The 47,417-nt window shown below is 37.1% G+C and carries 39 protein-coding genes and 1 other RNA gene (1 of these 40 cut by a window edge); 21 read left to right on the top strand and 19 right to left on the bottom strand.

The window, feature by feature from the left end; genetic code table 11:
• The 4 genes from ABD682_RS11835 to ABD682_RS11820 form a co-directional block, all read left to right on the top strand.
• Positions 1–2,908, top strand: a 2,908-nt coding sequence (locus ABD682_RS11835) for a T9SS type B sorting domain-containing protein (protein WP_344741614.1), incomplete at its 5' end; no start/stop codon positions are given.
• An 8-nt stretch (positions 2,909–2,916) separates the two neighbouring features.
• Complete coding sequence (locus tag ABD682_RS11830; RefSeq protein WP_344741613.1) at positions 2,917–3,837, top strand: PorP/SprF family type IX secretion system membrane protein; 921 nt, start codon at positions 2,917–2,919, stop codon at positions 3,835–3,837.
• 12 nt (positions 3,838–3,849) lie between these two features.
• Positions 3,850–5,772, top strand: coding sequence for an OmpA family protein (locus ABD682_RS11825; protein WP_344741612.1), 1,923 nt, complete (start codon positions 3,850–3,852; stop codon positions 5,770–5,772).
• Positions 5,773–5,794: 22 nt separating this feature from the next.
• Positions 5,795–7,744, top strand: a complete 1,950-nt coding sequence (locus ABD682_RS11820) for an OmpA family protein (RefSeq protein WP_344741611.1) — start codon at positions 5,795–5,797, stop codon at positions 7,742–7,744.
• A gap of 122 nt (positions 7,745–7,866) precedes the next feature.
• Here ABD682_RS11820 and ABD682_RS11815 read toward each other — a convergent pair whose 3' ends face one another.
• From ABD682_RS11815 to pdxH, 3 genes are all read right to left on the bottom strand, one after another.
• Positions 7,867–8,010: a DUF5679 domain-containing protein gene (locus ABD682_RS11815; protein WP_344741610.1), complete on the bottom strand. Its 144-nt coding sequence runs from the start codon at positions 8,008–8,010 to the stop codon at positions 7,867–7,869.
• A 326-nt stretch (positions 8,011–8,336) separates the two neighbouring features.
• Complete coding sequence (locus tag ABD682_RS11810; RefSeq protein WP_344741608.1) at positions 8,337–8,828, bottom strand: CAP domain-containing protein; 492 nt, start codon at positions 8,826–8,828, stop codon at positions 8,337–8,339.
• Between the two features lie 154 nt (positions 8,829–8,982).
• Positions 8,983–9,630: a pyridoxamine 5'-phosphate oxidase gene (pdxH, locus tag ABD682_RS11805; RefSeq protein WP_344741606.1), complete on the bottom strand. Its 648-nt coding sequence runs from the start codon at positions 9,628–9,630 to the stop codon at positions 8,983–8,985.
• Positions 9,631–9,723: 93 nt separating this feature from the next.
• On the opposite strand from pdxH, the gene ABD682_RS11800 reads away from it, so the two are divergent.
• Entirely contained in the window at positions 9,724–10,143 is a 420-nt protein-coding gene (locus ABD682_RS11800; protein WP_344741605.1) for a hypothetical protein, read from the top strand.
• On the opposite strand, the gene ABD682_RS11795 is transcribed toward ABD682_RS11800, so the two are convergent.
• From ABD682_RS11795 to ABD682_RS11755, 9 genes are all read right to left on the bottom strand, one after another.
• The gene (locus ABD682_RS11795) at positions 10,130–11,038 is read right to left on the bottom strand and encodes a ribonuclease Z (protein ID WP_344741603.1); all 909 of its coding nucleotides are present in this window, start codon (positions 11,036–11,038) and stop codon (positions 10,130–10,132) included. The genes ABD682_RS11800 and ABD682_RS11795 overlap by 14 nt on opposite strands.
• Before the next feature lie 48 nt (positions 11,039–11,086).
• The gene (locus tag ABD682_RS11790) at positions 11,087–11,419 is read right to left on the bottom strand and encodes a ribonuclease Z (RefSeq protein WP_344741602.1); all 333 of its coding nucleotides are present in this window, start codon (positions 11,417–11,419) and stop codon (positions 11,087–11,089) included.
• 6 nt (positions 11,420–11,425) lie between these two features.
• Positions 11,426–12,352 carry an aspartate carbamoyltransferase catalytic subunit gene (locus ABD682_RS11785; RefSeq protein ID WP_344741601.1) on the bottom strand — a complete coding sequence of 309 codons (927 nt, stop codon included), beginning with the start codon at positions 12,350–12,352 and terminating at the stop codon, positions 11,426–11,428.
• 10 nt (positions 12,353–12,362) lie between these two features.
• Positions 12,363–12,902 carry a bifunctional pyr operon transcriptional regulator/uracil phosphoribosyltransferase PyrR gene (pyrR, locus tag ABD682_RS11780; RefSeq protein ID WP_344741600.1) on the bottom strand — a complete coding sequence of 180 codons (540 nt, stop codon included), beginning with the start codon at positions 12,900–12,902 and terminating at the stop codon, positions 12,363–12,365.
• A 344-nt stretch (positions 12,903–13,246) separates the two neighbouring features.
• Positions 13,247–15,124 carry a 30S ribosomal protein S1 gene (rpsA, locus tag ABD682_RS11775; RefSeq protein ID WP_344741599.1) on the bottom strand — a complete coding sequence of 626 codons (1,878 nt, stop codon included), beginning with the start codon at positions 15,122–15,124 and terminating at the stop codon, positions 13,247–13,249.
• A gap of 214 nt (positions 15,125–15,338) precedes the next feature.
• Positions 15,339–16,049, bottom strand: a complete 711-nt coding sequence (gene cmk, locus ABD682_RS11770; RefSeq protein WP_344741598.1) for a (d)CMP kinase — start codon at positions 16,047–16,049, stop codon at positions 15,339–15,341.
• A 21-nt stretch (positions 16,050–16,070) separates the two neighbouring features.
• Entirely contained in the window at positions 16,071–17,090 is a 1,020-nt protein-coding gene (porQ, locus tag ABD682_RS11765) for a type IX secretion system protein PorQ (protein ID WP_344741596.1), read from the bottom strand.
• Positions 17,091–17,195: 105 nt separating this feature from the next.
• Positions 17,196–19,646 (bottom strand): endopeptidase La, encoded by a 2,451-nt coding sequence (gene lon, locus ABD682_RS11760; RefSeq protein ID WP_344741595.1) that lies wholly within the window; start codon positions 19,644–19,646, stop codon positions 17,196–17,198.
• Between the two features lie 169 nt (positions 19,647–19,815).
• Positions 19,816–20,466 carry a rhomboid family intramembrane serine protease gene (locus ABD682_RS11755; protein ID WP_344741594.1) on the bottom strand — a complete coding sequence of 217 codons (651 nt, stop codon included), beginning with the start codon at positions 20,464–20,466 and terminating at the stop codon, positions 19,816–19,818.
• A gap of 62 nt (positions 20,467–20,528) precedes the next feature.
• Here ABD682_RS11755 and ABD682_RS11750 point away from each other — a divergent pair, with 62 nt between their 5' ends.
• On the top strand, positions 20,529–21,416 hold the full coding sequence (locus ABD682_RS11750) for a lysophospholipid acyltransferase family protein (RefSeq protein WP_344741593.1): 888 nt from the start codon (positions 20,529–20,531) through the stop codon (positions 21,414–21,416).
• A 502-nt stretch (positions 21,417–21,918) separates the two neighbouring features.
• Here ABD682_RS11750 and glmM read toward each other — a convergent pair.
• On the bottom strand, positions 21,919–23,307 hold the full coding sequence (glmM, locus tag ABD682_RS11745; RefSeq protein ID WP_344741591.1) for a phosphoglucosamine mutase: 1,389 nt from the start codon (positions 23,305–23,307) through the stop codon (positions 21,919–21,921).
• 74 nt (positions 23,308–23,381) lie between these two features.
• Between glmM and ABD682_RS11740 the strand changes: the two genes are divergently transcribed.
• The 8 genes from ABD682_RS11740 (at position 23,382) to ABD682_RS11705 (ending at position 36,188) form a co-directional block, all read left to right on the top strand.
• On the top strand, positions 23,382–23,981 hold the full coding sequence (locus ABD682_RS11740; protein ID WP_344741589.1) for an acyl carrier protein phosphodiesterase: 600 nt from the start codon (positions 23,382–23,384) through the stop codon (positions 23,979–23,981).
• Positions 23,978–25,669 (top strand): gamma-glutamyltransferase, encoded by a 1,692-nt coding sequence (ggt, locus tag ABD682_RS11735; RefSeq protein ID WP_344741587.1) that lies wholly within the window; start codon positions 23,978–23,980, stop codon positions 25,667–25,669. Before ABD682_RS11740 ends, ggt begins: the two co-directional genes overlap by 4 nt.
• A 75-nt stretch (positions 25,670–25,744) precedes the next feature.
• Positions 25,745–26,461 carry a hypothetical protein gene (locus ABD682_RS11730; RefSeq protein WP_344741585.1) on the top strand — a complete coding sequence of 239 codons (717 nt, stop codon included), beginning with the start codon at positions 25,745–25,747 and terminating at the stop codon, positions 26,459–26,461.
• A gap of 106 nt (positions 26,462–26,567) precedes the next feature.
• On the top strand, positions 26,568–29,399 hold the full coding sequence (uvrA, locus tag ABD682_RS11725) for an excinuclease ABC subunit UvrA (protein WP_344741584.1): 2,832 nt from the start codon (positions 26,568–26,570) through the stop codon (positions 29,397–29,399).
• Positions 29,400–29,418: 19 nt separating this feature from the next.
• Positions 29,419–30,108: an LOG family protein gene (locus ABD682_RS11720; protein WP_344741583.1), complete on the top strand. Its 690-nt coding sequence runs from the start codon at positions 29,419–29,421 to the stop codon at positions 30,106–30,108.
• A 117-nt stretch (positions 30,109–30,225) separates the two neighbouring features.
• Positions 30,226–33,057 (top strand): gluzincin family metallopeptidase, encoded by a 2,832-nt coding sequence (locus ABD682_RS11715; RefSeq protein WP_344741582.1) that lies wholly within the window; start codon positions 30,226–30,228, stop codon positions 33,055–33,057.
• 161 nt (positions 33,058–33,218) lie between these two features.
• The gene (locus tag ABD682_RS11710; RefSeq protein WP_344741581.1) at positions 33,219–35,630 is read left to right on the top strand and encodes an alpha-ketoacid dehydrogenase subunit alpha/beta; all 2,412 of its coding nucleotides are present in this window, start codon (positions 33,219–33,221) and stop codon (positions 35,628–35,630) included.
• A 78-nt stretch (positions 35,631–35,708) separates the two neighbouring features.
• A complete protein-coding gene (locus ABD682_RS11705; protein WP_344741580.1) occupies positions 35,709–36,188 on the top strand; it encodes a hypothetical protein in 480 nt (159 codons plus the stop codon).
• Here the strand turns inward: ABD682_RS11705 and ABD682_RS11700 are convergent, their stop codons facing one another.
• Entirely contained in the window at positions 36,189–36,476 is a 288-nt protein-coding gene (locus ABD682_RS11700) for a hypothetical protein (protein ID WP_344741579.1), read from the bottom strand. It abuts the gene before it with no gap.
• A complete protein-coding gene (locus ABD682_RS11695; protein ID WP_344741578.1) occupies positions 36,448–37,398 on the bottom strand; it encodes a peroxiredoxin family protein in 951 nt (316 codons plus the stop codon). The genes ABD682_RS11700 and ABD682_RS11695 overlap by 29 nt, the downstream gene beginning before the upstream one ends.
• Positions 37,399–37,541: 143 nt before the next feature.
• Between ABD682_RS11695 and pheT the strand changes: the two genes are divergently transcribed.
• Complete coding sequence (pheT, locus tag ABD682_RS11690; RefSeq protein ID WP_344741577.1) at positions 37,542–39,968, top strand: phenylalanine--tRNA ligase subunit beta; 2,427 nt, start codon at positions 37,542–37,544, stop codon at positions 39,966–39,968.
• A 91-nt stretch (positions 39,969–40,059) separates the two neighbouring features.
• Positions 40,060–40,299, top strand: a complete 240-nt coding sequence (locus ABD682_RS11685) for a putative signal transducing protein (protein WP_344741575.1) — start codon at positions 40,060–40,062, stop codon at positions 40,297–40,299.
• On the opposite strand, the gene ABD682_RS11680 is transcribed toward ABD682_RS11685, so the two are convergent.
• The gene (locus tag ABD682_RS11680) at positions 40,296–41,921 is read right to left on the bottom strand and encodes an ABC-F family ATP-binding cassette domain-containing protein (RefSeq protein WP_344741574.1); all 1,626 of its coding nucleotides are present in this window, start codon (positions 41,919–41,921) and stop codon (positions 40,296–40,298) included. The genes ABD682_RS11685 and ABD682_RS11680 overlap by 4 nt on opposite strands.
• A 217-nt stretch (positions 41,922–42,138) precedes the next feature.
• On the opposite strand from ABD682_RS11680, the gene ABD682_RS11675 reads away from it, so the two are divergent.
• Complete coding sequence (locus ABD682_RS11675) at positions 42,139–43,536, top strand: TlpA family protein disulfide reductase (protein WP_344741572.1); 1,398 nt, start codon at positions 42,139–42,141, stop codon at positions 43,534–43,536.
• Between the two features lie 2 nt (positions 43,537–43,538).
• On the opposite strand, the gene ABD682_RS11670 is transcribed toward ABD682_RS11675, so the two are convergent.
• Positions 43,539–44,342: an SDR family oxidoreductase gene (locus ABD682_RS11670; protein WP_344741570.1), complete on the bottom strand. Its 804-nt coding sequence runs from the start codon at positions 44,340–44,342 to the stop codon at positions 43,539–43,541.
• Between the two features lie 56 nt (positions 44,343–44,398).
• Positions 44,399–44,497, bottom strand: an RNA gene (gene ffs, locus ABD682_RS11665) — signal recognition particle sRNA small type.
• Between the two features lie 86 nt (positions 44,498–44,583).
• Between ffs and ABD682_RS11660 the strand changes: the two genes are divergently transcribed.
• The 4 genes from ABD682_RS11660 (at position 44,584) to ABD682_RS11645 (ending at position 47,383) form a co-directional block, all read left to right on the top strand.
• Positions 44,584–45,618 carry a glutaminyl-peptide cyclotransferase gene (locus tag ABD682_RS11660; RefSeq protein ID WP_344741569.1) on the top strand — a complete coding sequence of 345 codons (1,035 nt, stop codon included), beginning with the start codon at positions 44,584–44,586 and terminating at the stop codon, positions 45,616–45,618.
• 165 nt (positions 45,619–45,783) lie between these two features.
• The gene (locus ABD682_RS11655) at positions 45,784–46,383 is read left to right on the top strand and encodes a hypothetical protein (RefSeq protein ID WP_344741568.1); all 600 of its coding nucleotides are present in this window, start codon (positions 45,784–45,786) and stop codon (positions 46,381–46,383) included.
• 187 nt (positions 46,384–46,570) lie between these two features.
• Positions 46,571–47,077, top strand: coding sequence for a YybH family protein (locus ABD682_RS11650; protein ID WP_344741567.1), 507 nt, complete (start codon positions 46,571–46,573; stop codon positions 47,075–47,077).
• A gap of 99 nt (positions 47,078–47,176) precedes the next feature.
• Positions 47,177–47,383 (top strand): hypothetical protein, encoded by a 207-nt coding sequence (locus ABD682_RS11645; RefSeq protein ID WP_344741566.1) that lies wholly within the window; start codon positions 47,177–47,179, stop codon positions 47,381–47,383.
• Between the two features lies 1 nt (position 47,384).
• Here ABD682_RS11645 and ABD682_RS11640 read toward each other — a convergent pair whose 3' ends face one another.
• Positions 47,385–47,417 carry the 3' portion of a hypothetical protein gene (locus tag ABD682_RS11640; protein ID WP_344741564.1) on the bottom strand. Its footprint extends 1,146 nt past the window's final position, so only the last 33 of its 1,179 coding nucleotides appear in the window; the start codon falls outside the window, past its right edge; the stop codon is at positions 47,385–47,387.

Here is a 47,417-nt window from a genome sequence, read left to right as displayed (position 1 = left end):
CACACTCGCTGATGAGACCATTACCTACTCCGGTTCTGATCAAACGGCACCTACAGGTACTGCTCCTGTTGGAGATACCAATGTCGATGTATGTTCGGCTGATGCACAAACCGTGTATCCGTTCGATCCTGTAACTGTAGCTGCAAACTATAGTGATAACTGTAATAACGTTACAGTAAATCTTACTGATACAACACAAACCGGTGATGATTGTAGCTGGACCTTAGTCTATACCTACAACGTGGTTGATGATTGTGGTAATACACTCGCTGATGAGACCATTACCTACTCCGGTTCTGATCAAACAGCACCTGTGATCGATAATACTAACACAAGTAATATTGAAATTGAATGTGGTGTTGGTGATACACAAACTGAATTAGAAGCCTGGTTGAATTCCAATGCTGGAGCAACGGCTACTGATACTTGTAGCAACGTAACCTGGACGAATGATTATGGTTCAGATACTTCTGTACAATGTGATAATGGCCCGATAACAGTTACATTTACTGCTACTGATGGCTGTGGAAATTCATCTACAACTACGGCTACATATCTTATTAAAGATACAACTGCACCAATTGTGGATAATGCTTCGGGTGATTTAGATGCTACTCTAGAATGTAGTGATGCCGATGGAATTGCTGCCGCTCTGGCCCAAGCACCAACCGCAACTGACGATTGTTCAACAGTTACTATTAACCTTGTTAGCGATAATACAACTACGGATCCGAATTGTCCTAATGCATATATTCAAGTTCGAATTTGGAACTTTACCGATGCTTGTGGTAATGTTTCTGCTGACTTTACGCAAACCATCACAGTTCAGGATACAACACCTCCTGCTTTTGCAGAGGCCTTACCTGCTGACACAACGGTTGAATGTGATGCTGTGCCTACAGCCCCAACACTTACAGCTACTGATAATTGTGGTGCTGCTGTAGTAACATACAATGAAGTTAGAACTGATGGTGAATGTCCTTCTAGCTATACCTTAGCAAGAACATGGACTGCAACTGATGCATGTGGATTAACTACTACGCATACGCAAAACATCACAGTTCAGGATACAACACCTCCTGCTTTTGTTGAAGCCTTACCTGCTGATACAACAGTAGAATGTGATGCTGTACATTCAGCCCCAACACTTACAGCTACTGATAATTGTGGTGCTGCTGTAGTAACATACAATGAAGTTAGAACTGATGGTGAATGTCCTTCTAGCTATACCTTAGCAAGAACATGGACTGCAACTGATGAATGTGGATTAACTACTGTTCATACACAAACAATTACGGTTCAGGATACAACACCTCCTGCTTTTGTTGAAGCCTTACCTGCTGATACAACGGTTGAATGTGATGCTGTGCCTACAGCCCCAACACTTACAGCTACTGATAATTGTGGTGCTGCTGTAGTAACATACAATGAAGTTAGAACTGATGGTGAATGTCCTTCTAGCTATACCTTAGCAAGAACATGGACTGCAACTGACGAATGTGGATTAACTACTGTTCATACACAAACTATTACGGTTCAGGATGTAACGCCACCTACGTTCGTTGAAACACTTCCAAATACCAACCTTATGGTGGAATGTGATGCTGTGCCTACGGCTCCAACTCTTACGGCTACCGACAACTGTAGTTCCGCTACGGTAACCTACAGTGAAGATAGAGCAGATGGTGATTGCCCTTCAAATTATACGTTAACCAGAACATGGACAGCTACTGACGAATGTGGTCTAACAACGGTATTCGTGCAAACCATAATGGTTCAGGACACTACTGCACCAAGCTTTGTGCAAAGTCTTCCTGCAGATATCACTGTAGAATGTGATGCCATTCCGGATCCTGCTGCCATTACAGCTACAGACAATTGTGGCGATGCAACAGTATCTGTTCAAGATGTTAGAACTGATGGTGAATGTCCGAATTCGTATACGATAACAAGAACCTATACGGCCATAGACGAATGTGGTTTAAGTACTGAACATGTTCAAACTATTACGGTACAGGACACTACAGCTCCTGAGGTGGCTACACCTTATGAAGAAATAGTAAACGCTAGTTGTTTTAACATTCCTGATGTTCCTCAATTAGACTTTACAGATAATTGTGCTGATAATGTTGCTGTAGAATTTAATGAAACCAGCACTTTTGATCCAAATTCTATTGATGATTATGTCATCACAAGAACCTGGACTGCAACTGATGCTTGTAGTAATGAAGCTACCTTCACACAAGTTATTAACGTGTCTAGAGATGAGATCATCACTGAAATTACTGCTCCGGACAGATGTTTTGACGACGGTATTTTAAACTTAACTGATCTTTTAGATCCGGATACAAATACCAATGGTACCTGGGAAATGATTTCTGGCGATACCGCAGCTACATTGAGTTCAGAAGGAGTATTTGATCCATCCGGTTTAGAGGTGAGCGAAACATTCTTACCAAGTGATGGTGGTATTGATTACGTTTTCAAATACACAACCACAGATGGAAGTTGTATCAATGTATATGATATTACGATGAATGTTAATGCCGATTGTGTGGTATTACCTTGTGGTGAAAATGATATAGAAATTTCAAAAGCGGTTACACCGAATGGTGATAGTATTAACGACTACTTCTACATCTCAGGAATTGATCTCTGTGGATTTGAAGCTGAAGTACAAATCTTCAACCGTTGGGGTGCACGCGTATTCAAATCAGATAATTATCCGTTAATCAATGAATTTGAAAAAGGAACACCAGCTCCAACAGGAAGCTGGGATGGTTCTTCCCCAAAAAGTTCAGTTGGTAATAATGGTAAAGTCCCAAATGGAACCTATTACTACATAATAACCCTAAAAAATAGTGGATTGAACCCAATTACAGGTCCGGTTTACTTAGGAACCAAATAATTTAACCTATGAGAAGTTTTAAGTTTAACATCATTGCTTTTGTATTGCTCCTAAGCGGTATTGGATTTGCCCAGCAAATGCCACAGTTTACGCAATACATGTACAATACGATTTCTATTAACCCTGCATATGCAGGAAGTAGGGAAGCCCTAAGTATTATCGGACTTCATAGAAGTCAGTGGGTTGGATTTAAAGGTGGCCCTATTACCCAAACCTTATCCATCCACTCGCCTACCCGAAATGATCGTGTTGGTGTAGGATTGTCATTTATTGAAGATGATCTTGGTCCTGAAAATTTCACCTATTTATATGGCGATTTTTCATATGCTATTCCAGCAGGTCAGGAAGGAAAACTGGCTTTCGGTATTAAAGGTGGTTTTACTCAATATAGTCTGGACGATGATTTTCGTAATTACGAAAGTTTCGATCCCACGATTTATGGTATTGAAAACCGTTGGTCTCCTAATGTTGGCCTTGGAATTTACTACACCACAAACCGAATTTATGCCGGACTATCCGCTCCACGTATTCTAAATACGGATAAAAACACTAAAAATGGTTTTGAAGCTATAGATCGTATCAGTTATTATCTAACTGTAGGTGGTGTTTTGGATATTAGTGAAAATACTAAATTCAAACCTACCACGCTTGTCAAAGTAACCAATGGTGCTCCGCTTTCATACGATTTAACGGCGAACTTTTTGTTCTACGAAAAATTTTGGATTGGTGCCTCATATCGAATAAATTATCAAGCTGAGGCCATCGGCGGTATTGTTGATTTCCAAATTTCGCGCCAATTACGTGTTGGTTATGCTTATGAAAAACCCATATCTCCAATTGCCAGATTTACCTCAGGGACGCATGAAGTATTAGTTATTTTCGAATTCAAGTTTATGAATTCTAAATTGAAGTCACCGCGCTATTTTTAAAAAATAGGTATCATGAAATTTAAAGATTTTAAGCTTTTTTGCATTGTGATTCTGATAAGTTTCACGGCGTTCTCTCAACAGGGAAAGCAACGCCGCGCAGATACTTTATTTAATAAATTTTCATTTGTTAAAGCTGCGAAGGTATACCAGGAACTTGTTCAAAATAATTACAATAAGGATTATGCCATGAGGCAATTAGCCGATTGCTATACCTTTTTGAGGGACCCCAGAAATGCAGCGCGTTATTATAAAACCGTTGTAAAACAGGAGCATGTTCCTATTGAGTATTACTACAAATATGCCCAGGCCCTACGTGGTTTAAAAAAATATGATGAATCTGAGGAATGGTTAAAACGTTACAAGGATTCAGGAGGCGTGGTCAATAAGAATGATTTCTCGAAAGATGCAAATTTTATTTCTTCCATCTTTACCGCCAAGCAACAATATTTTTTGGATCGCGTGTATTTCAACTCGAAATTCAGTGATTTTGGAGCTTTCGAACAAAACGGAAAGGTATATTTTACCTCCTCACGTGATGAGGGTTTAGGCATCAAAAGACTTTATGGCTGGAATGAACAACCCTTTCTAGATGTTTATGTAACCGACGCAAAATCTAAGAAAAACGTGGATTACAATAATAAGCTTCCTGGTGATGTTAATTCCGTTTACCATGATGGTCCCGTAACCATTACAAAAGATGGTCAAACCATGTATTTTTCCAGAAACAACTTCAATGAAGATATAGAAACGAAAGACCGAAAAGGACTCACCAATATGAAAATCTACCGCGCTCATTTAGTTGATGGCAAGTGGACAAATATTGAAGATCTTTCTATAAATGGCAATAGCTTTTCGACGCAACATCCGGCATTAAACAACGATGATACACGACTATATTTTGCCTCTGATAGAAAAGGAACACTGGGAGGTTCTGATATCTGGTATTGTGATATCAATCCGGATGGAACCCTTTCCAATGTAACCAATGTTGGTCCTATTGTTAATACACCAAACGCCGAAGGATTTCCATTTATTAATAACGAAGGTGTTTTATTCTTTTCTTCCGATGGCCATGTGGGTCTGGGTTTACTGGATATTTTCGCTACCATAAAAGGAGAAAATGAAGATGAGATAGCCAGCATCATAAACCTGGGAACGCCGGTAAACTCAAGCATGGACGATTTTTCATTTTTTATGAATCCCAACGGTATTACAGGTTATTTCGCTTCAAATAGAAAAAACGGTCGTGGTAGTGATGATATTTACGCCTACCATAGAGAACCTGAATTACATGTTGAGGGCGTGGTAACTGATGCTATTAATACCAAACCTATTCCGTTTGCAAGGATAACCTTGTTCAACGATAAAGGTGAACAGGTAGCCTATATGGAAACGGATGAAAAAGGTTATTATCAAATCAATATTGATCGTAATCAAGACTATAAAATCGTTGCTAATCAGGATAAATATATTGACGATTATAGAACATTCACATCAAAAAATATTCAAACGGAGCTTACTAGCATTCGCGCTAATTTATTATTGAATCCAAAGCCAAACGTAGTAAAATTGGCCGAACTCAATACGATTTATTTCGACTTCGATAAATTTAATATTCGTCCGGATGCGGCGAAAGAATTGGATAAAATTGTTGATCTGATGACCAATAAATATCCTGATATGGTGATTCGCATTGAATCGTATACCGATCCTCGAGGTACGGAATCTTACAACGATAAATTATCTGTAGATCGTGCTAATTCTACTTATGAATATTTAATTTCGAATGGTATTGATCCTGCTCGAATTACCTCTCATAAAGGGTTTGGTGAACGCAAATTAATTACCATGGATTGTGGCGATGATAAAAATTGTAAAGAAGAACAATATCAATTAAATCGTCGCACAAAGTTCATTGTGGAAAAAATGGAATAAAAAACTAATAAATATCTTTTTTGTGAAGCAGCCTAAACGTACTACTATTCAAGATTTATCTCATTTTCACCTAAAGTTACTTTTGGTAGTTATGGTGTTTGTAAGTCATTTTTCATTTGCGCAAAATGGCGCACAAAAAAAAGCAGATCAACTATTCGATAAATTTGCATTTGCTGATGCTGCCACAGCATATAAGAAATTAGTAGATAAGAATTATAATGCTGATTATAATACACGACAATTAGCTGATTGTTATGCCTTTATGCGTAATCCGGATAGTGCCGTAGTATATTATGAAAAGGTTGTTGAACAAAAAAATATTCCTGTAGCCTACTACTATAATTACGCTCAAGCCTTACGCGGTGTAGAAAATTATAAAGGCTACCGACAAAATATGCGTCGCTTTAAAAAGGCCGGCGGTTTTGTAAACGATACGCATCTAGAAAATGATAAAGATTTTTTAAACGTTATTTTTAATGCCAAACAAAAATATTTTTTAAAACCCGTAGGTCTGAATTCTAAATTCAGTGATTTTGGCGCTATAGATAATAATGGAAAAGTTTATTTTGCTTCCTCTAGAGACCGCGGTGTTCTTGTGAAAAATATCTATGGCTGGAACAACGAGCCATTCCTGGATATTTATGTTACCAATAGCATTTCTGATTCTCTGGTTGACCAAAAAAATAAAATAAAAGGCGATGTTAATACGATTTTTCATGAAGGTACACTGAGCATCACTAAGGATGGAAAAACCATGTATTTTTCTCGAAATGGCTTTAATAACCAGGTTTTGAGTGAAGATGCTGAAGGCATTACCAACTTAAAGATTTATAAAGCATCGTTTGTTGATGGGAAATGGACAAATATTGTTGAATTACCATTCAATAGTGCAAATTACTCAACATCACATCCGGCATTGAATTCTGATGAAACCAGACTTTATTTCGCCTCAAATGGTCTCAAAAGTTATGGAGGAAGCGATATATTTTATGTAGATATAAACGCTGACGGCACTTACGGAAAACCTGTAAACGCAGGACCTATAGTTAATACACCAAAAAATGAACGTTTCCCCTTTATAAATAGTGAAGGCGTTTTATTTTTTGCTTCCGATGGCCACCCGGGATTAGGTTTACTTGATATATTCGGAACTGTTCTGGATAAAAATAAAAATATCACTCAAGTATTTAATCTGGGTGTACCCGTTAACTCAAGTAAAGATGACTTCTCATTTTTTATGAGTCCAGATGGTCTTACCGGCTATTTTGCTTCCAATAGAACTGGTGGTGTTGGTGGAGATGATATTTATGCCTACAAAAGGATTCTTCCTTTAAAATTAGAAGGTTTTGTTACAGATAAAAAAGCAACACCTTTAGCTAATGCCACAATTGAAATTTTTGATAACGATGGTAATGCGTCGGCTCAGGTAGTAACTGATAGTCTCGGAAACTTCGCAATTAATATCGATCGTGAGGTAAATTATAATGTTACAGCAAAAAAGATGGATTTTCTGGAGGCCTTTAAATTAGTCTCAACTAAAGGTGTTCCGGAAACGGAAACTAAAATTAAGGTTAACTTTGTTCTGGAAAAAGAGCAAAAAGAATTACCATTTACAGAATTATATCCTATTTACTTCGACTTTAACAAATATAATATTCGCGAAGAAAGTACCAATGAATTAGACCGTATTGTAAACCTGTTGATGAATGTTTACCCAAGTATGGTTATAAAAATTGAATCGCACACGGATTCCAGAGGAACAGATGCATACAATCAAATTCTCTCTGAGGAGCGTGCTCAAGCTACGTATGATTACTTGATTAAAAATGGCGTGACTCCAGATCGTATTGAAAGTTATAAAGGTTACGGTGAAACCAGATTAGTAAACAATTGTAATGGTAAAATTCGCTGTACCGAAGCACAACATCAACTTAACAGACGTACTCAATTCATTATTATTAAAATGGAATAATAAAGAATTAGGTATAAAAAAACGCTTCCACTAAAAGAGAAAGCGTTTTTTTAAACACTAATGAATTGTAATAAGATAAACGCAAAAATAAAGGGAAGTTAAAAACTTCCCTTTTTATTTTTTTAGGCTTTACCCAAAATTCTAAACATTCCTGTTCCGCAAGTTGGACAAACGCCTTTCATTGCCTTTCTTCCATTTTTCATGGTTACTTCAGCGGCATTTTTGATTTCCTTTTTGTCCTTACATTTTACACAATATCCTTCCATAGTATAATTATTAGTTGATTTAAGTTAATGCTTTAAAGGTATAGTATTATTTGAAGGATTACAAATAAAAAATAAAAGCATTTGGGGTAACACTAAATTTTAACTTATTTGCTTCAATTCAATTTGGCCCTAATAACTTAATTTATAGTTATTTAAATTAGATTGTGAAATTGGTCTAAAAACAAAAATCCTCCCAATTATTTGGGAGGATTTCATACCTAAAGCTAAATTCAATAACAATTAAGTTATCAATAATAACCTAAAAACGTCCTACTTAAACGACATTAGAAAGGTTATGTTTTCGTGCTTTTAATCAAAAAAGCATCTTATTTTTTTATAAATATATTGGTGTAATACCACTTACCTTCACTATTTTGCTCTGCCGATATATCGAAATCCGTAAAATCACCTTCGATATTCGCTCGGTGTGAGTCACTATTTACCCAGGCATTTACCAGGGATTGTGCCGAGGTATAACCGTAGGCCACATTTTCCGAAACGTTCGTGGCTCCGGCGTTTTCTTTTAAATACGCACTGCGCTCATAAAAATTATCATGATTAACCTGATTGATTTCAACCATATAATCAGTATGCGTTTCTGCTACTGACTTAATAATGTTCATATTATTTAAAGGGCTTAAACCTTTAGAAGTACGGTACTCATTGATCAGGTTTAACGTTTCAACCTCAATGGGTTTCGTTTTTACAACCGTTGTTTTTAGTTCTAAGGTGTTAGGAGCAGCTTCCAAACTATCTGTAGAACAAGAAAACCCCGAAATTGTAATTGCTATTAATAAGGAGAGTTTTACTAGCTTCATAAGTAGGTATTTTTTGGGTCGCACTCAAAGTTAATATCTACTTAGAAAAAAAAGAATTATTTGACGATAAAATCGATAAAGAGATGCATTTTATCCGATTTTTATGCTTTTCATCGATATTTTAAAAATGATTTGTAGGCTGAATAACATATATTTACGGTGAAAGCCTATCTATCTTCCAAAAATAGTCATCATTTAATTTATATCTTATCCGGTCATGTAATCTGTTAGGGCGACCTTGCCAAAATTCTATTTCCACCGGTTTTACGATAAAACCACCCCAGAATTTTGGCCTTGGAATTTCGCTTCCTTTATATTCTTTTTCTAATGCTTCTAATTTCTTCTCAAGGTCTTCCCTACTTTCTATCACCGCACTTTGATTTGATACTATGGCTCCTAACTGGCTTCCTCTTGGGCGTGATTCAAAATATCCGTCACTTAAATTATCAGCTATTTTTTCGGCCTTACCTTTAATTATAACCTGCCGCTCCGCTTTTTCCCAGAAAAAAGATAAACACACGTTGGGATTAGCAGCAATTGCCTTTCCTTTCTCACTTTCATAATTAGTGAAAAAAATGAAGCCTTCCTCTGTAAATCGTTTTAACAAAACCACTCTGCTTTTTGGATAACCATCCAAACCCAAAGTAGAAATTGTCATAGCATTTGTTTCTTCACCGTTAAAGTGAGCATCTACTTCGTAAAACCATTTCTGAAATAATTCCAGAGGATTTTCAGGCACTTCACTGAGTTCCAGAGTTCCTTTATCGTATACTTTTCTATAATTACTTAAATCGTTTTCCATAGGTCTTTTTCATAATCTTTTTTTGGCTGCTATTCGTATCTACTTCTAAACATAGATTTTTGTAAACCAAATACAATCTCCAACAAAGTTACTATGAAATTTGAAGATTCAGAATATTTTGAGCATTTAAAACCGCATGTGATTAAAATGTCGTTTGGAACATTTTATTTATGTGATCTTTTTTTTGTGTCTGAATTAAATGAAGGCATCCATTTTGATTGGGATAAAATCCAGGCTGTAATAAGCGAACTTTTTAAATATTATGGTGAAGATTCTCGTATAGGTTACATTCCCAACCGGGTAAACTCCTATTCTGTTAATCCTCATTATTGGGCCCGGGTAGATAAACAATATAATATTATCGCTGCCAGTGCCATTGTTTATTATAGCTATTCCAATGCCATCAATGCCGAAATTGAAGAACGATTTTACAAAAAGCCCATGAAACTATGCAATAATCTTAATGAAGCTATTTCCTGGATGCTGGATTTAGAAGTTCTTAAGAGAAATTAAAAACTCTCCCGTCTTTACTGAGTTTTACGGATTTAAATACCGTTTCTGCTTCTTTTTTAAAGAGATCAATAGAATCATAACGTGTTGAATAATGCCCAAGGAGTAAGGTCCCTACATGTGCGCTTTTAGCGATTTTAGCCGCTTGTGTTGCGGTAGAATGTTTGGTTTTTTCCGCCAAATGCTCGTGTTTATCTAAAAAAGTTGATTCGTGGTACAATACATCTACCCCTTCAATTATCGGAACAATAGTTTCCTTGTAAACCGTATCGCTACAAAAGGCATATGATTTTGGTTTTTTAGGGTCTAATGTTACTGAAGTATTCGGTATGATTTCCCCATCCTCATTTTCCACATCAAAACCCTGTTTCAGTTTTTTAAAATAGGCTTTATTGATATTGGCGCTTTTAGCCGCTTTTACATCTAGTTTTCTATCACCTGGTTTTTCTTTAAAAAGGTATCCATTGGCATAAACGCGATGTTCTAATGGAATGGTGTAAACCTGAACCTTGTCGTCTTCAAAAATGAGTTCAGATTCTTTTGAGGTCAATTCATGGAAATACAGGTTATAATTCGTCCACGAATCAGCCAAACGCATTTGTAGGGTTACCACCTCTTTGATGCCTTTTGGACCATAAATATGAAGATCGGCCTCTCTGGTTAATAATCTAAACGTTGAAATTAAACCTACCAGCCCAAAAAAATGATCGCCGTGCAGATGGGAGATAAAAATATGCTTTATGCGATTAAATTTTATTTTATGACGTCGGAGTTCTACCTGAGTACCTTCACCACAATCAATTAAAAACATGTGGTTGTTCATTTCCAAAACCTGCGCCGTGGTATTATTCAAGGCTCGTGGTGTAGCACTATAACATCCTAAAATCGTTAATTTCATATCGGTTTAACTCTGTTGCATTTTTGAATTCTCGTAAAAATTAATTTTTTAGAATCCAAGGTCACGTTCCATTTCTTCCATTTCAATAATATCAAAAGCCTCCTGCATCGTTGGAACTACAATGAGTTCGTCGGGCACCGTATTCAAATCTATTTTATCGGTTACTATAACAAAGGAATGTTTAGATTTTCGGTGTTGATTCGATAATTGTAAAAATTCAAGGATATCCTCCAAAATCAATGGCCGCAATGAGGTTAAAGATATAACAATATTATTGCCTTTGAATTTTGGATAAAGCGATTGTAATTTTTTCACCAATTCAATAATAGTCGCTTTTTCCTGAGTGATAATAGACGTATTATCTTTTTGATCAATAATCATAGGTTCTTATTTAATTTTTGATGCCAGCAAATAAATAACAGCCATTCGCACCGCAACACCATTCTGCACCTGATCAAGAATGATCGCCTGATCTGAATCTGCCACATCACTAGTTATTTCAACACCACGGTTTATGGGGCCGGGGTGCATTATGGTTATTTCCTTATCTAAGGAATCGAGGATCTCTTTTGTAACTCCAAATTGCTGCGTATATTCTCGTGTTGTTGGAAAATAACTAATATCCATACGTTCGTTTTGAACACGTAACATATTTGCCACATCGCACCAATTCAATGCTTTTCTAAGATTTGTTTCTACTTTAACTCCTAAAGTATCAATATATTTTGGTAAAAGCGTTTTGGGGCCGCATACCATTACTTCAGCACCTTGTAATTGTAAAGCAAAAATATTGGATAAGGCTACCCTACTATGAAGAATATCGCCTACAATAACTACTTTTTTTCCGGCCACTTCTCCCAATCGTTCGCGAATAGAAAACGAATCTAACAAGGCCTGTGTAGGATGCTCATGCGCCCCATCACCGGCATTAATAATACTCGCTTTTACATGATTGGATAGAAATACTCCGGCTCCCGGATTAGGATGTCGCATCACAATCATATCTACTTTCATAGATAAAATATTGTTTACTGTATCGATAAGCGTCTCTCCTTTTTTAACAGAAGATTGTGCCGAAGAAAAATTAATAACATCAGCTGATAAGCGTTTTTCTGCAAGTTCGAAGGATAGTTTTGTTCGGGTAGAGTTTTCAAAAAATAAATTAGCAATCGTAATATCACGTAAAGACGGTACTTTTTTAATGGGACGATTAATAACTTCTTTAAAATGATCGGCGGTTTCAAAAATAAGCTCGATATCCTTTTTATTCAGATATTTGATCCCAAGTAAGTGATTGACACTTAATTCACTCATGCTTTTCTTTTTATTTTTCTATTAAGTAAACGGCATCTTCCTTGTCATTTTCCATCCAGTTTACCTTTACTTTTTCATCATTTATAACATCTACCTGGCGCCCTTTATAATCCGGTTGAATTGGTAAATGGCGACTAAAACGTCGGTCGATTAGGGTTAAAAGTTCGATTTCTTTAGGGCGTCCAAAGGATTGAATAGCGGTTAGAGCCGCACGAATACTACGTCCTGTGTATAATACATCGTCAATAAACACGACGTTTTTATCTTCAACTAAAAAGTTAATATTCGTTTTATTGGCTTCCAGGGTTTTATCGCCACGGCGGAAATCATCGCGGTAAAAAGTAATATCCAATTGCCCTAATTGAATATTCTTTACCTTATAATCTTCCTTTAAAATTTTAGCTAAACGGTTGGCTAGATAGATACCTCGGGGTTGTAAACCTATAAGCACTGTATTTGAAAAATCGTGGTGTCTTTCGATAAGTTGACAAGCCAATCGATGTAGAATGATGTTTACCTCTTTTGCGTTAAGTAAAACTTTTTGACTCATAGACTTCCCAAACGTGTTCGGGTTACAAAGGTAATGCAAAAATTTATAAGAATGAATAGGTTTGTAAAGGAAAGGTTGGTTTTGTTATTCATATGGTTTTCCAGGTTGTAGATTCCCGCCTTCGCGGGAATGACAATCATAGAGAGACAAAGTCAGATCCATATTATTCGTCATTACGAGGAGCGCAGCGACGTGGTAATCTTTTGAAATGAAGTAATTCTATTGATGAGATTGCCGCGCTTTGCTCGCAATGACGGATGTTATTCCTGGATGTGCTCGTAATGCCGTACAAAAAAAGCCCTCAGTTTCCTGAAGGCTTTTTTACTTATAACTTTAAAACGTTACTACTCGCTTTTTTTAGCTTTTGTAGATTTTTTCGCTTTAGTTGTTTTACCGTCCATTTTGTCTTTAAGCGCTTGCAAAGCATCGTTGGCATCACCTAAAGTTGGTTTTGCTTCAGCTGCTGCAGCTTCGGCTTTCTTAGCTGCCTGCTTAACGATCTTAGCCTCTTCTGCTCTAAAAACAGCTGTATGAGACGCTACGACACGCTTAAATTCTTTACTGAACTCGATGATCTTGAATTCGGCTTCTTCACCTTTCTTAAGTTTAGAACCGTCTTCTTTCTCTAAGTGACGCGTAGGCACGAATGCCGTGATGTCATCATTGAATTGTACAGTTGCACCTTTGTCTACGATCTCAGAAATAGCCGCTTTATGCGTTGTGTTTAAAGCGAATTCTTCTTCGTATTTATCCCAAGGATTTTCTGTAGTTTGTTTGTGACCTAAACTTAATTTACGTCCTTCAACATCTAACTCTAATACAATCACGTCTAATTTATCGCCTACAGCGCAGAATTCAGATGGATGCTTGATTTTCTTAGTCCAGGATAAGTCAGAGATATAAATCAATCCGTCAATACCTTCTTCTAATTCAACAAAAACACCAAAGTTTGTAAAGTTTCTCACGATACCTGTGTGCTTAGATCCTAATGGATATTTCGAAGTAATATCAGTCCATGGATCTGGTGTTAATTGCTTAATACCAAGTGACATTTTACGATCTTCTCTATCAAGTGTTAAGATAACCGCTTCAACCTCGTCTCCTACAGAAACAAAATCTTGCGCAGAACGTAAATGGGTAGACCACGACATTTCTGATACGTGAATTAATCCTTCTACACCATCAGCAACTTCAATAAACGCACCGTAATCCGCGATAACAACAACTTTTCCTTTCACTTTATCTCCAACTTTTACGCTGTCGGCTAAAGCTTCCCAAGGATGTTTCGTTAATTGTTTTAATCCTAATTGGATTCTGGATTTATCTTCATCGAAATCTAAGATTACCACATTCAATTTCTGATCTAACTCAACGATCTCATTTGGATGGTTGATTCTTGACCATGATAAATCGGTAATGTGAATTAATCCGTCTACACCTCCAAGATCGATAAATACACCGTAAGATGTGATGTTTTTAACAACACCTTCTAATACCTGACCTTTTTCTAACTGACCGATGATCTCTTTTTTCTGTTCTTCAATATCGGCTTCAATAAGCGCTTTATGAGAAACTACTACGTTTTTGAATTCATGGTTGATTTTCACCACCTTGAATTCCATAGTTTTATTTACATACTGGTCGTAATCACGGATTGGTTTAACATCAATTTGAGAACCTGGTAAGAAGGCTTCAATACCGAATACGTCAACGATCATACCTCCTTTAGTTCTGCATTTTACAAAACCATTCACGATTTCACCGGTTTCGTGAGCTTTATTAACACGATCCCAAGCTTTGATTACTCTGGCTTTTCTGTGAGAAAGCACTAATTGTCCGGTAGCATCTTCACGCACATCAATTAATACTTCTACCTTATCACCAACTTTTAAATTAGGGTTGTAGCGAAATTCGTTTAAAGAAATAACACCTTCAGATTTAGCGTTGATGTCGATGATGGCATCTCTATCCGAGATATGCACAACAGTTCCTTCAACAACTTCGTCATCAAGAGTGTCTACGAAATTTTCTTCTACTAATTTTTCAAATTCTTTAAGTTGTTTATCATCAACCTCATCAATACCTTCCTGGTAATTGTGCCAATTGAACTCCTTTAAGAATTTTTCAGGGTTTTTTTGAGCTTCCGAAGGTTGCGGAGCCTCAACAGTTGTAGCCTCAACCGTTACTTGGTCTTCAGCTGTATTTTCTTTTTTTTCAGCCATGTGCTGATTAAGATTTGTATTCCATGTCTTTCAAGAATTCTCGCGATTAAAACACAGAAGCGTTAAAATACATTTTTGTCGTTCCTTTTTTATTCTTGACTATTCGCAAAAAGGAGTGCAAAATTAAATATTTTAAATTAATAAACCTAATATGAAGTTAGATTTTAAATTATTGATTTTTAAGCACGTAAAAAGGAAGTCGTTTTATTGAGATTTAAGAACCTCGTTCCTTGCTTTCTATGGTCTTTTTTACAAGGTTTAAAACAGTATTGAATTGGTCTTCCAGGCTCAGATTAGAGTTATCGATTTCTACAGCATCTTCAGCTTTAATTAAAGGCGAGTCTTTTCGATTTGTATCAATATGGTCGCGGTCTTGCACATTTTTAAGAACTTCCTCAAAACTGACATCATCTCCACGTTCTTTCAACTCATCATAGCGTCTCCTGGCACGAGTTTCCGCAGAAGCGGTCATAAAAATTTTAAGATCTGCCTCAGGAAAAACGACGGTACCAATATCTCTACCATCCATAACCACACCTTCGTTTTCTCCCATTTGACGTTGGTATTGAACCAGTTTTTTTCGCACCTCCGGCGTTGCAGCTACTTTACTGACCAAATTAGATATCGCCATGGTCCGGATGGCTTTTTCTACATTTTTATCATTCAAATACATTTCTGCAAATCCTTTTTTGGGATTGAATTTGAAAAATAAATGAATGTCATCTAAGGCATCAATAAGCTTTTGTTTGTTAAAATGCTCAGGTGAAATCATATTATTTTGAACGGCATAAAGCGTCACCGCACGATACATAGCTCCGGAATCAACATATACATAGCCCAAATAATTGGCAATCTGTTTTGCCACCGTACTTTTTCCTGTAGAAGAATAGCCGTCGATGGCTATGGTAATTTTAGTTGTGTTCATGCTGATGCAAAAATAGGTATTCTATTGTAAATCCAACTGCAATCCGAAGAAGTTTGCATTTGCCGCACTGGTGTATTTGGCGTGGGTGTAACTAAAACGGAGTTTATTCATTTTGATAGAAAATCCGGCAGATAACCCGGAGAAATTACGTTGATCTATAATTTTTAATTCCTCACCCCTTCTGAAATTATAACCTAATCGAATATTGAAAGCGCCATCCGGGAATAATTCTGCTCCCAAAATAGTATGACGAATGACCTGGCCTAAAAAGCCGACTTTTTCTGTTGATTGATTCCCACCCAGATCGCTTGTACTTCGTGCGTGGTTTGGTCGGGCAATAGGCCAATCTTGAAGATTTTCAAAAGTGACGTGCCAACGAATGGGTACATGCTCCAAACGTTGCGACATTCCAAAAGCGACTTCAAACGGTAAGAGTTCTCTTTGACCCGCATAGGTGGTGATTTGAGTTCCCAGATTTCTCAAAACTAAAGCCGCATTGAAATCCAGATCTTCATTGATATATAACAAGCCGAGATCTGTTGCAACTCCAAAAGAGCTGTACTGTTCTAATTTGGAGGTGATCAATTTTATATTTGCTCCGGCATAAAAATCAGAATAGCCCAGTTGTATGGCATAGCCAAAAGAAAGGGCTGTTTCGCTTCCTGTGAAAGTTCCAGTCGCATTACCTTGTTCATCATAACCATCAAAACTTCCATAATTCACATAACTGATACCGGCATGAAACGTTTGCGTTCGTCTGTCAAAAGTATAAGCATATGCCGCGTTCCCATAACTAATACCTCCTAAATAACTGGAATAGTTGAGAGCCAGCTGATTGTCCATGTCTACATTGATAGTAGCAGGATTATAGAGGGCCTGAGTAACATCATAATCTACATTGGTAAGCACCTTACCACCAAGCGCTGCCTGCCGTGGAGAAACAACCAAGTTAAGAAACTGGTAGGTAGCCTCACCCCCAACCTGTGCAAAGATTGCAGTACTAAAAAGAATAAAAAGCCAAGTCGTAATTTTTCCGGACATACACTACAAAGAAAGTAAATCTATCTTTAAACGAATTGTCATTTCTTTTATTTTAATCCATAAAAAAACCCCGATTAATTCGGGGTTTCATTATGCGAAAAAAAATTATAGTTTCTTGGCATGTTTTACCTTCTGATCGGTAATGGCGAATTTTATAACTTCACTCATATCAGAGACATAATGGAAGGTTAAACCTTTCAGATAATCTTGCTTTATTTCCTCGATATCTCTTCGATTCTCTTCGCACAACAAGATCTCTTTGATCTTAGCTCGTTTAGCCGCCAAAATCTTTTCTTTGATACCACCAACAGGCAGCACTTTACCTCTTAGCGTTATCTCACCCGTCATCGCAATATTCTTCTTCACTTTTTTCTGAGTGAACAAGGACACTAATGACGTAAGCATGGTAACCCCGGCACTCGGACCATCTTTAGGCGTTGCACCCTCGGGAACGTGAATATGCACATTGTAATTTTCAAAAACTGAAGGATCAATACCGAATTCCTGAGCATTCGACTTAATATATTCCATCGCGATAGTAGCCGATTCCTTCATTACCTTACCCAGGTTACCGGTAATGGTTAAATTACCTTTACCTTTAGAAAGCGTTGATTCAATAAATAATATATCACCGCCAACACTCGTCCATGCCAACCCTGTAACTACACCGGCAACATTATTATTCTCGTATTTATTGCGTTCCATTTTTGGTCCGCCAAGCACTTCAATAATGTCGTTATTGGTTATCTTAACATTATAATCTTCCTCCATCGCAATATTTTTGGCCACATAACGCACCATTTTAGCGATCTGCTTTTCCAGAGCTCTCACTCCCGATTCTCGGGTGTAACCTTCTACTATTTTTTCTAATTGTGGTTTTCCTATTTTCAGGTGACTTTCATCAAGACCGTGCTCTTTTAATTGCTTAGGCAGTAAGTGTCGTTTCGCAATTTCTACCTTTTCTTCTATGGTATAACCTGAAACATTTATGATCTCCATACGATCCAGTAAAGCCGGCTGAATCGTTGACAAACTATTACAAGTTGCGATGAACATTACCTTGGACAAGTCATAACCCATTTCCAGGAAGTTATCGTAAAATTCGCTGTTCTGCTCGGGATCAAGAACCTCAAGCATAGCAGAAGACGGATCACCTTGATGTGAATTAGACAGTTTGTCGATTTCATCCAAAACAAATACCGGGTTTGAAGTTCCCGCTTTTTTCAAACTTTTAATGATTCGTCCCGGCATCGCACCAATGTATGTTTTACGATGACCTCGAATTTCAGCTTCATCACGTAAACCGCCTAAAGACATACGCACATACTCACGCCCTAAGGCCTCAGCTATGGATTTCCCTAAAGAAGTCTTACCAACACCCGGAGGACCGTAAAGGCACAAAATTGGCGATTTCATATCGTTTCGTAACTTCAATACTGCCAGATATTCTATAATACGACGCTTCACATCATCTAAACCAAAATGATCACGATCGAGAATTTTTCTTGCACGTTTTAAGTCGAATTTATCCTTGCTGAATTCGTTCCAGGGCAATTCAAGGAAAAGTTCTAAATAATTTCGTTGTATTGAATATTCTGAAACCTGCGGATTCATACGCTGCATTTTGGATAACTCTTTATCAAAATGCTTCGCTACCTTCTCATCCCATTTTTTGGATTTGGCTTGTTTTCGCATGTCCTCGATCTCAGCATCATGACTTACACCACCCAATTCTTCCTGAATGGTTTTCATTTGCTGATGCAAGAAATACTCACGTTGCTGCTGACTCATGTCGTTCTGAACTTTCGACTGAATATCATTTTTAAGTTCCAGTTTTTGAAACTCAACATTCATGTATTTCAGGGTTGCCAGTGCACGTTTTTTGAGATCGTTCGTTTCTAAAAGGGATTGCTTTTCAGAAACGGTTAAATTCATGTTTGACGACACAAAATTCACCAGAAACGAATTACTTTCAATATTCTTGATAGCAAAGGAAGCTTCCGTTGGAATATTCGGGCTCTCCTTAATAATTTGAAGCGCTAGATCCTTTATAGAATCAATAATAGCTGAAAACTCCTTGTTTTTCAATGTAGGACGCGCCTCAGGTAAATCCTGAATAGTTGCCGTCATATAAGGCGATTCAGAAGTAACCTCATCTATTTTAAAACGCTTTTTACCTTGAATTATAACTGTTACATTTCCATCAGGCATTTTAAGAACGCGAAGAATACGGGCCACAGTACCAATGTTATAAATTTCATTAGCTGATGGATTCTCTACCGTTTCATCTTTTTGGGCCACAACCCCAATCACTTTGCTGCCTTTATTGGCGTCATTAATCAATTTTATCGATTTATCACGCCCAGCAGTTATCGGGATAACCACACCTGGAAATAACACCGTATTTCGCAACGATAAAATGGGAAGCGTTTTTGGTAAATCTTCATTATCTATAGCCTCTTCATCTTCTGGAGTCATTAAAGGAATGAGTTCTGAATTTTCATCAAACTCCTCTAATGACAAACTGTCAAATGATATAATATTAGATTTTTTCATATATAATTTTAAGTCAATCTGTCATCAAAACAGACTACTGCTTTTAAATTTGGGATTCTTAAATTTAGTTTAAATTACTGAAAAACAAATATTTACTAATAAAACCTTGTTTCTCGTTACTATACTAGGTCAATTCCTATGCCACAGTGTTCGTGCTTTTTTAAGAACACTAAAGCTGGCCTGTTTTCTTCAAAATGAAAAGTAAAATAATAGGAATAGAAAGTAGGCCGATCATTAATAAATCGGTTTCAAAGAGGCTTGGTTCCGCTATTAAAGTAATAACAAAACCGCCAATGGCACCACCAAAATGGGCATCATGACCAATATTACCAACACGTTTCTTCATACCATAAATAGAATACAACAAATAGCCAATACCAAAAATATATGCCGGAATGGGAACCGGGATAAAAAAGAAGTAAAGACTCATACCCGGCTGCAGTAAAATGGCCGAATATAAAATACCTGTCACCGCACCACTAGCACCAACGGCACTGTAATAATATTCATCCTTATGAAAATAAAGCGACAATAAACTGCCCAGAATTAAACTCCCCGCATAAATGAGGATGAAATGAAAGGGATCAAGCAATTGGATAACAATGTCTGCAAAGAAATAAAGAGTGATCATGTTGAACAATAAATGCTGCATATCGGCATGTAAGAACCCCGAGCTGAACATTCTAAATTGCTCTCCCTGGCGAATTGGTCCTACTTGAAATTTATATTTTTCAAAAAAACCAAAATCATTAAACCCTTTTAAGGAAACCAAAACATTGGCCGCGATAATAACAATAGTGATGATACTTAAATTAGTCATAAGGTCTAGAGGTTTAAAATCTATTTAATATATCTTTGCGCCTACAAAGCTAAAATTATTTCATGCAATTTCTAGCCTATATTTTGGTTTATCCGTTTTTGTGGTGTATTTCCATATTACCTTTTCGGTTGCTATATGTGTTTTCAGATGGTGTTTATCTTCTATTGTATCATGTTATTGGTTACCGTAAAAAAGTGGTTACTCAAAACTTAAAATTGGTATTCCCTGAGAAATCAGAAGCAGAGATCATGGCGATTCGTAAAATATTCTACATGCATTTATGCGACATGTTCCTGGAGATGGTCAAGACCATGAACATTTCAAAGAAGGAGCTTGAAAAAAGGTTTAAAATTAAAAATCCAGAAGAATTACGTCGTTTGGAAGCCCTCAATAAAAGTATTGTGTTAATGTACGGGCATTATGCCAGTTGGGAGTGGTCTATCCAAATTCAAAATCTTATCAAGTTTGGTGGATTCGGTGTTTACAAAAAACTAGCCAATCCTTATTTTGATAAATTGGTTCGTAATATCAGGTCCAAGTATAATACGGCACTACTAGGCACAAAAGAAGCCATCCAAAGTATAAAACAAAATGAGAAAAAAGGTATAAAAGGAGTTCTGGCCTTTTTAAGCGATCAGTCTCCGCGACTCACCAGTCAGGTTTACTGGAGCAAATTTATGAATATTGAAGTGCCTTGTTTTACCGGTGCAGAACGTCTGGCTAAAGAATTGGATCTTACGATTGCCTACCTTAAAGTTACTAAGGTAAAACGCGGATTTTATGAAGGTGAAATCATAACCTTGAGTGAAACACCGCGGAAATACGATAATTACGAAATAACCGAGATGTTCTTGCGCGAAGTTGAAAAACAGATCTACGAAGCGCCGGAATACTATTTCTGGACACATAAGCGATGGAAACATCGCGGGAAGAAGCCTAATCAGAAATAGATTGTCATTTAAAGCCAAGCGAAGCAATCTTTAAATAGATTCCTGCCTGCGCAGGAATGACATATAACATTCATTGGCACGATCCATCCATGATTGTCATTCCCGCGAAGGCGGGAATCTCCATAAACAACATAGTCTTCAATTTTTTTTGGGCGTTACCCCTCCTTCGTCGAGGTCGGGCTTTCCGCAGTCGCGCTTTGCAAGGCGCTCCAACAATGCTACAATCCCTGCCTGCCGGCAGGCAGGCCTAACGCGAGTGCTGTAATAATGATAGTAACAAAGCAATCTGTTTCATAAGATTACCACGTTACTCCACGCCACGTTATGAGAAATTTTACCGTCGTTGCGAGCAAAGCGAAGCAATCTTTTAATTTGGATTTCCAATCGTGAGATTACCACTTCACTGCGTTCCTCGTAATGACGTTTCCTTTTCATCATTGCGAGCAAAGCGAAGCAAACTGTTTCATAAGTTTACCTCGTCACTCCGTTCCTTGTAATGACCTTAAGATTTAGCAATCTCCCCTAATTCCTCAATAAAACGATCTGCCAGATCATCAGCTTCCTGTTGCGATTTCGCCTCCGTATAAATACGAATGATCGGCTCAGTATTACTTTTTCGAAGATGCACCCAACTCTCAGGAAAATCTATTTTAACCCCATCAATAGTGGTGAGTTTTTCATTTTTATAGCGTTCCTGAATCGTTTTTAAAATTCCGTCAACATCCAATTCAGGTGTGAGTTCAATTTTCTTTTTACTCATAAAATAATTTGGATATGTTGCCCGTAATTCGCTAACGGTCATATTTTTATCTGCCAGTAAGCTTAAGAATAAACCAACACCAACAAGAGCATCACGACCATAATGTGCTGCAGGATAAATAATACCGCCATTACCTTCGCCACCAATAACGACCTTATTTTTCTTCATAAGATTTACCACGTTCACCTCGCCTACCGCACTGGCTTCATAAGTTCCACCATATTTTTCAGTAACATCACGCAGGGCTCTCGTAGAACTCATATTGCTTACGGTATTTCCCGGTGTACGGCTCAACACATAATCGGCGCAAGCCACCAAAGTATATTCTTCGCCAAACATGTTCCCGTTTTCATCCATAAAAGCCAAACGGTCCACGTCTGGGTCAACCACAATACCAAGGTCTGCTTTATGTTTTTTAACAGCCTCTGAGAGATCGGTAAGGTGTTCCTTTAAAGGTTCAGGATTATGTGGAAAACGACCATTAGGTTCGCAATATAATTTGATCACATCAACACCTAAACGGTCTAAAAGTAAAGGAATAGCAATACCTCCGGTAGAATTCACACCGTCTACAACCACTTTAAAGCGTGCTTCTTCAATGGCTGTGACATTAACCAAATCCAAATCTAAAACCTCGATAATATGAAGATCGATATAAGCTTTGTTCTTGGTGATTTTCCCTAAACTATCTACATCAGCGAAGTTCATGTGATCACTCTCAGCGATTTCTAAAATCTTACCACCTTCAACGGCATCCAGAAACTCTCCTTTTTCATTGAGAAGCTTCAAAGCATTCCATTGTTTCGGGTTATGGCTCGCCGTTAGAATTATCCCGCCGTCGGCATGTTCCAGGGTAACAGCTACTTCCACTGTTGGTGTTGTAGATAAACCTATATCCACAACATCGATTCCCATGCCAATGAGCGTATTCATTACCAAACTTTGCATCATTTTACCCGAGATTCGGGCATCTCTACCAACAACCACACGATAATGCTCCTTGTTTCTGTATTGTTTCAGCCAAACCCCATAAGCCGCCGCAAATTTTACGGCATCAATAGGTGTTAAATTATTACCAACGGAGCCACCAATGGTTCCTCTTATTCCGGAAATCGATTTAATTAATGTCATGCTTTTTAAAAATAATAAGCAAATATACAATTCCAAAATTGTATTTCTTATCATGGAATTCGTAAATTTCAAGGATGAATTATTTAGCACATATTTATTTATCCGGTGATGACGATCTTATAACGATAGGCAATTTTATGGCCGATGGCATCAAAGGTAAACACTACAAAAAATACCGAAAGCGGTTGCAAATTGGCATTTTATTGCACCGCCATATTGATACCTTTACAGACGCTCATGATACCGTTAGGAAAAGTACCAAACGTTTGCATTCTAAATACGGGCATTATTCCGGAGTGATCGTTGATATTTTATACGATCATTTTCTGGCTAAAAACTGGAATCAATACTCTGAAATTGCTTTAGCGCCTTATGTTGATAATTTTTATGATTCCCTGGAAAACCATTATGACCTTCTACCGGATCGCATTCAAAAAATGATGCCTTACATGATGACCGATAACTGGTTACTAAGCTATGCGTCTATTGAAGGGATCTCGCGGGTTTTACATGGGATGAATCGCAGAACCAGAAACAGATCCGGGATGCACCAGGCGGTGAATGAACTGGAAACCTTTTATGATGATTTCGAATCAGAATTCACCTATTTTTTTGAAGAACTTAGACACTTTTCAAAAGAAAAATTAAACGAATTAAACCAAAAAATGATATGAAAAAGCTGAGCTATTTATTGGCGGTAATCCTATTGTTCTACACGTGTAAGGCTCCTGAAAAGAAGCCTCATGAATTCGGACTCGTTACAAATCATGCCATGGTGGTATCTGCTCGTGAAGAAGCCTCAAAAATAGGATCTGATATCCTACAGCAAGGTGGTAATGCCTTTGATGCCATGGTAGCAACAGGATTAGCCTTGGCGGTATCCTATCCTTTTGCAGGTAATCTTGGTGGCGGCGGTTTTATGGTTTACAGACAAGGCGATGGAACTGTTGGAGGTCTAGATTTTAGGGAAAAAGCACCGCTTTTAGCAACTAAAAAAATGTATCAGGATGATGACGGAAATATCATTCCCAACAAAAGTACTTTAGGATCCATGGCTATTGGCGTTCCCGGTAGTGTAGCAGGACTATTTGCCGTACATGAAAAGTTTGGATCCCTTCCTCTGGAAACTATCTTTAAACCTGTTATAGCTTTGGCTAAACGTGGTGTGATAGTAAGTTCAAAACAAGAAGCCCGGATAAAAAAATACCAACCTGAATTCAGAAAGGTAAATACAGACAGTATTCCGTTAGAAAAACAATGGAAAACTAATGATACCATTAAATATCCGGTGTTAGCCAATACCCTTCAAGAGTTACTTGAAAAAGGCAAAGATGAATTTTACAAAGGTGAAATGGCTGAAAAACTTGTGAATTTTATTAAGGAGCAAGGTGGTATCATATCGCTTGAAGATATGGCAAAATACGAGGTTAAATGGCGTAAACCCATTGAATTCAAGTATGATGGATTGAAGATTACTTCTATGTCACCTCCATCCAGTGGCGGCGTTTGTTTGGCTGAAATTATGAAAATGATCGAACCTTACAACTTAGACGACTATGGCCATAATTCGCTGAAATCAATTCAAGTGATCACGGAAGCAGAGCGACGCGCATTTGCAGATCGCAACTACTTTTTAGGCGATCCGGATTTTGTGAAAATGCCCATCGCCACACTAATGGATGACGACTATTTAAAAGAGCGCATGTCCAATTTTTCGTTCAAAAAAGCAACGCCTTCCTCTGAAGTATCACATGGTAATATTGAAATTGTTGAAAGTAATGAAACCACCCACTACTCCATTGTTGATCAGTTTGGAAATGCCATTTCCGTTACAACCACCCTGAATGGTGCTTATGGCTCTAAACTTTACTGTTCCGACCTTGGTTTTTTCCTCAATAACGAAATGGATGATTTTAGTAGTAAACCGGGAACTCCAAATATGTTTGGTTTAATAGGTGCCGAAGCCAATAGCATTGCCCCGGAAAAACGGATGTTGAGTTCGATGACCCCAACTATTGTGGAAAAAGACGGAAAATTATTCATGGTTGTAGGTTCACCCGGTGGTTCCACAATTATTACCTCTGTGTTACAAACAATCCTTAATGTTCATGAATTCGATCTCACCATGCAGGAAGCGGTAGATGCTCCTAGGTTTCATCATCAATGGTTACCTGATGAAATTATGTTTGAACCCGAGAGTTTCGATCCTGAAATTATAAATCAACTTCAAAAATTGGGTTATAAAACCAATGAAAAGGATGCGCCGGTAATTGGAAAAGTCGATGCTATACGTATTTTACCTGATAATAGGTTAGAAGGAGGTGCAGATCATCGAGGAGATGATGCCGCTGTCGGTTTTTAAATTTTTTCCTTTATTAACTAAATAGTATTTAATATTTTACATCCTTATTCGAGCTGTTAATCAAGCTTTTAATCTATGAGCGCAAAAAAAACATTAAAAATAATTGGAGGCATTTTGGTTTTCTTAACCTTGCCTAGTTTATTGCTGTTCGGTTTTCTATATTTTAAATATGATGAAGATCTTCCGCAAGGTATTTCAGGTGAACAAGCTGATGTTGTCGCGCAAAAAATGCTCGAAGCCCTGGATTATAAGGCTTTTGAGGATACCGCTGTAATTGAATGGACCTTCAAAGGCAGGCGCCACTATAAATGGAATAAAGAAAAGCACACCTGCGCTGTGGAATGGGAAGATTACAAGGTGGTTTTGGATTTAAGACATCATGAAAAAAGCAAAGCTTTCGTGCATGGATTTACGCTAGAAAGTGAACTGGCAAAGAAATACATCGCCAAAGCGCTTAAATACTATAACAACGACTCCTTTTGGTTGGCTGCTCCTTACAAAGTATTTGATCCCGGAACAGAGCGTCAGAAAATTGATTTACCTCACGATCAAACGGGTTTGTTGGTAACTTATACCTCCGGCGGAACGACTCCCGGCGATTCCTATTTATGGCTGTTAGACGAAAACTACAATCCAACTGCTTTTAAAATGTGGGTTTCTATATTACCTATTGATGGTTTAGAGGCCAGTTGGAACGATTGGACTACAACAGAAACCGGAGCCATATTACCAACATTTCATAAATTTTTAATCTTCGGAATTCAAAATTCATACATCAAAACCAGTTTCTAAAACGTTTCCTTAAAATTTCTGTTTTTTCAAAGGATTATCTCAAACCCAAATCAAACTTCACAACTTTTTAACACTTAAAATTGTACCTTTGCACTTTTGCTGATTTATGACCCAATTTGATGAATTTATCGAAGTAAAAGGTGCCCGGGTTCACAACCTCAAGGACATTGACGTTTCCATTCCTCGGGAGCAATTAGTTGTGATAACTGGACTTTCAGGTAGCGGAAAATCTTCGCTGGCATTTGATACTATTTATGCTGAAGGACAACGTCGTTATATCGAGACCTTTTCGGCTTATGCCCGTCAGTTTTTAGGAAGCCTGGAACGACCGGATGTTGATAAAATTGATGGCTTATCCCCAGTGATCGCCATCGAGCAAAAAACAACAAGTAAATCGCCTCGTTCCACCGTTGGAACTATAACGGAGATCTACGATTTTATGCGATTACTTTTTGCCCGTGCCAGTGACGCTTACAGTTACAATACGGGTGAAAAAATGGTGAGCTACAGCGACGAGCAAATCAAAGAACTAATTCTTCAGGATTTTGAAGGAAAACGTATTAATATTCTGGCACCGGTTGTTCGTTCACGTAAAGGTCACTACCGTGAGTTATTTGAACAAATAGCCAAACAAGGTTTCGTTAAAGTACGCACAGACGGAGAAATAAAGGATCTCGTAAAAGGCTTAAAACTAGACCGTTATAAGACTCATGATATTGAGATCGTTATCGATCGTTTGAAAGTTGATAATTCCAAAGACAATGAAAAACGCCTTGCTGAAAGCATTAATACAGCCATGTACCACGGCGATGATGTTTTATTGGTAATTGATCAAGACACACAAGAAAGCCGTTATTTCAGTAGAAATTTAATGTGTCCGAGTACCGGAATTTCATACCCTAACCCGGAGCCAAATAATTTCTCTTTCAACTCTCCAAAGGGTGCCTGCGATCACTGTAACGGTATTGGAGAATTATATGAGGTAAATATTAATAAGATCATACCGGATGATTCGCTTTCCATAAAAAACGGAGCTTTGGCACCACACGGGCCGGAGAAAAAGAGTTGGATCTTCAAACAATTGGAAACCATAGCACAACGCTATGATTTCAAAATGACCGATCCTTTTAAAGAAATTCCTGAGGAAGCCAAACAAATGATCTTATTTGGAGGGAATGAAAAATTCTCTGTAGAAAGCAAAACGCTGGGTGTAACCCGAAACTATAATATAGAGTTTGAAGGCGTTGCAAATTTTATTGAAAACCAATATAAATCGGCTGAAACAACATCATTGAAACGCTGGGCAAAGAATTACATGGATAAAATTGAATGTCCCGTTTGTGAAGGTACCCGACTTAAAAAAGAATCTCTTTATTTTAAAATAAATAATAAAAATATTGCTGAGTTAGCCCAACTCGATATCATCGAACTATTTGACTGGTTTAATGAATTAAACGAACACCTCTCAGAAAAACAATTAAAAATTGCTGAAGAGGTTTTAAAAGAAATCAAGACCAGATTACAATTTCTACTTGATGTTGGTTTGGATTATTTGAGTTTGAATCGTAGTTCAAAATCCTTATCAGGCGGTGAAGCACAGCGTATTCGTCTGGCAACCCAGATTGGTTCGCAACTTGTTGGTGTACTTTATATTCTGGATGAACCGAGCATTGGTTTACATCAGCGTGATAACGATAAATTGATCAACTCTTTAGTTTCCTTAAGAGATATCGGGAATTCTGTGATTGTTGTGGAACATGATAAGGACATGATCGAACGGGCCGATTACGTGATCGATATTGGTCCGCGTGCCGGCAAACACGGTGGTAAGATCATTAGCATTGGTTCACCAAAGGAATTGAAAAGTCATGATACTTTAACTGCAGACTATTTAAATGGAACAAAGGAGATTGAGGTCCCTAAAACACGACGCGAGGGCAACGGCCATATTCTGGAGCTAAAGGGCTGTACAGGAAATAACCTTAAAAATGTGTCTGTAAAATTTCCATTAGGAAAAATGATAGGGGTCACCGGAGTTTCAGGAAGCGGAAAATCAACATTGATCAATGAAACGCTCTACCCTATTCTGAATGCGCATTTCTTTAATGGCGTAAAAAAACCGATGCCTTATAAAAGTATCAAAGGTTTAGAACATTTGGATAAAGTGATCGATATCAATCAATCGCCCATCGGAAGAACACCCCGTAGTAATCCGGCAACGTATACGGGAACCTTTAGTGAGATTCGCTCGCTATTTGCCAAAATACCGGAAGCTATGATTCGAGGTTATAAACCGGGACGCTTCAGTTTTAATGTTAAAGGGGGACGTTGTGAAACCTGTCAAGGCGCAGGAGTTCGGGTAATAGAAATGAATTTTCTGCCGGATGTGTATGTAGAATGCGAGACTTGTCAGGGAAAACGCTTCAATCGGGAAACATTAGAGATCCGTTATAAAGGAAAATCGATCAGCGATGTTTTGGATATGACGATCAATGAAGCCGTTGAATTCTTCGAACACATTCCAAAAATTCACCGGAAATTAAAAACGATTAAAGACGTTGGTCTGGGCTACATTACTTTAGGACAACAGAGCACAACCTTATCCGGTGGTGAAGCACAGCGTATAAAACTCGCTACCGAACTCTCCAAACGCGATACAGGAAATACTTTTTACATCCTTGATGAACCTACTACAGGCTTACATTTTGAAGACATCCGTGTTTTGATGCAGGTTTTGAATAAACTGGTTAATAAAGGTAATACGGTGCTGATTATAGAACATAATTTAGACGTTATAAAAACCGTAGATCATATCATTGATATTGGCTACGAAGGCGGAAAAGGCGGCGGAAAGATTATTGTTGAAGGCACCCCGGAAGATGTTGTAAAACATAAAAAAAGTTACACGGCTAAGTTTTTGCAAAAAGAATTACATTAGCATAAAATGAAATAATATCATGAGAGGAGAACACCATCCAAAAGGTTGGAATGAGATCAAAACCAATGATGCCTGGGCTATTTTTAAGATCATGGGCGAGTTTGTTTACGGTTTTGAGAATATGAGTAAAATTGGACCTTGTGTGTCCATTTTTGGTTCAGCCAGAACCAAACCGGAACAAATGTATTATAAGCTTACAGAAGAAATTGCCAAAAAGATCGTGGAAGCCGGTTATGGTGTCATAACAGGCGGTGGCCCCGGTATTATGGAGGCGGGTAACAAAGGCGCTCACCTGGGCGGCGGCACATCAGTAGGACTTAATATTGAACTTCCGTTTGAGCAGCATGATAATCCGTATATCGATCATGATAAAAGTTTGGATTTTGATTACTTTTTCGTTCGGAAGGTCATGTTTGTAAAGTATTCACAAGGTTTTGTGGTTATGCCCGGAGGTTTTGGAACTTTGGATGAATTATTTGAAGCGATGACCCTGATTCAAACACATAAAATTGAAAAATTCCCCATTATTCTGGTGGGATCTGATTTTTGGAAAGGTTTAATGGATTGGGTTAAAAATACCTTATTAACCGCTAACAATAACATCAGCGAAAAGGATCTGGATCTGATTCATTTAGTAGATACTTCCGATGAAGTTATTGAAATCCTGAACGCATTCTACGATCAGTCCGGTTTAAGTCCAAATTTCTAAATTGTATTTAAATCATCTTAGCAATAATGTTAAGCTCCGATAAATTGAAATATCCTACAACTTATTTCATTATATTGCGAAGCCTTAAAACAAGTTCACCTAAATCGTTATTCTAAGTTGAAATCACGCCTGTTTATTTTTTCTCTGGTTTTCCTTGTAAACTATATGAGCTTCGGTCAGAATAAAATCGACCTGAAAGCAGATTTTAATGTACGGGATCATACCATAAAAATCAAACAGCGCATCGTATACCAAAATACCTCTGAGAAAACGCTGGACACTATCTATTTGAACAATTGGCCGAATAGCTATGCTACCAAAAAAACAGCTTTAGCCACACGTATTGCCGATGAGTTTATTAATGATTTTCATTTGGCAAAAAATGAAGATCGCGGCTATTCTGTGGTAACCTCCATGACACAGGATAGTGTTCCTGTAGATTTTAAACCTTTAAAAGATCAGATCGATGTTCTCAAAGTTGTTCTGAACAAACCTGTTAAACCCGGTGAAAGTTATACCCTGAATCTGGCGTATGTGGTCAAGGTTCCTAATAGTAAATTTACGAGTTATGGTGTAACAGATATAGGTGATTATAATTTACGGTATTGGTACATTACCCCAGCGGTATTCGACGGTTCCTGGCATTATTACAGTAATAAAGGTCTGGATGATCTTTATATTCCAAAAGCGGATATTGACCTTGAAGTTAATTATCCTGAATACTATGATCTCACTTCAGAATTGGATAAGGTTAAAAACAGGGTTCGCGACAGTGTAAAAACACAGATTTTAACCGGAAAAGATCGTATCAGTACTAAATTATTCCTTAATAAAGAGCCAAAATTCAACCGCATAAAAGGTGATGATTTTTCTCTGATATCCAGTATTTCTGATACCGAGTTGGATGTTTTGGATAAAGTTTTAATTACGGAACGTATCAGTAAATTTTTGTTTCAAAATTTCGGACAATATCCCTTCAATAAATTATTGGTAACCCAAATTGATTATGATAAAAACCCCATCTACGGACTCAATTTCTTGCCTAAATTCATAAAACCCTATCCGGATCATTTTCAATATGAATTAAAAGTATTGAAGATCGCCCTGCACAATTATTTAGAGAATACACTGCTTTTAAACCCCAGAAAGGAACAGTGGTTGTTAGACGGTATACAAATGTTCTATATGATGAACTACGTTGATGAATTTTATCCGGATATGAAATTCCTTGGGTCGATTGCTGATTTTTGGGGCGTGCGCTCATTTCATGCAGCGGATATGCGTTTCAATGATAAATATGTTTTAGGTTTTATGTTGATGGCACGAACCAACCGCGATCAGCCGCTCAATATGGCGAAGGATTCGCTTCTGAAATTCAATAATAATATCGCGAATAAGTACAAGGCTGGTGTTGGGTTTAAATACCTCGATGATTTTATAAACAGTGATACTTTAGAAGCTGCTATTGAAGACTTTTTGTACTATCACAAATTAGAACCAACCTCCACAAAAGAATTCGAAAGTTTTTTAAAATCGCGAACCAAAAAGAATATTGATTGGTTTTTTGATGATTATGTGAATAGCCGAAAGAAAATCGATTTTAAGATTAAAAGCGTTCGAAAGACCGAAGATTCCATTACGCTAACCATTAAAAACAAACGAGAAAACAAAGTACCGGTTTCCCTTTTTACGCTTCGCAATGATACCATAGTTTCAAAACGCTGGATCGAAGCCATTGACTCCTCCAAAACCATCACCATTCCAAGGGAAAACGCTGATAAACTTGTACTAAATTACAATAAAGTTATTCCTGAAATTAATTTACGAGATAACTGGAAATCCCTGAAAGGTTTCTTTTTTAACAACAAACCGCTTCAAGTTCGGGTATTTCAAGATGTTGAAGATCCTTATTACAACCAATTATTCTTCATGCCTGTAATTGAATTCAGAAACATTTATGACGGTTTAACACTTGGCCTTAGAGCGTATAATAAAACCTTGCTTCATAAAAGATTGAATTATAAACTGGAACCCAAATACTCCCTTCAATCTAAATCCATTACCGGTTCAGGTTTTGTTTCAATGACGCATTATCTTGAAAATTCAGATCTATACGATGTTACTTATGGTCTTGGCTTTGGTTATTCTTCTTACGCTAAAGATTTGTTCGTGCGGCAATTTGCTCCAACGGTCAAACTTTATTTTCGTGAAGCTGATGATTTCAGATCGAATAAACGCCAATTGGTTTCCCTACGTTATGTTGATATTCACCGGGACAAGGATGTTAACAACATTCTTACTAAAAATGAACCTAACTATGGCGTATTCAATGCGCGATACATTTATTCCAATGATAATTTGATTCACTTTAATAAATGGTATACAGATTTTCAGCTGGGGCATAAATTCAGCAAACTATCTTTTACTTATGAATACCGCCGTTTGTTTGAGAACAACCGGCAATTAAATATGCGCTTATTTACAGGATTTTTCCTGAAAAACGATAATCCACTAGACTCCGATTACTTTAGTTTCGCACTAGACCGACCAACCGATTATTTATTTGATTACAATTATTTAGGACGATCAGAGGCTTCCGGAATCTTTAGTCAGCAGTATATTGATGCTGAAGGTGGATTTAAATCGAAATTGGAAACACCATTTGCCAATCAATGGATTAGTACTTTGAACGTCAGTACGACCTTATGGAAATACGTTTTAATGTATGGTGATCTGGGCGTTGTGAAAAATAAATTTAACGATCCTTTTATTGCCTACGATTCAGGAATTAGAGTGAATTTGGTAACAGATTATTTTGAGATCTATTTCCCTGTTTATTCGAATCTAGGTTGGGAAATCAGTCAGCCTAATTACAGTCAAAAAATAAGATTTAAATTCACGGTAGATCCTCAAGTCCTATTTGGATTATTCCGTCGTCGTTGGTACTAAATATTTAATTAATTTCAGTAAAATGACAGTTTAAATGTATAATTCATAATATTTTTTCGTTAAATTCATAATAATTAATTATAGTCTAAAAATTAGTGTCTAATAACTATTGCAAAAACGATAAAGATTAAGTACTTTTGCACGAGCCAAAGCATAACAAAATGCAAGACTTACCAGATTTGAAAAATAACCTTTCTTTTGAAGATTTTAAGACGGAAGTTTTAAATGATTATAAAACTGCTGTACGAAGCCGTGAATGTAGTCTTTTAGGACGTCGGGAAGTACTCACAGGAAAAGCGAAATTTGGAATTTTTGGTGATGGTAAAGAAGTGCCACAGTTAGCCATGGCGAAAGCCTTTATTAAGGGTGACTGGCGCTCCGGATATTACCGCGATCAAACCTTTATGATGGCTATTGGCGAATTAACACCGGAACAGTTCTTCGCCGGTTTATATGCTGATACCGATCTGGAAAATGAACCGATGTCGGCCGGTCGTCAAATGGGAGGTCATTTTGCTACCCATAGCCTGAACGATGATGGCACCTGGAAAGATCTTACCAAGCAGTACAACTCCAGTGCCGATATTTCTCCGACAGCCGGACAAATGCCGCGGTTATTAGGTTTAGCGCAAGCATCAAAACTGTATAGAAAACTCAAAGATCTGAACGCCTCAAAATTCTCGGATAAAGGGAATGAAGTTGCCTGGGGCACAATTGGTAATGCGAGCACCAGTGAAGGTTTATTTTTTGAGACCGTGAATGCCGCAGGAGTTTTGCAGGTCCCCATGGTTATTAGTGTTTGGGATGATGAATACGGAATTTCCGTTCCGGCCAAATATCAAACTACAAAAGAAAATATTTCAGAGGTTCTTAGTGGTTTTCAACGTACAGAAAATGAAAAAGGCTTTGAAATCCTTCGTGTAAAAGCCTGGGATTATGCCAATCTTATAGAAACCTATCAGGAAGCAGCCACGATTGCTCGAGAAGAGCATGTCCCTGTATTGATTCACGTTACGGAAGTCACACAACCTCAAGGACATTCTACATCAGGATCTCATGAGCGTTATAAAAGTCCGGAACGTCTGGAATGGGAAAAGCAGCACGATTGTAATGCTAAAATGCGTGAATGGATGATCCAGACGGGTATTGCCGACAATGAAACGATTACCGAAATTGAACGCCATATCAAGCGCGAAGTTCGTGATGCCAAGAAAAATGCCTGGAACACGTTTTTAAAACCTATAATTAAAGAACGTCAGGAAGTTACTGGTCTATTAAGTAGTTTGGCCTCTAAGAGCCCAAATGGTGTATTTATTAAAAAATTAAAAGAAAGTCTGGCTGGTATTGATGAGCCAAACCGAAAAGATATTTTTTCTCACGGAAGAAAAGCGCTTCGTTATGTTATTGGAGAAAATTTACCGGAGAAAGAACAATTAAAGTCGTGGTTAAATAAGACTTACGAGGTTGTTGAGCCTAAATTCAGTTCTCATTTATACTCAGAGACCAACAGATCCAATATTTTAATTAAAGAAGTGAAACCGGTTTACGATGCTGATGCGGCTTCGGTAGACGGGAGAATCATTCTTCGAGATAATTTTAAAACCCTGTTTTCAAATCATCCTGAAGCACTAATATTTGGTGAAGATACCGGAAACATTGGTGATGTGAATCAGGGATTAGAAGGCTTACAGGAAAAATTTGGCGCACTTCGCGTAGCCGATACAGGAATTCGTGAAGCTACAATTATTGGCCAGGGTATCGGTTTGTCACTACGGGGCTTCCGCCCTATTGCAGAGATCCAATATCTGGATTACCTGATGTATGCGCTTCAAATTATTAGCGATGATCTGGCCACAACACACTACCGCACCAAAGGAAAACAAAAAGCGCCCTTAATTGTGCGAACGCGTGGACATCGTCTGGAAGGTATCTGGCATTCCGGGTCTCAAATGGGAGGTATATTGAATTTAGTTCGCGGAATTCATGTTCTGGTTCCTAGAAATATGACTAAAGCTGCCGGTTTTTACAATACCTTAATGCAAGGTGATGATCCGGCCTTGATCGTAGAATGTTTGAATGGATATCGTTTAAAAGAAAAAATGCCTTCAAATTTAAGTGAGATAAAAACACCTATTGGCGTTGTTGAAACTTTAAAAGAAGGTAGCGATATTACGGTAGTTTCTTATGGTTCTACTTTACGTTTGGTTGAAGAAACGTCAAAAGATCTGACTGCGGCAGGCATTGATATTGAAATTATCGATGTTCAATCCTTGTTACCATTCGATCTTAATAAAGACATACTTAAAAGTACCCAAAAAACAAATCGTCTCATTATTATTGATGAAGATGTTCCTGGAGGTGCCTCTGCCTATATTTTAAATGAGATTTTAAATAAACAAAACGCCTATAAATATCTTGACAGTCAACCTAAAACCTTAACAGCGAAAGAGCATAGACCTGCATATGGTAACGATGGAGATTATTTTTCTAAGCCTTCGGCGGAAGATATATTTGAAACGATCTACGCGATGATGCATGAGGTGAATCCGAAAGATTATCCTAAGTTACGCTAGGCTGTTTTAAAAACAAATTATAGAATAACCATTGTACTTGCAATGGTTTTTTTATTTTTATTCAAATTGAATTTTTAAATGAAAGCAGCGTCCATACGAGATATTAAAAAAGAACTTACTACACTTACCGCTCAGGAATTGCAGGATTTGTGTTTACGATTAGGACGCTTTAAAAAAGAAAATAAAGAGCTCCTCTCCTATTTATTATTTGAATCTTTTGATGAAGACGCTTATGTGGAAAGTATTAAAGGATATATGGATGAAAGCTTTGAAACGATTAATACAGCCAGCTTTTTTTATATCCGAAAATCCGTTAGGAAGATCCTGAAAAATGTAAAAAAGTTTATTCGCTATTCTCAAAAAAAGGAAACAGAAGTGGATTTACTGCTCTATTTCTGTGAAAAACTCCGCGATTTTAAACCTTCAATACAGCGCAGTTCACAATTGCGGAATTCATACAACCGTCAATTGCTTTTGGCGAAGAAAGTTTTAAAAGGTTTACATGAAGATCTACAATTCGAATTCGAGGAAAAACTTGAATATCTAAAACCTCTTTGATTACTCGTTCAGGAGATCAGTTACAAAACTTTTGAATTCTCTCTTGAAATCCTCATATTTTTCGCCTGTTGCCGGTCCGTTGAATCCCGTATGAATTTTTCTTACTGTTCCCGTTTTATCCAAATAGATCAGTGTTGGATAAGACAAAATATGATTCAGCATGGGTAATTTTTTATTCGCTTCATTCTTATTGCTTGAGCCTATTTGCGCTAACAATACAGGATAAGTGATTCCTGTATTTTCCTTTAATCTTTTGATATTATTGAACAGCTTCCTCAGTTTTAGCATATTCAAAGGATAGCGCTACGATTTCAATATCCCTGGACTTATTCTCAGTATAAAAATCTGCTAAAAACCGACTTTCATCCAAACAATTCGGACACCAGGTTCCCATAATTTGAACCAAAACAACTTTATTTTCAAATCGAGCATCCGACAAACTAACCTCATTCCCATCAGCGTCAAGGAACGTAAAATCTATGGTTTTATATCCCGGTTTTAAGAACGTTAGGGAATCGGCGTCCGGTAATTCGAACGTACCATTTCGCCAGGCGGTAAAAGGTTCTTTCCAATGGTTTCCCGAATAAAACATCCCATGAATACTATCTTTAGTTATTTTTCCTGTGAACAGGAATGCATGTGATCCATCAAAAGTTGATAACTTCAATTGATCGCCATCTACCACACCATCCAAAAACCGGTAATCTCCGGTTGTAGTTCGAAAAGTACCTACAATTTGACTTCCGCTTTGCGAAAAAATACCTTTGGCGATATAACTATTTTCAGCTTCATGCGGACTAAAAACAGTTTCCCAATTACCTGAAATATCAAACTCGGGCTTATTTTTCACGGTAAATCGCACGGAATCACGTTGGGCTTCAAAAGGTAGTGAACGTTTTAAACTGGGTGTGATAAAGTTTCCTTTCAGCATATTATCCTTCAGCTTTGCTGCAATAAAACTTTCAAAAACAGGCATTTGAATAAAAACAGAATCATTTCGATAAGTAATATCTTCAACTTTAACCGTTTCACCGGCATTAAATATACTTAAGGTAGAATCTGAGGTTACTTCAAAAATAAAAGGCATATCATTATCGTCTTGTGCCTTAAAAACACCTCGGTAAGTGCCTAAAGTAAGGGTTTCTGACTTTGGGCTTTGCTGACAACCAAGAAAAATAAGACCAATTAATACGGACAAGAAATACCTCATAAACTATGTTTTTAAAAAAGAAGGTCTAAATAACAACAATAGCGGCACAAATAAAAAGGATTAAAAGGATTTTTTATTTTGGCTTTATTTGAATGCTAACACCTTTATTTTATCTTTGCCGATAAATCCAAGGACTACGATTTATGAAGATTTCTTACAACTGGTTAAAACAGTTTTTAAAAACAGATTGGACCGCCGAACAAACCAGCGAATTATTAACAGACCTGGGGCTTGAAGTAGAAGGACTAGAACTGTATCAATCAGTTAAAGGCGGCTTGGAAGGTGTTGTTGTGGGGCATGTTTTAACTTGTGTGAAACATCCTAATGCCGATAAATTAAAATTAACTACCGTAGATATAGGAGCCAACGAGCCGGTTCAAATCGTATGTGGCGCTCCCAATGTTGCTGCAGGACAGAAAGTGCCTGTGGCTACCATAGGAACCACCTTATACAATGAAGAAGGCGAACCCTGGACCATTAAAAAAGGAAAGATACGAGGCGAGGAGAGTCAGGGGATGATCTGTGCGGAAGACGAATTAGGCCTTGGCACCTCACATGCCGGTATTATGGTATTGGATGCCGACCTTGTACCCGGAACACCTTGTGAGGAGATTTTTAAAATTGAAAACGATCGTGTTTTTGAAATTGGTTTAACACCCAACCGAGCCGATGCTATGAGCCATTTTGGAGTAGCTCGCGATCTGAAAGCCGGACTATTGCAAAAAGATATCAATCTGGAACTTATAACACCTTCTGTGAGTGCCTTCCGAGTGGATAGCCGCATTTTGAAAATGGATGTGGATGTTTTGAACAAAGAATTAGCACCACGTTATTGCGGCGTTACCATTTCCGGATTAAAAGTAAAAGAATCACCAGAATGGCTGCAACACCGTTTAAAAGCTATAGGATTAACACCAATAAATAATGTTGTAGACGCTACAAATTATGTGTTACATGAACTCGGCCAGCCTTTACATGCCTTTGATGCTAATAAAATTTCAGGGAATACCGTAGAAGTGAAAACTTTAAAATCGGGTACAAAATTCACAACATTGGACGGTGTAGAGCGTGAATTACACGAAGACGACCTCATGATCTGTGATGCTGAAAAACCCATGTGTATCGCCGGTATTTTTGGTGGTGAACATTCCGGTGTTACAGAACAAACTACTAGTATTTTTCTTGAAAGCGCTTATTTTAACCCGGTAAGCATTCGTAAAACTGCCAAACGTCATGGATTGAATACAGACGCCTCTTTCCGCTTTGAGCGTGGTATCGATCCAAATATTACAGAATATGCCTTAAAACGTGCTACTTTGCTTATCCAGGAGGTTGCCGGTGGAGAAATTACGAGTGATATTGTTGATATTTATCCTAATAAGATCAAAGATTTTGAGGTTCGATTGAGTTTCGAAAATGCCAAAAACCTTATTGGTGAAGAGATTCCAAAGGAAACCATAAAACAGATATTAACCTCTTTGGAAATCAAGGTTAATAACGTTACTGAAACCGGCCTGGGATTAACTGTTCCGGCATATCGAAATGATGTACAGCGAGAAGCAGATATTATTGAAGAGATCCTTCGCGTTTATGGATATAATAATATTGGAACCACTGAAAAACTCAATGCGTCCATTTCCAGTACAACGCGTTTTGAAGATTATAAAATTCAAAATATTGTTGCTAATCAATTGGTATCACAGGGCTTTTATGAGATACTCTCCAATTCGCTAACAACACCAAATTATATCGCTCTTAGCGACAGTTTGAAAGAAGACTACAACATTAGCATATTGAACCCGCTGAGTAACGATCTCTCTGTGCTGAGACAAAGTTTATTGTTTTCCGGTTTGGAGACGGTTAGCTTCAACATTAATAGAAAACGGAATGATCTAAAACTTTTTGAATTCGGTAAGACCTATCATAATTATAAAGAAAGTCGAGAAGAATTCAAGCATTTATCCCTATTTGTAACCGGTGATCTCCATCAGGAAACCTGGACTGATCCAAATAAAAAAGGAGATTTCTTCTATTTGAAAGGTATTGTTAATAGTATGCTGGAACGCCTGGGTGTTTCCAGATTTAAGGAATATCCGGTTGAAAATGATGTTTTTAGTGAAGGTTTATCGCTTCAGTTAGGAAAAACCAAACTTGTTGATTTCGGTATCGTTAAGAAAACCGTATTAAAACACTTTGATATTAGTCAGGAGGTTTTATATGCAAACGTATACTGGGATGCGATATTGGATATTGTGAAACGCAACAAAATTACCTTTAAACCAATTACGAAATATCCTGAAGTACGTCGTGATTTTGCATTATTGGTGGGCGATCAGGTTACGTTTGAATCGATTTACAACATCTCCAAACAAACCGAAAAGAAATTATTAAAAGCAATCAATCTATTTGATGTGTACCAGGGTAAAAATTTACCAAAAGGTAAAAAAAGTTATGCGGTAAGTTTTACGTTTCAGGATGAGACCAAGACCCTAACAGATAAGCAGATAGACAAGATTATGCAGAAATTACAAAGCAATTTCGAAAAACAGCTTGGCGCTGAATTACGGTAATCATAAGTTTTTCTTATCACCAAAAGAGCCTGTATAAGCGGGCTCTTATCGTTTTATTTCGTATCTTAAGTACAGGATAAAATACGTTATTATGGCTCATCAGGATTATATTAAAATTTATACCGGCGAATTCATTACGGTACAACGCATCAGTGACATTTTAGAAAATGAAGGTATTACTCCTGTGATAAAAGACCGCACCGGAAGTGGTTTAACACCACTTTTTGGGGCATCCAATCCATCCGTTCAGGAAATTCACGTTCATAAAGAAGAATTGGACAATGCCGTTAAAATCGTTGAAAGCTTTCTTAGTGAATTACAAAACGACTAAGCCTCAACGGCGTACATTTTATCGCGTTGCTCTCTAATGTTTTTATCCTGCATGTATTCGTCGAAGGTCATGTAACGATCGATGATTCCATTAGGGGTCAATTCAATCACACGATTAGCCACAGTTTGCGCAAATTCATGATCATGTGTGGTAAACAAAATAGTCCCTTTAAAATTCTTCAGTGAATTATTAAACGCAGTAATACTTTCGAGATCCAGGTGGTTTGTTGGTTCATCTAACATCAATACATTGGCACGTTGCATCATCATACGGCTCAACATACATCGCACTTTTTCTCCTCCGGAAAGTACATTCGATTTTTTTAAGGCTTCATCACCACTAAAAATCATTTTTCCAAGAAAACCACGAATGTATACTTCTTCGCGCTCTTCTTCCGTCTTCGCCCATTGGCGCAACCAATCTACTAAAGACAGATCATTATTAAAATACTCACTATTATCTAAAGGCAAATAGGATTGCGTTGTAGTGACACCCCATTGGAATTTACCGGCATCAGCCTTTTCTTTTCCGTTAATGATCTGATAAAAAGCAGTTGTGGCTCTGGAATCTCTGGAAAATACCACAACCTTATCGCCTTTTTTAAGATTCAGATCAATATTTCGAAAAAGAAGTTCCCCGTCAAGAGAAGCTTGCAAGCCTTCAATATTCAAAATCTGGTCTCCTGCTTCACGTTCACGTTCAAAAATAATAGCAGGGTAACGACGACTACTTCTTCGGATTTCACCAATATTCAATTTTTCCAACATCTTCTTTCTACTGGTGGCCTGCTTACTTTTGGCAACGTTGGCAGAAAAACGTCGGATAAACTCTTCCAATTCCTTTTTCTTCTCCTCTGCTTTTTTATTCTGCTGGGCGTGCTGTCTGGCAGCTAACTGAGAAGACTCATACCAAAAGGTGTAGTTACCGGAATAGTGATTTATCTTTCCAAAATCGATATCCGAAATGTGGGTACAAACCGCGTCTAAAAAGTGACGGTCGTGAGATACCACAATAACACAATTATCATAATTCGCCAGGAAATTTTCCAGCCAGGAAATAGTTTCATAATCCAGATCGTTTGTAGGCTCATCCATGATCAGTACATCCGGATTTCCGAACAATGCCTGAGCTAAAAGCACACGTACCTTTTGTTTACCATCCAGATCACTCATCAAATTGTAATGCAAATCCTCTTTAATACCCAAGTTCGAAAGTAAAGCTGCGGCATCACTGTCGGCATTCCAACCGTTCATTTCTTCAAAAGCAACCTGCAACTCTCCTATTTTCTCGGCATTTTCATCAGAGTAATTGGCATAAAGAGCATCAATTTGAGTTTTCAATTCAAATAAAGGCTTATTTCCCATTAAAACAGTTTTCAAAACTGTATGATCATCGTATAAGTTGTGATTTTGCTCCAACACAGACATACGTTTTCCGGATTCTAAAGAAACATGACCCGACGTTGGATCCATTTTTCCTGAGATAATTTTCAGAAACGTTGATTTACCGGAACCGTTCGCCCCTATAATACCATAGCAATTACCACTATTAAATGTGGTATTTACATCGTCAAAAAGCACGCGTTTTCCGAATTGAACTGATAAGTTGGATACTGTTAACATAGCCCTATTTTAATATTTCGGCAAAAGTAGAAAATTGAATCCTTTAATCGAAACTTAAATAGCTATTTTTAACGTTCCAAAGGGTTTATAGCTCCAATGTTAAGTAAATATTAACAACGCCTTAACAGGAGTTTATTAGAACAAGATTTATTTTTGTTAAGGATAAATATATTCAGACGGATTTATGAGGTTATATATTTCGATAGTTTCGCTTGTAATGTCCGCCCTCTTTCTGGGATGCGCCAATAAGGCAAACGACACTAACAACGATTATGCATATTTTGGGGGTGAAATTGTAAATCCTCAAAGTAATTATATCATTTTAACTAAAGACGAAAAACCCATCGATACCATCATGCTCGATGGTAAAAATCGTTTTATGTATAAATTTGATCATGTAGAAGAAGGTCTTTATTCTTTCTATCATGGTGGCGAACTTCAAATGATAATGCTCGAACCAAAGGATAGCCTGTTGATTCGTTTGAATACCATGGAATTTGACGAATCCCTGGTTTTTTCAGGTATCGGTTCAAAACGCAACAATTTTCTTATCAACGATTTTCTTGAAAACGAGAAAACGAAGCCCCGTTTGTACAGCTATTGTCAATTATCTCCAGAGGATTATATAAGTCATATCGATTCTGTTAAGGCGTCAAAAATGCAAAAACTTAATGATTTTGTAGCGAAATACGGTGCTTCAGAGATGTTTAAGGATTTTGTGAAAACAAACGCCGAATACAGTTATTATTCAAGTAAGGAAATTTATCCGTTTTTACACCGAGGTAAGAACAAAAGAGAAATTCTAGCATCTTTACCTGATGATTTTTTCGATTACAGAAAAAATATTGATTACAATGATGAAAAGCTTAAAGATCATTTTTTATATAGAGCTTTCTTACGTTACAGTTTTAATACCGAAGCATTGCAGGAACATCTCAATCATACCAATAAGGATAGCTTTGGACGTACCTCGCTGTGCTACAATATGGATAAATTAAAACTGATTGATAGTTTGGTAAAAAATCCTAAAATGAAGGACGACCTCTTGTATTACTTCACCATAAATTATCTTACACAGTGCAAGAATTTGGATAATAATCAGAAAGTTTTGAATTTCTTTTTAGCCAAAAGCAAAAACTCCAAAAATAACCAGACTCTAGAACGATTTAATACAGCAGTTCAAAATTTACAGATAGGTCATGATTTTCCAAACATAGCACTGGTGAATTATGACAATCATGATGTAAACATTAATGATGTTATAAAACAACCTACAGTGATATCATTTTGGTCCAATGATTATTTCAATCATTTCAGAGAAAGTCATTTTAAGATTAAAGAACTCCGAAAAAAATATCCTGAGGTGAACTTTATCATGATAAACATTGATGACTTGTCGAATTCTGATAAATCAAAATTAGCATTAAAGCAAAACCGGTTTGGTTATACAAATGAATATTTTTTAAAAGATCCGAAGAAATCTGCTGAAGATCTGGCAGTTTATCCGATGACCAAAACCTTCTTAGTGAATCATAACGATAAGATTGTGAATAACAATACCAACATTTTTTCTGTTCATTTTGAAGAACAACTCTTAGGCTTGATCAACCAGTAATCCTAGAGTTTATAATGTTTCATCAACATTTTTTCGTAGACTTTATCCGGTAAAATCCGTTTTAATACTATTGAAAATTTTTGCAAAAAGTCCCCTACTTTGTAGTGGCCTTTAGGGTTTTTAGATTGAATAATCTTATAAACTGCCAAGGCCATTTCCTTAGGATCACTACCACTATCAACATGAGAATTCATTAAATCAAGTGTATTTTTATAAGAGGTTTTATAGGGCGAATCCTCCAAAACGGGTGCATGATAACGTCCGGAAGCAATATTGGTAGCAAAATCACCTGGAGCCACGTTGGTCAAATGAATATTAAAAGCTTTGATTTCCATCCGAAATGCCTCCGTAATAAGTTCTAAGGCTCCCTTACTAGCACTGTAAAAACCGCGAAATGGCAATCCCATGTACCCAGCTATTGAAGTGACATTAATAATAAGTCCGGAATTTTGTTTCCGCATTTGCGGAAGAACCGCCTTAATGACATTTATGGGTCCGAAAAAATTAGTTTCAAAGTGTTTTTTAATTTCTTCCTCGGGAGTTTCTTCAATAGGCCCTGTAATTCCCACACCAGCATTATTAATTAAAACATCAAGACGATCTTCAATAGAAATCACGCGCTTTACAGCCTTTTCAATACTCATGGTATCGGTAACATCCAAAGGCAAAATAGGAAATAAACTATCCTTGTAATTTTCAGGAGACCTACTGGTACCATAAACTTTAAAATCTTTGGATTTTAAAAATTCCCCGATTGATTTCCCGATACCGGAAGACCCTCCGGTTATAAGAACGACTTTACCCATGGGTTAAAATTTAGAATTTAAATATAGGAAGATTTACCAAACTTAAGGGCATAAAAAAAGGGCAAGCTACCTACATCACACCGCTACGACCGTCTACCTTTGCTTCGTTCCCGACCTGGAGGATTCAACAGGAGCTGGTTGTGCAGGACTTGCCCGTGCAAAGATACAATCTTTTAAAATTTTCACAATGATTTTTGAAACTGATTTTAAATAAATACCTTGCTTTAAAATTGATAAAAACATGATATTATATAAAGCCCTACCAATCATATTTTTAGGCGTCTTTTTTATAGGCTGTGGTTCTAATTCCGGAAATAAAAAAAGTGATTTTAGCATAAACACTAATGCCAGCCGAGGAAGTCTATCTATAAACCAAACACTTAATCTGAGTTTGGAAAATAAAAAGAATCATACCATTGATTCTATAGTTTATACTTTAGAAGGACAACGTATTGCTGCTGAGACGGCGCTTCAGGATTTTAAACTTGGAAAACACCTTATTGAGGCTACGGTATATTTTGAAGGTCAAAAACAAAAAGCAAAAACACGAATTGAGATCCTAAACGATGCACCGCCAAAAATTTATACTTATAAGATTATTAATGAATATCCTCATGATATTACCTCATATACCCAGGGTTTAGAGTTTTATAACGATACACTTTATGAAAGCACCGGGCAATATAAAGAATCGAAATTGCGACAAGTAGATTATAAAACAGGAAAAGTTCTAAAAAATATCGATCTGCCGAATGCCTTTTTTGGTGAAGGATTAACCGTTTTAAATAACAAAATATACCAACTTACCTGGCGTGCCGGTCGCGGTTTTGTTTACGATCTACAAAGTTTTAAAAAGCTGAAAAGTTTTGAGTACGGACAAAGTAAAGAAGGTTGGGGATTATGTAATGATGGTAAGGTTATTTACAAAAGCGACGGCTCTGAAGATATTTGGATTTTAGATTCGGAAACATTAGAAGAAAAAAGTCATATTCAAGTTTACACTAACAAAGGAAAAATTGTTGAGATCAATGAATTAGAATGGATCAACGGCATGATCTACGCTAACCGTTATCAAAAAAACGGTGTGGCGATTATTAATCCGAAGAATGGCGCCGTAACCGGGGTAATTGACTTTACGCCACTTCGAAGAAAAGTTACTCAGCATCCTGATCTGGATGTTTTGAACGGTATTGCTTATAACCCAAAAACCAATACCATTTTTGTTACCGGTAAAGATTGGGATAAACTTTTTGAGGTTGAAATTGTGGAAAAATAAGGTTTGGTTAATTGATTTGTTTATAGCTCAAACTATTGCGGTTTCATTACTCATATGCGCTTAAAGAGTTATTTAGGTTTAAAAAATTTGAATTTTTCTAAAGCTTAGAAAATTTATTTAGTACTTTAGTGGTACAACTGCACCTGGAATATAACACAGACCATTATGAGTACCTTCATCAAAAGTGAATCAGAGAGAAACAAACTGAAATTGCTTTTGAAGCTTTTCTCTCCTATTATTTCAGTGATCATTTTAATTGCTACAGATGCCAATTTTTATGTTTATCCGGTTGTATTTAGCCTCATTGTCGCTCTTACCAATCTGGAACATTTAAAACACAAAACGATTATTGGCGTTCTGCTGTGCGTTGCATTTTCGTATATCGCCTTTTTCGTGGGGATTTTAGGCGCTAATATATTGGACAAGATTTTTGTAGCCTTAGGCATTCAAAAAGAGTTTCGGTTGTTTGTTGGCTTGAATTTAGATGTGGTTTATACCATTTCTACCTTTGTGTTATCACCTATGGCCGTTTTCTTTCTTTTTAAATATGTTTTTAAATTTCCAAAAACCAAGATCACATTTTGGACACAATTTTTTGCCATAATCATCCTGATCATGAACAGTATGGTTCCTGAATGGGCTTTTGGCCTTTTCAACGTATTCAATTTTTGGCAGATCATTATGATCCTGGCCTTACAGATCATCATGAACCAAAGTGCTTTGATTTTCCCGGGTACACATAAAAATAATCAAGTGGTACTTTAGCTCAGGTATATTTTTCTCAGATATAATATTTTTCATTTAAATAACCTATATTTAAATCATTGAAACCCAGTGTTTTTAAATAAAATTAGTGAGGTTTCATACCCTTATTTCTATATTTAACCTCAGTTACATGGTGATGGGGAAGCCGAAAACCACTAAGAGTAGGCAGATCTTAATATGTATAAACATGAAACCTCTTTTGAAACCCCTAGCCTCTATTTTTTTAGTTCTTAGTATTCTTAGTCTTTGGAATTGCAAACAAGAACAAAAAGAAACATCACCACAAGAAATGCCTAAACCTGCGACAGTTCAGGAACTCGGACAGATGAATAGGGATTTTGTTGAAGCACTAAAAGCACATGATGCGGTTGCAGCGGCTAACCTATATGATGAAAACGCCTCGCTCCTACCTCCAAACGAAGATATTGTTACCGGTCGGGAAAATATTCGAGCCTATTGGCAAGGCGCTATCGATGCCGGAATTATTGATGCCAGTGTAAAAACCTTGGACGCTAAAAGTGACGGGGATCTTGGATACGAAATAGGAACTTTTGAATTGCGCTTTTTGGGTCCTGATAATGATACCATCGTAGATACAGGAAAATTCACTGAAATATTACAAAGAAACCAAGAAGGTAAATGGATCTCGCTTTATGGTATGTGGAGTAACAATGCGCCTGTAGAAACGGAATAAAGAGTTTCGACCTGGAAGACCTAAATATATTTAAATCTTGTAATTTTTGCTGACAAATTAAATATTGATTACATTTCTTTTTAATTTAAATTATTTGAAATGTCAATAACAAGGCAATCTATAATAGGAGGAATTATTTCCGGATTAGTTTATGCAGCGATTATGGCTGGTTTTGATTATTATGAAGACAACTCCTTTAATTTGAAAATTTTCATGCTAAACTTTGTTCTTTTTGGTCTCTTTATGGGATTATATACCACTTTTAGACTCCGAAAAAAGGCTAAATCAAAGGAGAAATCAAATTAATTTAAAAACTCCATTTCGTCCTTAAAAAAACAGT

It is taken from the genome of Gaetbulibacter aestuarii, assembly GCF_039537665.1.
Lineage (GTDB): Bacteria > Bacteroidota > Bacteroidia > Flavobacteriales > Flavobacteriaceae > Gaetbulibacter_A > Gaetbulibacter_A aestuarii.
Note: the sequence above shows the minus strand (reverse complement) of the source record. Positions and strands in the feature narration are given on the sequence as shown.

Coding starts and splice junctions, on each gene's coding strand:
- ABD682_RS11830 (WP_344741613.1), top strand. CDS start 2,917: ATGAGAAGTTTTAAGTTTAACATCATTGCTTTTGTATTGCTCCTAAGC.
- ABD682_RS11825 (WP_344741612.1), top strand. CDS start 3,850: ATGAAATTTAAAGATTTTAAGCTTTTTTGCATTGTGATTCTGATAAGT.
- ABD682_RS11815 (WP_344741610.1), bottom strand. CDS start 8,010: ATGGAAGGATATTGTGTAAAATGTAAGGACAAAAAGGAAATCAAAAAT.
- ABD682_RS11810 (WP_344741608.1), bottom strand. CDS start 8,828: ATGAAGCTAGTAAAACTCTCCTTATTAATAGCAATTACAATTTCGGGG.
- pdxH (WP_344741606.1), bottom strand. CDS start 9,630: ATGGAAAACGATTTAAGTAATTATAGAAAAGTATACGATAAAGGAACT.
- ABD682_RS11800 (WP_344741605.1), top strand. CDS start 9,724: ATGAAATTTGAAGATTCAGAATATTTTGAGCATTTAAAACCGCATGTG.
- ABD682_RS11795 (WP_344741603.1), bottom strand. CDS start 11,038: ATGAAATTAACGATTTTAGGATGTTATAGTGCTACACCACGAGCCTTG.
- ABD682_RS11790 (WP_344741602.1), bottom strand. CDS start 11,419: ATGATTATTGATCAAAAAGATAATACGTCTATTATCACTCAGGAAAAA.
- ABD682_RS11785 (WP_344741601.1), bottom strand. CDS start 12,352: ATGAGTGAATTAAGTGTCAATCACTTACTTGGGATCAAATATCTGAAT.
- pyrR (WP_344741600.1), bottom strand. CDS start 12,902: ATGAGTCAAAAAGTTTTACTTAACGCAAAAGAGGTAAACATCATTCTA.
- rpsA (WP_344741599.1), bottom strand. CDS start 15,124: ATGGCTGAAAAAAAAGAAAATACAGCTGAAGACCAAGTAACGGTTGAG.
- cmk (WP_344741598.1), bottom strand. CDS start 16,049: ATGAACACAACTAAAATTACCATAGCCATCGACGGCTATTCTTCTACA.
- porQ (WP_344741596.1), bottom strand. CDS start 17,090: ATGTCCGGAAAAATTACGACTTGGCTTTTTATTCTTTTTAGTACTGCA.
- lon (WP_344741595.1), bottom strand. CDS start 19,646: ATGAAAAAATCTAATATTATATCATTTGACAGTTTGTCATTAGAGGAG.
- ABD682_RS11755 (WP_344741594.1), bottom strand. CDS start 20,466: ATGACTAATTTAAGTATCATCACTATTGTTATTATCGCGGCCAATGTT.
- ABD682_RS11750 (WP_344741593.1), top strand. CDS start 20,529: ATGCAATTTCTAGCCTATATTTTGGTTTATCCGTTTTTGTGGTGTATT.
- glmM (WP_344741591.1), bottom strand. CDS start 23,307: ATGACATTAATTAAATCGATTTCCGGAATAAGAGGAACCATTGGTGGC.
- ABD682_RS11740 (WP_344741589.1), top strand. CDS start 23,382: ATGAATTATTTAGCACATATTTATTTATCCGGTGATGACGATCTTATA.
- ggt (WP_344741587.1), top strand. CDS start 23,978: ATGAAAAAGCTGAGCTATTTATTGGCGGTAATCCTATTGTTCTACACG.
- ABD682_RS11730 (WP_344741585.1), top strand. CDS start 25,745: ATGAGCGCAAAAAAAACATTAAAAATAATTGGAGGCATTTTGGTTTTC.
- uvrA (WP_344741584.1), top strand. CDS start 26,568: ATGACCCAATTTGATGAATTTATCGAAGTAAAAGGTGCCCGGGTTCAC.
- ABD682_RS11720 (WP_344741583.1), top strand. CDS start 29,419: ATGAGAGGAGAACACCATCCAAAAGGTTGGAATGAGATCAAAACCAAT.
- ABD682_RS11710 (WP_344741581.1), top strand. CDS start 33,219: ATGCAAGACTTACCAGATTTGAAAAATAACCTTTCTTTTGAAGATTTT.
- ABD682_RS11705 (WP_344741580.1), top strand. CDS start 35,709: ATGAAAGCAGCGTCCATACGAGATATTAAAAAAGAACTTACTACACTT.
- ABD682_RS11700 (WP_344741579.1), bottom strand. CDS start 36,476: ATGCTAAAACTGAGGAAGCTGTTCAATAATATCAAAAGATTAAAGGAA.
- ABD682_RS11695 (WP_344741578.1), bottom strand. CDS start 37,398: ATGAGGTATTTCTTGTCCGTATTAATTGGTCTTATTTTTCTTGGTTGT.
- pheT (WP_344741577.1), top strand. CDS start 37,542: ATGAAGATTTCTTACAACTGGTTAAAACAGTTTTTAAAAACAGATTGG.
- ABD682_RS11685 (WP_344741575.1), top strand. CDS start 40,060: ATGGCTCATCAGGATTATATTAAAATTTATACCGGCGAATTCATTACG.
- ABD682_RS11680 (WP_344741574.1), bottom strand. CDS start 41,921: ATGTTAACAGTATCCAACTTATCAGTTCAATTCGGAAAACGCGTGCTT.
- ABD682_RS11675 (WP_344741572.1), top strand. CDS start 42,139: ATGTCCGCCCTCTTTCTGGGATGCGCCAATAAGGCAAACGACACTAAC.
- ABD682_RS11670 (WP_344741570.1), bottom strand. CDS start 44,342: ATGGGTAAAGTCGTTCTTATAACCGGAGGGTCTTCCGGTATCGGGAAA.
- ABD682_RS11660 (WP_344741569.1), top strand. CDS start 44,584: ATGATATTATATAAAGCCCTACCAATCATATTTTTAGGCGTCTTTTTT.
- ABD682_RS11655 (WP_344741568.1), top strand. CDS start 45,784: ATGAGTACCTTCATCAAAAGTGAATCAGAGAGAAACAAACTGAAATTG.
- ABD682_RS11650 (WP_344741567.1), top strand. CDS start 46,571: ATGAAACCTCTTTTGAAACCCCTAGCCTCTATTTTTTTAGTTCTTAGT.
- ABD682_RS11645 (WP_344741566.1), top strand. CDS start 47,177: ATGTCAATAACAAGGCAATCTATAATAGGAGGAATTATTTCCGGATTA.